The sequence below is a fragment of the Pseudomonas sp. GM102 genome (genome assembly GCF_000282555.1).
In the GTDB taxonomy this organism is placed as follows: domain Bacteria; phylum Pseudomonadota; class Gammaproteobacteria; order Pseudomonadales; family Pseudomonadaceae; genus Aquipseudomonas.
This window is the reverse complement of the sequence record NZ_AKJB01000042.1, coordinates 1-56,388: the sequence shown is the minus strand read 5'-3', so window position 1 is coordinate 56,388 and position 56,388 is coordinate 1. Positions and strand designations below refer to the sequence as shown.

Sequence of the window (56,388 nt, the reverse complement as noted above, 5' to 3'; positions counted from 1 at the left end):
ATATTCATCTGGTTCATATCATTCAGCAGTGAGTCGGGCTTTATTCATGATCCTGTGACGCCGGAGAATGAGCAACACCTCATTACTGACGGAGTCACCGCGATGCCCAAGTCCATCGTTGCTGCCCTGCAAATTGGCGCCTTGCCCGGCGGCAAGGCCGATACCCTCGATCAAATCCTCTCCTGGGAAACCGCCATTATCGAATCCGGCGCCGCACTGGTGGTCATGCCGGAGGCGTTACTCGGCGGTTACCCCAAAGGCGAGGGCTTCGGTACGCAACTCGGTTATCGACTGCCAGAAGGTCGTGAAGCGTTTGCACGGTATTTCGACAACGCCATCGATGTGCCCGGTGTCGAGACTGAAGCCTTGGCCGGATTGTCCTCACGCACCGGGGCCAACCTGGTGATCGGCGTAATCGAACGCGCGGGCAGCACCTTGTACTGCACCGCGCTGTATTTCGATCCGCAGGCCGGGCTGGTCGCCAAGCACCGCAAGCTGATGCCCACCGGCACCGAGCGACTGATCTGGGGCAAGGGCGATGGCTCGACCTTGCCGGTGATCGACAGCCAGGTCGGGCGAATCGGCGCTGTGGTGTGCTGGGAAAACATGATGCCGTTGCTGCGCACCGCGATGTACGCCAAAGGAGTGGAGGTCTGGTGCGCGCCGACGGTGGACGAGCGGGAAATGTGGCAGGTCAGCATGCGCCACATCGCCCATGAAGGACGCTGCTTTGTCGTCAGCGCCTGTCAGGTCCAGGCCTCACCGCAAGCCTTGGGCGTGAAAGTCGCCAACTGGCCGGCGGAGCGCCCGTTGATCTCCGGTGGCAGCGTGATTGTCGGGCCCATGGGCGACATTCTCGCCGGGCCACTGCGTGACGAGGCGGGTTTGCTCAGCGCCGAAATCGACACCGACGACCTGATCCGCGCCCGTTACGACTACGACGTGGTCGGGCACTACGCGCGCCCGGACGTGTTTGAGTTGACGGTGGATGAGCGGGCCAAACCGGGCGTGCGGTTCAACGCATAATCCGTCGGGGGGTGTGATTGTCGTCTAGTCTCCAGGCGTTCACACCCCTGTCAACGGATGGACTGTCCATGAGTTTGTTACTCGGCCCGATTCTGCAGTTTCGTGGCATCAACAGTAATGTCTATAACGTGTCTGCCCTCGTGGTTTTACCCTTGGGCGGGTCATCACCCAGCGTAAAAGTACCCGGCGGTGTCACTGCCGGCAAACCGTTGGCCACCGCCGATATTCCGTTGCTCAATCCTCAGTACCGCGTCTGGCGCATCGATTTAAAGGCGCTGCAAGACCAGGCTGTTGCCCGCACTTACACGATCAAGATCGAGGGCGCGCAGGCCAACTTCGTCGTTCCGGCCGAGGGCCAGTCGCCGCGCATGGCCTATGTGTCGTGCAATGGCTTTTCGGACCCCAAGGACATGGAGAAGGTGGACCGCAACAACGAGCGCTGGGAACACATGTGGGGGGCTCATCAAAGCAAGCCCTATCACCTGTTGTTGATGGGGGGCGATCAGGTTTATAGCGACGATATGCGCAGCAATGTGTCGTCGATGAAAACATGGTTTGCCAAACCCTTCGCCGACCGTCGAAAGGCGGTCTACAGCAAGGTGATCGAAGCCGATCTGGACAAATTTTTCACCAGACTCTACTTGGAGCACTGGAAACAGCCTGAGGTCGCGAAGCTGCTCAGCGCCGTGCCGACGGTGATGATGTGGGATGACCATGACATCATCGATGGCTGGGGTTCCTACGATGAGATATTGCATTCAAGCCCGGTGTTCCAGGGGCTGTTTGCCACGGCCAAACGCTATTTCAGGATTTTCCAGCAGCAACTGATCCAGACTCATCCTCACCTTAAACCGTCCGCTGATACTCATCCCTGTGCGATTCCCGATACCGCTGACGGCTTTCACCTGGGGTTTACCGGCCTGGGCGAATTGGCATTGCTGGTTCCCGACTTGCGCAGTGAACGTGCGCCGGATTTGACGACTGCGCCGACTCGGCAAACCCGGATCATTTCGCCCGTCAGTTGGGATGCGATTTATGCCTGGCTGGGTAAGGTCAAGGGGCATAAGCACTTGCTGCTGATGTCGAGTATTCCCGTGGGTTACCTTGATTTGCAGGCGGCCGAAAAGGCACTGGACCTGATTTCGGGGCAACAGGAACTCGAGGACGATTTGCGCGACCATTGGCGAAGCCTGCCCCATCGAGACGAACGCAAGCGGTTGATCATGCGATTGCTGGATTTCGCTCATGCCGAGTCATGCAAGGTCACGCTGGTGTCCGGTGATGTTCATGTGGCGGGGGCCTGCGTGATCGAATCGACGTTGTCCCGGCATCGCAATGATGGTTCGGGATTGATCTACCAATTGATTTCGACCGGGGTCGTGCATCCTTCACCGCCGGTGTTGGCGGTGCAGTTTCTGGAGTCCATTGGCAAGCACCAGGAACAGATCGACTACGCCATCACTGGAACCATGTTGCCCATCGGTGCACGGGGACGTTACCTGATCGCTGCTCGAAACTGGCTGGCGATAGAGCCGGATGAAGACAGCACCGGCAAAAGTCGGCTGTGGGCCAATTGGCACGTAGAAGGCCTCAAACATTGTGTGACCCAGGTGATCGATCCAGTTAAGCCGCGAGCCAAGTCGTGAGCATTACCACGTGTCGGTAGTCGGCCCCGGCAGGCGGAGTTTTCCGCGATCAAGGAAACGCATCGTGCCGAACACGCCGCCAGCCAGTTTGCCCCGAAGCACGTAAGGCAGATTGTTCAGTGTCTGCGTCTGACCCAGCCCGAGGGTCTGACGCAGCACCGAGAAAGCCGAAACGCTCACCGGCACCACGATAACCGCCTCGGAAAACCGTGGGATCGAGCCCGACTGGTCGCTGACACCGGAGGCGAGGGATTGACCGTTCACCTCCAGATCCAGGGCTACGCCGTTGTAGGCGATCGCCGTTTCATTGGGGTTTTGCACGCGCAGTTTTACCGCAAAACGCACTTCCAGTTCCTGGCTTGGCAGCGGCTCGATACCGACCACGTTGATGTTCAGCGGGTCGTGTTGGGGGAACAGGGCGCAGGCGCTCAGGGAGAGCAGCAGGAGGGACAGAGACAGGGCAAACAATCTGCGCATGGACAGGTTCTCGTAAAGAAAAAGGCCGAGCCGCTCGTGGCTCGGCTCTTGAGCATTACGCACGGTCTAACTGTGCGACAGCCGCAGGTGAAACGGGTTCACCCTTGGCCGCAACATCCGGGTTCTGCATCACCTGAAGCACCGAGGCTTCCGGGTCGAACTCGTCTTCTTCCAGCTCGATGAATTCTTCGGGCAGGAAGATATTCAGCACGATAGCGCACAACGCACCCACGGTGATCGGTGATTCGAAGATGTTGTGCAACGCCTTCGGCAACTCGCGCAACACTTCAGGCACCGCCGCAACGCCCAGGCCCATACCGAGGGAAATAGCCACAATCAGCATGTTGCGCCGATGCAGGCCGGCCTCGGCGAGAATCTTGATCCCGGCCACTGCCACGGTGCCGAACATCACCAGTTCGGCGCCGCCGAGCACCGGTTTCGGCATCAATTGCAGCACCGCGCCGATCATCGGGAACAACCCCAGCACCACCAACAGGCCCGCGATGAAAAACGCCACATAACGGCTGGCCACGCCGGTGAGCTGGATCACCCCGTTGTTCTGCGCAAAGGTCACCATCGGCATGCTGTTGAACACCGCAGCCATCGCCGAATTGAGACCGTCGGCCAGCAACCCGGATTTGATCCGGCGGATATAAATGGGGCCTTTGACCGGTTGCCGGGAAATCATCGAATTGGCGGTCAGGTCACCGGCAGCCTCCAGGGGCGATACCAGGAAAATCACCGCCACCGGCACAAACGCCACCCAGTCGAATGAGAAGCCATATTTGAACGGTACGGGCACACTCATCAGCGGCACGGCGGGCAGGCTGGTGAAATCGACCTGGCCCATGAACCACGCGACGGCATAACCGAGGGCCAGGCCGATGACGATCGCGCCCAGGCGCAGGAACGGCACATCCACCCGGTTCAACACCACGATGGTCCCCAGCACCAGTGCCGCCAGCGCCAGATGGCTGGCCGCACCGAGATCTGTCGCACCGAAACCGCCGGCAATGTCGGTCATGGCGACCTTGATCAGCGACAGGCCCATGAGGGTAATGATGGTGCCGGTCACCACCGGGGTGATCAGCATCCGCAACTTGCCGATGAACTGGCTTAGCACCACTTCGATGAACGCGGCGAAAAAGCACACGCCGAAAATCGTCGAGAGGATTTCATCGGTGCCACCGCCGCGCGCCTTGACCATGAACCCGGCGCTGAGAATCACGCTGATAAAAGAGAAACTGGTGCCTTGCAAGCACAGCAAACCGGAGCCGACCGGGCCGAACCGCCGCGCCTGCACAAACGTGCCCAGCCCCGAAACGAACAGCGCCATGCTGATCAGATAAGGCACTTCACTTTGCAAGCCAAGGGCGCTGCCCATGATCAGCGTCGGCGTGATAATGCCGACGAAACTCGCCAGTACGTGTTGCAGGGCGGCGAAGACCGTGGCGGTCAGGTGGGGGCGATCGTCGAGGCCGTAAATGAGGTCGTTGTTGCGTGGGGAGGCGGTTTTTTCAGAGGCGGTCATGGTGATTTGCGTGCCGAAAGGCGGGCCGGGTCAGAAAATGGAGGCGCAGGATGCCAGAACGGTCTGGCCACGGCAAAAGCAAGGTCAAAAGATCGCAACCTACGGCAGCTCCGCAATGAAAATTCTGTAGGAGCGAGGCTTGCCCGCGAAGAATGCGCCGCGGTTTTTCAGGTACTACGCGTCATCGTTCTTCGCGGGCAAGCCTCGCTCCTACGGGGCAAGCCCCTGTTATTTAGGCAAACGCCGCAAGCAAGTCCTCTTCAAAGGCTTTTTGCGCATCCCCCGGCACCTGTGCGCGATGGCGGGCCAGATGGAACGCCACCTCAAAACTCATGTCGCCCTGGCGCACGGCGCGCAGCAACCCTTTGTCTTCCCAGCTGCGGGCGAAGTGATCGGGCAGGTAGCCAACGTGCTTGCCGGAAAGAATGAAGGCGAGGGTGCCTTCGACCTGTTCGGAACGCGCCGAACACATCTTTCCCTGAAACGGTTCGTCGCTGCGCAGGAAACGGTAAGGGTGATCGACCCGGTCGCAGGCCTGAAGCGCTTGATCGTCAGGCGCCTCATCGGTGAACAGCGGATGCCCGGGGGCGCAATACAGGTGCTGGGTTTCCGTGAACAGTTCGCGGTAGTCAAAAGCGCTTTGCGCCTGCGAGAAATAGCCGATCGCCAGGTCCAGCCGTTGTTGCAGCAACAGCCGCTCCATTTCGCCGGGCATGGCGCTGATCAACTCGATACGCACCGACTCGTCCCGTTCGCGAAAGCGCCGGATCGCCTCGGCAACCCGTTGCAGCACCGATTGATCAAGCGCTTCGGACAAACCCAGGCGCACTTCGCCGATCAAGCGTCCGGCCACGCCATTGGATTGATGTCGGAACGCTTCGATCGACTCGAACAAGGCGCGAATGGCCAGGAGCAGTTGCTCGCCCTTGGGGGTGATTTTGAACCCGCCCTTGCCGCGACTGCACAGCCGATAACCAAGCCGGGTTTCGAGCCTGGCCATCTGCTGGCTGATGCTTGACTGGCTCAACCCCAGCTCACCCTGAGCCGCGCTGAAACCACCGCATTCCACCACGCTGACGAACAGGCGCAGCAGCTGCAGGTCCAGGTCATGAAGTTGACCGAGCATCAAACATTACTCCGCAATAAAGTCAGGATAATTAACTTGGTATTTTTCCAATGTAACCGACGACGCATCCTGCAACCACTTCCTCCGGTCAGGTGTTCGTCATGGCTCCGCTCTTCAAGCTGTGTTTACCCGCGCTGTTCCTCGCCATGGCCGTGCCGGCCCAGGCAGAGGAAAAAGTCCTCAATCTCTACAGTTGGGCCGATTACGTCGCGCCCGAGACCTTGCAACGGTTCGAAAAGGAAACCGGCATCCACGTGCGCTACGACACGTTCGATGCACCGGAAGTGCTGGAAACCAAACTGCTCACCGGCGGCAGCGGTTATGACGTGGTGGTGCCGTCGTCCAGTGTGCTGGCGCGTGGGCTGGCGGCGGGCGCGCTGAGGGAAATTCCTCACGATGGCCTCAAGGGTTACGCCAACCTCGACCCGGACATGCTGGAAAAACTGGCGGCGGTCGACCCTGGTAATCGGTATGGCGTGCCTTACACCTGGGGCACGCTCGGGCTTGGGATGAATGTCGAAGCGGTGAAACAACGTTTGCCCAACGTACCGCTCAACAGCCTCGACCTGTTGTTCAAACCCGAATACGCCAGCAAGCTCAAAGACTGCGGCATCGCCATTCTCGATTCGCCCCAAGAGGTGATTGGCCTGGCGCTGCACTATTTGGGTAAAGATCCCTACAGCACCGACAAGGCTGATCTGACAGCCGCCGATGCACTGTTGCGTCAGTTACAGCCGTCGGTGCTGTACGTCGCCACCGGGCGGCAGATCAACGATCTGGCCAATGGCAGCGTCTGCCTGGCATTGACCTACAACGGTGACGCGAGCATGGCCGCCGATCAGGCGCGCAAGGCCAACAAGCCGTTCGAGGTGGCCTACCGCATTCCGCGAGAGGGCACGCTGGTGTGGCAGGACAACCTGGCGATTCCCAAGGACGCGCCGCACCCCGAAGCCGCCCGGGCCTTCATCGAGTTCATGTTGCGCCCCGAATCCGTCGCCGCGCTGACCAATACGCTGTTCTTCGCCACGGCCAATCGGGCGGCGACGCCATTGGTGGATGAGGCGGTGCGCAGTGATCCCGACATCTACCCGCAGAGCGAGGTGCGTGAGCGGCTGTACGCCGACCGCAGCATGAGCCTCAAGGACATGCGTCAGCGCACCCGCTTGTGGACCACTTTTCGTAGCCGCCAATAAGCCAACAATAAGGAACACACCATGGACGTCCCTGCACAGAACGATCAGGCCATGACCCGCGACAGTCTTTACGGGACCGCCGCCGAAAGCACCTACGCCGGTATCACCAGTTTCATGCGCCGCCGCTACAGCCGCGACTTGTGTGGCGTCGACGTGGTGGTCAGCGGCGTGCCGTTCGACACCGCCACCAGCAACCGCCCCGGCGCGCGTTTCGGCCCGCGCGGCATTCGGGCGGCGTCCACCGGGATCGCCTGGGAACGCCATTGGCCGTGGACGTTCGATCCGTTCGATCACTTGGCGGTGATCGACTATGGCGATTGCGCCTTCGATTACGGCACACCGCAGTCGGTGCCGGAAAGCATCGAAACCCACGCCGAGCACATCCTGAGCGGCGGTTGCGCGATGCTGACATTTGGCGGCGATCACTTCATCAGTTATCCGCTGCTCAAGGCCCATGCCCGTCAGCATGGCCCATTGTCATTGATTCACTTCGACGCCCACAGCGACACCTGGCCGGATGAGGAGGGCAAGCGCGTCGATCACGGTACGATGTTCTGGCATGCGGCCAAAGAAGGGTTGGTGGATCCGTCGCGCTCGGTGCAGATCGGGTTGCGCACCACCAATGACGATCATCAGGGCTTTCAGGTACTGGATGCGCGGCAGGTGCATCGGCAAGGGTGCGAGGCGATCGTCGAGGCGATTCGTGCCCGGGTCGGTGAGCACCCGGTGTACCTGACCTTCGACATCGACTGCCTCGACCCGGCCTTCGCGCCGGGCACCGGAACGCCGGTGTGCGGCGGTTTGAGCACGGTGCAGGCGCTGGAGATTCTCGGCGGCTTGCGCGGGATCAACCTGGTGGGAATGGACGTGGTGGAAGTGGCGCCGGCCTACGACAGCGCGGACATTACCTCACTGGCAGCGGCGACATTGGCCATGGAGATGCTGTGTTTGTACGCGGCCAGGCATAAGGTCGATCGGTAGTTCTGATTTGTGGTGTCTGGTATGGCGCCTTCGCGGGCAAGCCTCGCTCCTACAGGTACAGCGATTGCCGCGTGATTTGGGCTCGACACAAAACCTGTAGGAGCGAGGCTTGCCCGCGAAGCTTTTCAGGCCGGCTTATCACTACTGCCAGTTTCTGACAGCAGCCCCTGCTAAGCTCCGACGACTTTTCAGGAAAGAGCCTGCCGACCGTGTCGCGAACCAGCCGTTTACTGACGTTGTTACAAGTGCTGCGGGGCAAAAGTCGTCCGGTGACTGCTGCGACATTGGCCAGCGAACTGGAGATTTCCGAACGCACGCTGTACCGCGACATCGCAGAACTCACCGCGCTCGGCGCGCCGATCTTTGGCGAGGCGGGGATCGGCTACGTATTGCGCAGCGGCCTGTTTCTGCCGCCCTTGATGCTCAATGCCGATGAGACCGAAGCCATCGTGCTCGGCTTGCGCTACGTGGATCAGCGTGGCGATGAGGTGTTGGGCAAAGCCGCAGCCGATGCCCTGGCAAAAATCGCTGCGGTACTCGACCCCGCCGCCCAGGAGGCCTTGCGCAACCCGACGGTGCTACCGGGTCCGCCGGGTTATGGCTATCCGCAAAATGCCGTGCCGTTGAACGTGTTTCGCCAAGCCATCCGCGATCAGGCCAAGCTGCACATCGACTACGCGGACGCCAATCAGGTGCCCAGTCAGCGGCTGATCTGGCCACTGGCCCTGGGTTTTCTCAACGAGGTGCGGATCATCGTCGCCTGGTGTGAATTGCGCAGTGCCTATCGCACCTTTCGCACCGACCGGATTTCAGCCGCCAGCGAGCAGGGTGAACGCTATCCGGGGCGGCGCAGCGACCTGTTGCGCACCTGGCGCAAGCAGATGCAACTGGACGAAGCAGGGCGTTTCACTCCTGACAAGAATTGACACAGGCTTGTTTTAGCATGGCTCCAGAATCAACTCACAAGGAGCCATAAACATGTCCAATCCAGCCTCTTCACTGGCCCCCGCCATCGCCGCCTACATTGCCGCTGCCAATGCTCGCGACACGTCGAGGGTTGCCAGTTTTTTCGCTGAGGATGCCAACGTGTTCGATGAGGGGCAGCATCAAGTCGGCACACAAGCCATCGCCCAATGGATGCAAGACACCGCACAACGTTATCAGCCTCGGGTCGAGGTGCTCGACGTTCAACTGCGCACCGGCAAAGTGCTGGTGCACAACCTGATCTCCGGCACGTTCCCTGGCAGCCCGCTGGAACTGCGCTACATGTTCCGCCTCAATGAACAAGGCAAGATTGCCCGGCTGGACATCTCGCTGTAACCCGGGCTATGTCGCGCTGCTTAACCTGTGGGGGCGAGCTTATGTGGTGAGATGGCTTGTTGTGGCGAGGGGGCTTGCCCCCGTTCGGCTGCGAAGCAGCCGTAAATCCTTTACATGCGGTTTAACTTTGAAATGCCGGGGGCGCTTCGCACCCCAACGGGGGCAAGCCCCCTCGCCACAAAAAGCCCGCTCCCACATGAATTGCGTTTTACCTATACTGCCGCGCATGAATGTCGACTCTCCGTTACGCGCCTGGCAACACGCCATCGACCAGAAGGGCTTCGTCCAGGACGAAGCTCAGGAACATGCCGTGTGGGCGCTGCAAAAATGCCACGAAGCCTTGCATGAAAACCGCACGCCCGTCACCGGCGTGTACCTCTGGGGCCCGGTCGGGCGGGGCAAGACCTGGTTGATGGATCAGTTCTACCAACACCTGCGCGTCCCGGCCCGGCGTCAGCACTTTCATCACTTCATGGGCTGGGTGCACCAGCGCTCTTTTCAATTGACCGGCACCGTCGACCCGTTGAAAGCGCTGGCCCGCGAGCTGAGCCAGGAAGTGCGGGTGCTGTGTTTCGATGAATTGTTCGTCAACGACATCGGTGACGCGATCATTCTCGGGCGTTTGTTTCAGGTGATGTTCGAGCAGGGCGTGGTGGTGGTCTGCACCTCCAATCAGCCGCCGGATCAGCTGTACGCGGATGGCTTCAACCGTGATCGGTTTGTGCCGGCTATTGCTGCGATCAAGCAACACATGCAAGTGATTGCGGTGGATGGCGGGGAAGATCATCGCCTGCATCCTGGCGCCGGTCTGCAGCGTTACTGGGTGAATGTACCGGGTCAGCCCGGCGCATTGAGCGAGGTGTTCAACGCCTTGACCGTCGGCCAGTCGCTGTCCAGCGATCCGGTCAAGATCGGCTACCGTTCGGTCAATGTCATGCAGGCCAGTCAAACCGTGCTCTGGTGCCGTTACACCGAGCTCTGCGAGCAGCCGTTTGCGGCCATGGACTTCATGGCCCTGTGCGATACCTTCAGCGCTATTGTGTTGAGTGACGTGCCCAATCTCAGCGCGCAAAAACGCGAAGGGCGTATCGCCCGCGGCACTGAAGACGGTGTTGAGCGGGTGGCGGCGGGGGATCGTGAGTTGCCGCAGTTGTCGGTGCATGACGATGGCGTGCGCCGGTTTATCGCCCTGGTGGACGAATGCTACGACCGCAAGGTGCCGCTGTACCTCGAAGCGCAGGTGCCGATGGAAGCGTTGTACACCGAGGGCTATCTGGAATTTCCGTTTCGCCGCACCCTCAGTCGCTTGCAGGAGATGCAGCTAAAACGTTTCGCCGAGGCTTGATATCCGGGAGGAGCGAACATGAATCAGCCCTTGTCTCACCATTTGCTGACCATGGCCTATCAGAACGCCTGGGCCAATCACCGACTGGCCAAGGCCTGGCTTCAGCTAAGCCCGGCCGAGCTGGCGGCGCCGCGAGTCAGTTTCTTTCCCAGCCTCAGCGCAACCCTGAATCACATCCTGACCTGTGACTGGTTCTATGTGGATGCACTGGAGCGGGAGTTGCGCGGTGACGAACCGCATCCCGATTGCTACGTGTTTTTCAACGAAGACGAGCCGTTCGCCCACGGCGCCGATCTCAAGCGCGAGCAAGCCCTGGTGGACCGTCGACTGATCGCCTACTGCGAGCAACAGCGCGACGCAGACCTCGGGCGGCTCGTGACCATCGCGCGTGAGACCCCGCAACATGACAGCCGTTTGCGCATGCTGTCCCATTTGTTCGAGCATCAGATTCATCATCGCGGGCAGGTTCACGCGATGCTCAGTGGCACCTCGGTCACGCCGCCGCAACTGGACGAGTTTTTCTGTGCCGGAGAGTCGGTGTTGAGGGCCGAGGATTTTGCCGAGCTGGGATGGACCGAGGCAATGATCTGGGGCGTTTGAGAGAGAATGTTCACAACAGGATCCGGTTGTCGGCACCCCGGTACTCGCGATAAGGTCACTGGACCTTTCAGTGCGCAAGAGGCGAACTGGGGCAACTTGTGTGATTGAGGGTGGAAATGGAATCCGCAGAAATTCTTGTGCTTCAGGCCAGCTACACCAACCCGGTGCATGCCGAGGCGATTGGTCTGGTATTGAACCACTACGCCGAAGACCCGATGGGCGGCGGTCAGCCGTTACCGGCCGATAGGTTGCAACAACTGCCGGGGGAACTGGCCAAACGTCCCCATGCCTTCAGCGTATTGGCGTTCGTTGGCGGTGAGCCGGCAGGGCTGGTTAATTGCTTTGAAGGTTTTTCGACCTTCGCCTGCCGGCCGCTGGTCAACGTGCACGATGTTGCCGTGGTGTCGAAGTTTCGCGGGTTGGGGCTGAGTCAGAAGATGCTGCACAAAGTCGAAGACATCGCACGCCAGCGCGGCTGCTGCAAAATCACCCTGGAAGTATTGGAAGGCAATGCTGTGGCTCAGGGGGCTTATGGCAAGTTCGGTTTCTCACCAGGCATGTTCGACCCGGCGCACGGCCGGATGCTGTTCTGGACCAAGGCGCTTTAATTCGCAGTCCTAATGAACCGCTTTTTGTAGGAGCCAGGCTTGCCGGCGAAGGCGCACTTAAGATCGCCTTCGCCGGCAAGCCTGGCTCCTACAAAAGAATTACTGCTGAACGACTGTCGGAGTGGCCGGCGCGTTCTTGGGCTTCATCAAGCTGAAGTCGATCAACGGCCGCTGCTGACGCTCATAAGGGTTGCCGATCATCAATGGCCGAGGCTTGAAGCTGTCGCTGACCAGGCTTTTGCTGCGGTCGAGTTCATCGAAACTCAGGCCGGCCAGATCAGCCCACGTGTGAATCAGTTGCGAGCTGCTGTACGGCCGACTCAAGTCGCCAGCAAAACTCCAGTCATGGGTTTCGCGCCATTTCGGCGAGGCCCAGGCCATGAACGGAATGGTGTACATCGGCGCCGTCGGCTTGCTCTCGTTGCGGCCCAGGGTTTTATGGCCAACGGAGTCGAAGACGTCTTCGCCATGGTCGGAGAGATACAGCAGAAAGCCGTTCGGATCAGACTTGGCGTAGTCCTTGATCAGGCTCGACACCACGAAGTCGTTGTACAGCACCGCGTTGTCATAGCTGTTGTATGTCGGCACCTGATCGTCACGCACGCCATCCGGAACACCTTTGCGGTCGGTGAACTTGTTGAACGTCGGCGGGTAACGGTACTGGTAGCTCATGTGCGTGCCGAGCAAATGCACGACGATCAGCTTGCGTGGTGCCGCATCGGCCAGCGCCTTGTTGAACGGCTCGATCACGTCGCCATCGTACTGGGCGGCGTTCTGGTTGCGGTTGTTGTTCAGGTACACCTGCTCGTCGGCCTGCTCGGAGAAGGTCGTGAGCATAGTGTTGCGCTTGGTCATGGTCTGCTGGTTGGTGATCCAGAAAGTCTTGTAACCCGCCTGTTTCATCATGCTGACCAGCGATGGTGTCGACAGGTACAGGTCCGGGTTTTCTTCGTCGGCGAACGTCAGCACCTGCTGCAACGCCTCGATGGTATAGGGGCGTGGCGTTATGACGTTATCGAAAACCGCCAGTTGGTCCTTGAGCTTGTCCAGTTCCGGGGTGGTTTGCCGAGGGTAGCCGTACAGGCTCATGCGCTGACGATTGGTGGACTCGCCGATCACCAGCACCAGGGTCGCCGGCTGATTGGCCATCGAATCGGAGAGGTTCTTGAGCGGTGGAATTTTGCTGGCGCTGTGAAGCATGTCTTGCATGCCGGCCAGGGTATCGAGGTAACGGTGATAGGCCACGGCCATCTGCCAAGGCACGGCGGGCTCGATGCGGGTTTCGAATTTCTCGAAGCCACCCGCCAGGCTGCCGGTGCGCGCGGTTTGCTTGATCAGCGGGTAACCGACCACGGCCAGCAGAATCGCCGTCGCCGCGACCAACGCCTGGCCGCGTGGCAGGAACACCGGACGCAAGCGAGTCCACAGGAAATACGCGAACGCGGTATGGGCGATGAACGCCGCCACCATCCACCAGGCAAAATACTGGGTCATGTACTCGCCGGCTTCAGACACGTTCGATTCGAACATGATGAAGATGACGCTCTGGGAAAATTCCTGCTGATAGATGAAGAAATAACCAAGGCTGGCCATCGAACAGGCCCACAGCACCACGCCAATCAGTGCGGCCATCCCCCGTGTTTGCTTGGGAAACAGCAGCATCGGCGCGAGCCAGATGGCGCTCATCACAAAGGCCTGACGGAACCCGGTAAAACCGGAAGTGCCTGTCAGTTGAATCAGCAGTTGGGTGATGCCGGAAAAATACCAGAAGAACAGAAATAACCAGAGAAATCCTGCCCAATCAAAACCTTTCGCAGACGTTTTGCTGCGTTTAAACAAAGCCATTCAGCACTCCAGCCTGATAATTACTTCGGCCGTCGGCACTCTCCCTGTCGCAGACGAACGAACGCCGCGCGGATACCGAGCGGCCACAATGAGCCGGAGTATCGACAAGAAGGTGTGAAAACTTTGTGAGTTACCAGAGCTGGCAGAATTGCATCGAGTCGGAAACAGCGATGGCTGCTTCCGAGTCAAACGAGGGGATCAGGCGTGGGGCGCGCGTTGGGTGACGGGCAAGGGCTGAGTCTGATTGCCTTGGGTCAGCAGGCGTAATTGCGCGACTTCCCGCTTCAACTGGTCGCGTTCGTCTTTGAGTTGGCGCAGTTCATCGCGACGGATCGTTACGTAAAGGGTTTGTGCTGGCAGTGCTGTGTGTACGGTGCCCATTGCTCACCTCGCAAATGGCTGTCTCAACTGTAAGTTCGCTCCCGATTTCGGGTGCTGACTTACTATCGGCGCCAATTTTGATTTCTTTTGCCCCCGAAGGGAACTTTTTTATTTTTAATGGTCGTTGTGTCTTCGGGACGATTCCCGGCGTTATCAGTCTGGATCGGGCACAATGCCCGGAAACTATGTGCCAGCGCTCTGGACTAACCCTCATTAGTCGCGTTGGGCTATAACCTTTGACACACTTTATTTGTAGTAGGGAGCATCAGTACATGCAACTCGGGATTATTGGACTGGGCCGCATGGGCGGTAATATTGCGCGGCGCCTGATGCTCAACGGGCATACCACCGTTGTTTACGACCGCAATAACGCCTTTGTCGACACCCTGGCTGAAGAAGGCGCCACCGGTGTTGCCGACTTGCCAGCCCTGGTCGCTGGCCTGGCCAAACCGCGCGCAGTGTGGGTCATGCTGCCCGCCGGCGCACCCACCGAAGACACCATCGACACCCTGAGCACCTTGCTTGACGCTGGCGATACCATCATCGATGGCGGCAACACCTTCTATAAGGATGACATCCGCCGGGCCAAAACCTTGTCGGAAAAAGGCCTGCACTACATCGACGTCGGCACCTCCGGTGGCGTCTGGGGCCTGGAACGCGGCTACTGCATGATGATCGGTGGCGATGCCGAGACCGTTAAGCGCCTCGACCCGCTGTTCGAATCCCTGGCCCCGGGCATGGGCGACATTCCTCGCACCAAGGACCGCAAATCGGAAGATGATCGCGCCGAGCGCGGTTACATCCACGCCGGCCCCGCTGGCGCCGGGCACTTCGTGAAGATGATCCACAACGGTATCGAGTACGGAATGATGCAGGCCTTCGCCGAAGGCTTCGACATTCTCAAGACCAAGGCCAGCACTAACCTGCCGGAAGATCAGCGCTTCGACCTGAACGTTGCCGACATCGCCGAAGTCTGGCGTCGTGGCAGCGTGGTGTCGTCCTGGCTGCTCGACCTGACCGCCGACGCTCTGGCCAGCGACCCGAAACTCGACGGTTACTCAGGCTCGGTGGCTGACAGCGGTGAAGGTCGCTGGACCATCGAAGCCGCGATGGAGCAATCAGTGCCCGTACCGGTGCTGTCGAACTCGCTGTTCTCGCGCTACCGTTCGCGTGGGCAAGGCACCTTTGGCGACAAGATTCTCTCTGCCCAGCGCTTCGGCTTCGGCGGCCATGTGGAGACCTCGAAAAAATGACCCATGTGATCCGCAGGAAATCCAAGGCAGAACCGGCACCGCCGACCACGCTGTTTCTGTTCGGTGCCCATGGTGATCTGGTCAAGCGCCTGTTGATGCCGGCGCTGTACAACCTGAGTCGCGACGGTTTGCTGGGAAATGGACTGCGGATCATCGGCGTTGATCACAACGCCATCAGTGACGAAGCCTTCGCCAAAAAACTCGAAGATTTCATTCGGGCGGAAGTGGCGGCCAAGGTCGGCAAGGGCGATCAAGCCCTTGATCCGGCGTTGTGGGCCAAACTGGCCAAGCACATCAGCTACGTCCAGGGCGACTTCCTCGACGAACGCACTTATGAAGCGCTGGCGGCGAAAATCGCCGCCAGCGGTACTGGCAATGCGATTTTCTACCTGGCCACCGCGCCGCGCTTTTTCAGCGAAGTGGTGCAGCGGCTCGGCGCTGCCGGATTGCTGCAAGAAACCCCGGAAGCGTTCAGAAGGGTGGTGATCGAAAAACCTTTCGGCTCCGACCTGTACACCGCCGAAGCCTTGAACGCTTGCTTGCTCAAAGTGATGACGGAAAAGCAGATCTACCGGATCGATCACTATCTGGGCAAGGAAACCGTGCAGAACATTCTGGTCAGCCGGTTCTCCAACAGCCTGTTCGAAGCCTTCTGGAACAACCATTACATCGACCACGTGCAAATCACCGCCGCCGAAACCGTCGGCGTGGAAACCCGTGGCAGTTTTTATGAGGTCACCGGCGCCCTGCGGGACATGGTGCCCAATCACTTGTTCCAATTATTGGCGATGGTGGCCATGGAACCACCGGCCGCTTTTGGCGCCGATGCGGTACGCGGCGAAAAAGCCAAAGTCGTCGGCGCGATTCGCCCCTGGACAACCGAGGAAGCGCGAGCCAACTCGGTGCGCGGCCAATACACCGCCGGCCAGATCGATGGCAATCCGTTGCCCGGTTATCGCCAGGAAACCAACGTGGCGCCCGACAGCACGACCGAAACCTATGTCGCGCTCAAAGTGATGATCGACAACTGGCGCTGGGTCGGCGTGCCGTTCTACCTGCGCACCGGCAAGCGCATGAGCGCGCGCGACACCGAGATTGTCATTTGCTTCAAGCCGGCGCCGTATGCGCAGTTCCGCGACACCGAGGTCGATGAGTTGCAGCCGACCTATCTGCGGATCCAGATCCAGCCCAACGAAGGCATGTGGTTCGACCTGCTGGCCAAGCGGCCGGGGCCGGCGTTGAACATGGCCAACATCGAGTTGGGTTTTGCCTACAAGGATTTCTTTGAAATGCAGCCGTCCACTGGCTACGAAACCTTGATCTACGATTGCCTGACCGGCGATCAGACGCTGTTCCAGCGCGCCGACAACATCGAGAACGGCTGGCGCGCCGTGCAGCCATTCCTCGACGCCTGGCAGCAGGACGCAACAGTGCAGAGCTATGCGGCGGGCGAAGATGGGCCACAGACCGCTGACGAGCTGCTGACCCGCGACGGCCGCGTCTGGCACAGCGTCGGATGAGTGACGTAACGCAACAGCCCATCCGTTTTCTGCTCAGTGACATGGACGGCACTTTACTGCTTCCCGACCACAGCCTCAGTCAGCGCACGATCGACGCAGTCCGCGCCTTGCGCGAGGCCGGCGTGCTGTTCAGCCTGGCCACCGGGCGTCCGCCCAAAGCCATGTTGCAACAGATCGAAGCCCTGGGGGTCGATCTGCCGACGGCAGCCTTCAATGGCGGCACAATCGTAAACCCGGATGGCAGTTTGCTGGTTGCGCATTATTTGCCGGCCACGGCAGCGCTGACGGCGCTGACGCTGTTTGCCGATCAGCCGGACATTGAGGTTTGGGTATTCAGTGGCGGCGATTGGCTGTTGAAGGATCAGTACGGCCCGATGGTCCCGAGAGAGCAGCACGGCCTGGGTTATCCGCCGGTGGTGGTCGAGAGTTTTGAGCCTTGCATGGCACGTATCGACAAAATCGTCGCCGCTAGCAGCAACACCGAACTATTGATCGAACTCGAAGCGCAGTTGCTGCCCAAGGTCGAAGGGCAGGCGCAGGTCTCGCGTTCACAACCGATCTATCTGGACGTGACGGCGATGAAAGCCAACAAGGGCGAGGCATTGGCGACCCTGGCCGAGTTTCTCGGGGTGCCGCTGGAACAGACCGCCGCCATGGGGGACGGTGGCAATGACCCGGCGATGTTTCACCGGGCCGGGTTGTCGATCGCCATGGGGCAGGCGGAAGAGGCGGTGAAGCGTCAGGCCGACGTGGTGACCGGAGCCAATACCGAAGACGGCGCGGCCCAAGCGATCGAGCGGTTTATCCTGAGTTCGGTCTGAACCGCGTTATCGTTCTTCGCGGGCAAGCCTCGCTCCTACAAGGGAGGGCACGATCGACGCCAACCCTGTAGGAGCGAGGCTTGCCCGCGAAGGCGCCAGACCTGCTATCTCAAAGCCAAAAGCTCACCGCATACCAGCCCAACACCCCCATCACCACGGTGTAAGGCAACGCCATCCACACCATCCGCCCGTACGACAGGCGAATCAGCGGGGCAATCGCCGAGGTCAGCAGGAACAGGAACGCCGCCTGACCATTGGGCGTCGCCACGCTCGGCAGGTTGGTGCCGGTATTGATCGCAATCGCCAGGGTTTCAAACTGTTCGCGGCTCATGTGGCCGGCGAGGAACGCCTGTTTCACTTCGGTGATGTAAATGGTCGCCACGAACACATTGTCGCTAATGGCCGATAGCAAGCCATTGGCAATAAACAACATGCCCGGCTGTTGACTTGTCGGTAGCGCCAGCACCCACTGGATCAGCGGTGTGAACAGTTGCTGATCTTGAATCACTGCCACCACTGCGAAAAACACCACCAGCAGCGCCGTGAACGGCATGGCGTCCTTGAAGGCGTTGCCAATCCGATGCTCATCGGTAATGCCCGTGAATGCGGTGATCAGCACGATCACCATCAAACCGATCAAGCCGACTTCGGCGACGTGAAACGCGAGGCCGGCAATCAGAATCAGCGCTGCCGCGCCCTGAACCATCAACGCAGCGCGCTGACGTGCAGTGCGTGCGGCGTTGTCTTCGGCGGCGTAGTTGGCCAGCACTGTACGCACGTTGTCCGGCAGCAGTGTGCCATAGCCGAACCAGCGCAGTTTTTCCAGCAGTACGCAAGTCACCAGACCCGCTGCCAATACCGGCAACGACACCGGTGCGACCTTCAAAAAGAATTCGGCGAAGTGCCAACCCATTTCATGGCCGATCAGTAGGTTCTGCGGCTCGCCAACCAGTGTGCACACGCCACCCAATGCCGTGCCGACCGCGCCGTGCATCAGCAAGCTACGCAGGAAAGCGCGGAACTGTTCGAGGTCGGCGTGATGGAGCGTGGGCAAGTGCCGGTCATCGCTGAACTCACTGTCCTGACGCGGATCGTTGCCCGAGGCGACGCGGTGATACACCGAATAAAACCCCACGGCCGCGCTGATGATCACCGCGGTCACGGTCAACGCATCGAGAAACGCCGACAGAAACGCCGACAGGAAACAGAACATCAACGCTAGCAGCGCCTTGGAGCGAACCCCCAGCAGCAGGCGCGAGAACAGAAACAGCAGCAGGTCTTTCATGAAATAGATGCCCGCCACCATGAACATCAGCAGCAGGATCACCGGGAAGTTATGCACCAACTCGTCGTAGAGTGCCTGGGGCGTGGTCATTTTCAGCAGCAGCGCTTCGACCAGCAGCAACCCACCGGGCATCAGCGGGTAACATTTCAGCGCCATGGCCAGGGTGAAAATGAACTCAAGCACCAACAGCCAGCCGGCCGCCACCGGACCGACCGTCCATAGCACCAGGGCGTTGAGGATCAGGAAACCGACAATGCTTGCCTTGTACCAGCGGGGTGAGTGCCCGAGAAAATTGTGCGCGAAGGCCTGGGCCATTGAGCCGGACATCGGCTACTCCTTGTATTAAGAAGCGCGCAACTTGCCGTAAGAGGAAGGGAAGATCAAGTGCAGGAAAATGACGTTGGCCTAACACCGAAAACGCGCGACGACCGCGCGGCAGTTTCCGTCCAGTGAATAGCCGCCGATGACAATGCAGCCATTGGCCTGAATGGCCAGTGAAGTCGCGGTATGCGAACCGCGACTCAGGTGTGTGCGACACCAGCCGATGCCCTTGGCAAAACTGCGATCCAGCTGCCCACTGGGTAAATATCGGGCAAAAATGAAATCGGCTTCGACCCCGCCGACCGTCGCTCCGACTGTCAGTACACATCCGTCCGGCTGAACCCCGGCGGCGGTCCAGTGGCAGCCGCTGCGGTCGACGCCCAATAGCTTTGGCTGGCCACCGTTGCAATGAATATCGGGCCGGCCATTGCTGTGGACTTTCAGAGACAGGCAGAGCATCGGGTCGCGACTGCTGCCAAAACAATGCAAGTCACCACTTTCATGCTGGACGATCTGGCAGACCTGAGCGCTGTGCTCCCGTGCCTTGAAGCTCATGAAACCATCCACGGCGAAGCTGTCGTCCAGTCGGCCATCCGGGTGATAACGCGCCAGCAGACCTTCCTCGGGAAAATTGATTGATCCGCTCACCAGGATCCGGCCATCGCGCTGCACCATCAGGCTGCTGAGCCGGGTGTTCATCAACAAGTGCCGAACCATGACGAAACCGCGGCCGTTGAAGCTGCTGTCCAGAGAGCCGTCGGTGTTGAGCCGTATCAGCATGCCGACGTGATCGGCCGGTTCGAAGTAATGATTGGCCAGCAGCAGGATTCGACCGTCGTCCTGCACACAGACATCACAGGCTTCGGCGCTTGGCACGCCGGGCGGTAACCAGGCGTCGCGAGCGCCCCGGGAAAGATCTCCCGGCAGGCGCACCACGCAACGTCCATTGTCACCGAAACCCTGAACCAGGCAGCCCTGCTGATCAAACATCGCCAGGGCGGGCAGTGTACGGTGTGCATTTTCGTAGTGCAGGCCGGCCACCAGAATGTGCCCGTCGGCCAATACCCGCACCTTGCCAGCCATGGCCTCGAAGCCGTGTGCGAACTGCCCGCTGATACTGCCTTGTTTGCCGAATGCCAGGTCCGCCGAACCATCTGCAAGCAGGCGGGCCAGGCCAAAGCGCTGGCCGCCCGGCGTACCGACCTTTGCCGCCACCAACAACCGGCCGACGTGATCAATCGCAACGTCATTGGCCATGCTGGAGAGACTGCTGGCGAAATACACTTGAGTCTTGCCGGTGCCAGCGAAACTCGTATCGAGCCGTTCGGCGCCATTCACGGTTGCAGGTAAGGCAAAAGCAGGCTGAGGTGACATGCATGCATCTCCTTGCCAGTCGTCCTTATCCGGGTGCCCGGACGGTGACTGCATGAGCAAATCATTCAATCCCTGAATGACTCGGCGCACAACTGTCTTCATGAGCCGGTGGAGGGGCGTTTTGTGCCAGAACAATGTCTTTTCGAACCATTGCCAAGCCTGCCAAGTAATCGGGCAGGTTAGAAGTTGAAACAGGTGAGTGGTGTCACGCAGTTGACCGTAAAAAATCGTCAACTAAGAGGAAGTGGGGGGCGCGGATTACCGAGCGGTAATCCGCGAAAACAATTAGTTAGTGCGGCATGGACCACGATTGCAGCTTGTAACCTTCCTGGCTCAACTCAGCACGGGCTTCTTCCAGCACATGTTCAAGTTGCGCCGGATCGGAGTAGGCGCTGCTTGGAATCTGTTTGCGGCTGATGCGCGTGTTGGTGCGATCAATGATGGCCAGGCTTAGTTCGCTACCGTCTTGTAGAGCCCAGGCCACGCATTGAAAGGGCTGGAAGGCGCGGTCGGCAATCAAAAGTGCTTCGTTGATACGGAGCGGGGCGTTCATGGGATCTTCTCGCTGTATGCCCAATCAAGTGATGTGCCGTCGGTTGGGCTTACCGTTCGGCTGGTTACTTGTACTGATGTCCGCAACCGGGGGTTAGGTCACACAGAATCAAAAGAATTTTCAACTTTCTTTGTTGGATTCGGTATTCAGGTCGTTTCTGAAAGCTGAATGAAAGGTTCAACTCGTTAGGCAACTAATCAAGTGTCTTCTTATAACTAATAAGCAAACTGCCCTATAAGCAATCGATACAAGCCTGCGTCAAAATCTTGCTAGTGTTACAACGAAGCCCGCCAAATGACTGTTTTTAATAATATTTCATAAAATTTGGCGTCAAGGAACAGTCATGATCGAAGCGCCTGCCTTACGACGTCTTTTAGTAGTGGATCCTTGCGACGACTGTCACCGTTTGTTGCCGGGTTTACGCGCCGTGGGTTGGGATGTTGACAGCTGTACCCTGGAAAACGCCAACGAACGAACCTGCGATGTCGGCTTGTTGCGTTTGCAGCCCTTTCATCTGGAGCGCCCGGAAGCCGTCAAGGAATTGATCACCCGTAGCGGTACCGAGTGGATTGCGGTGCTTAATCAAGAAGTCCTGCGATTGCAAAATGTCGGGGACTTCGTCTGCGAATGGTTTTTTGACTTCCATACCCTGCCGTTCGATGTCTCACGGGTTCAAGTCACCCTGGGTCGCGCGTTCGGCATGGCGCGCCTGCGCGGCCAGGGCACGGTTCATATCGATCAGCCTGAACATGAACTGCTCGGCGACAGCAAACCGATTCGCGAACTGCGCAAACTGCTGAGCAAACTGGCACCCACCGAATCTCCGGTGCTGATTCGCGGCGAAAGCGGCACCGGCAAGGAGTTGGTCGCCCGCACCCTGCATCGACAATCCCAGCGTCACAGCAAACCGTTCGTGGCGATCAACTGCGGCGCGATTCCCGAACACTTGATCCAGTCCGAACTGTTTGGCCATGAGAAGGGCGCCTTTACCGGCGCTCATCAGCGCAAGGTCGGGCGGATCGAGGCGGCCAACGGCGGAACGTTGTTTCTCGATGAAATCGGTGATCTCCCCCTGGAACTGCAAGCCAATCTGCTGCGTTTCCTGCAGGAAAAACACATTGAGCGTGTAGGGGGGCACCAGCCTATTGCGGTGGATGTGCGGGTATTGGCGGCGACGCACGTCGACCTTGAAGCGGCCATTGAGAAAAAACTCTTTCGCGAAGATCTGTATTACCGCTTGAACGTCCTGCAAGTCATTACCGTGCCGCTGCGTGAGCGCCATGGCGATCTCTCGATGCTGGCCAACCACTTTTCCCATTTCTACAGCCAGGAAACCGGCCGTCGCCCTCGCAGCTTCAGCGAGGACGCGCTGATCGCCATGGGCAAACACGATTGGCCGGGCAATGTCCGCGAGTTAGCCAACCGGGTACGGCGCGGGCTGGTTCTGGCCGAAGGGCGGCAGATCGAGGCTCGAGACCTGGGGTTGATCAGTCAACACGCCACCGCTTCGCCGATGGGCACCCTTGAAGACTACAAGACCCGCGCCGAGCGTCAGGCGTTGTGTGATGTGTTGAACCGGCACAGCGATAACCTGAGTGTCGCCGCCAGAGTTCTGGGGGTGTCGCGGCCGACTTTTTACCGATTGCTGCATAAGCACCAAATCCGCTAGGGCGGGTGAAACGAAAAGGCCCGCTGCGACTTCCATCGCAGCGGGCCTTTTCCATTGGGGTGAAACGGTTAGAAGTAGTACGGGAATTTCAGGCTGAAGGAAAAGTCTGGCGAGTCGTCGGTCAGGCCGATGGCCAGGTTGGGAACGACCGTCAGGTTATCGGTTGCTGCCAGGGTCATGCCGATGTTGAAGTTGGCCGAGTTGTAATCGCTGTTGGAAATCGATTGCCAATCGCCACCGTCCGGCTTGATCTTGCTCTTGCGGGCGAACTGATCGGTGAACGAAAACGACATACTCATTTTCTCGTTCAAGGCGAAGGCAATACCGGCGCCGATCTGCCAGGAATCGCCCAGTTTCACATCCCCTGGCACCTTGGAGTTGACCTGAGGGCTGATGTCGCTGAAAGAGTCTTCCATGTTGTAGGTATAGGCCAGGCTGCCGAACAGCACGGCCGGGTCGAAGCTCTTGACCAGCGAGATACCCGGCGTGATCGACCAGACACCATTGCCGGTCGGCAAGTCCTCGGGTACCGAGAGGTTATCGTTGTTCGGGTCATTGACCAGCTTGATGCCGTAAGGGTCCTTACCGGTCGGCGCCTTGACGCGCAGTGTAACGACCGCGTCGGGCAGATTGGCCGACTCATCCAGAAACTTGTAGGCAACGCCAACGTTCACATCGCCGATGGTCGGGTCGCGGGTCACGGTAGCGTCCGACGTCACCGGGCCTGCGCCGCCGGCACCACCGGAGGAATACGTTGATTCGCGATACACCACGGGGACGTTGATGTCGAACTGCCAACGTTGGGCCACGTTGTAGCGGGCGGTCAGGTCCAGTGTCCAGTTATCCGCCTTGATACGGTCGAGGTTGATGTTACCGAGAAAAATCGCGTCCAGTGCCAGGAAACCGTTGAGTACCAATGCACGGGTATCGTAGTGCGTGTAGGTCAGGCCGGTTTCGACGCTGAACTTGCCGCCACCGAAGAAGCCGCTGGCTTCGTCATACAGGTTGGAAACGCTTTGTGCAGGCTCCGAATCATCCTTGAGCGACTGGCCGTATGAACTGCCTGTGGTTCCCGGCGCACCGGCGGCCACCGTCTGGCCACTCCTGGGCGTTTCCGCGGGGGATTTGGTCAGGCGTTTGGGAGCGGGTGTCGCTGGTGTTTCTTCGACTTGGCGAACGCGTTGTTCGAGTACCATCAGCGCGTTCTGTTGTGCTTCGTACCGCTGTTTCAACTCCATGAGTTCTTGTTTTAGTGCTTCAACCTGGGGGTCCGTTGCTGCGTATAGCAGTGTGACCGGGGCCAGGCTACTCAAACAAACGATTGCTCTAAACGTCAACGATCGGTGCATGGGTTAGCCGTCCCTTCTGACTACATCGGGTGACACTGAGCGTAGATCAGAATCCGAGAGTGCGAAGACCTCTTAGCTGGTCCAGATTGCCGTTCAGCGACCCGGCTGTTGCGTTGTCACGCAGCACGACATTGAAGGATGTGAGGTTGTTGACCTGGTTGCCACCGCCGAGCAACGTCGTGTTTTGCATCAGCCCACCCTGGGCCAGGCGGTGTACGGTACTGCCCTGGTTGTTGTTGGCGACGATGTTGAATTGCACACCCGTACCGGTCGAGGAAACGCTCAGCGAGCCCGCGCCATTGGCGCCGACCAACGTCGAGCCCGCGGCCAATGCCTGGCCCTGCTGTTGCGTTGCTGGCGCTTGGCTAGCCTTGGTGACGTTGATATCAACGTTGTTGTAGGCAGTGTTATGGTCGCCGGCAGCACGCACGACTTGAGTGACGCCTTCGGTGCTGTTGAGGCCGCTACCGCCAGTGACGGTACCGGTGCCTTGCGAATGCGCTGAGCCATTACCTTTTTCATTGATAATCGACACATAGAACTGTGGCTTGATGGTCGATTGTTGAATTTGCATCGAGGACGTTGCCCCGATCACTTCACCGTTGGCATTTTGCCAAGTGCTGGTCATGACGATGCCGAAACTGATAATCCGTCCCGGCATGACATAGCGCCCTCGCAGGGTCGCCAATTCCTGATCCTTCAGTTCAATGGGTTTGAACGTCTGTGCCTGGATCGGCAGGCTGGCGGCCAGGCAAACCATGGCTAGCCAGAGTGGAGTCTTCATTGGATGCTCCCGGAGCGTCGTGCTCCTTGTCATTAGAAGAAGTCGCTTTGGATGAATCCGAAATCCATCAACTCTGCGTCTCGCACCGGGGTGAAGGCATTGATGCGGTTCTTGGCGGTCAGTGGCAAGGGTGGGTCGAGCAACGCATTGGTTTTGTCGTAGCCCTGACCGATCACGGCAAAGATGATGCCGTTCCAGCCTTTTACAAAGTCGTCGACTTTGTAGCGTTTATGACCGAGTACCGGATCTCCGATATAGACCCAGCCCTCATGGACTCTTTGCATGACCACAAAATGTTTGTAGCCACGGATATCCAGGAGTACCACAACCGGAATTCTGATGTCGCTCAACGTTTGCGGCGCTACCCGGTAACCACGGGCCCGCATGCCGATACTTTCCACGTAACGCTTCATGTCGAGCATGGAGAAGCCCTGGACGCGGACAAGATCTTGATCGGAGTGGGCCAGCATGCCTTCGATGATCTGTTCTTCATTCACGTCCAGCCAATAGGCCTGGCGCAATATGGTTGCCAGCGCAGCTGCGCCGCAACTGAAGTCGGTTTTCTGTTGCACCAGGTCGGCAAATTTACGCTCGCGCATGCTCTGGATCGGCTTATACACCACCGCACCGCCCGGCAGGACGGAAAGCGGCATTTGTGCAGCCTCGCTCACACTGGCCACGTAAAGCAAAAATGCCAAGGCGATAATGCGCATGGTGGGACGCCTTCTGGTTGTGTTGAAACAGGCCCCCGTAAGGGGGCCTCCAGAGACAGCAATTAGAACGAGTTGTTGGAAATGGCCAACGAGTTGCTTTGTTGGTTGCCCACACCCGCAGCCACGTTGACGCCCAGGTTGCCACTGCCACCATTCACCGAACCGTTCAGGGTTGCGGTGTTGGTTACAGGGTTGGCCCAGCCAGTTGGAGTCAGCACTTGATAGGAATAGGTGTTGCTCAAATCAAAAGAACTGCTTTCACTGAAAGTTTTTGATTTGTCGTACGAAGATTCGGACTCTTTACTGCCCGATTTTTCGAACGAGGAGGCGGACGATCTATCCCACGATTTATCGAACGATCTTTCGAACGAGGAATCGCTCGATCTTTCGCGCGATGCGTCGAAATTTGCATCGATCGATGCGTCAAGCGATGCGTCGACAGTCCTGGTGCGGGTGCGATCGCCATTGCCATTGTTCCAGGTAACCGTTCTGGTAGCGTTCGCAGCAGCGTCCACATCAACGTTCAAAGAAGCACTGCGAGTAGAGCTGCTATCCGAGCTCCTGGAACCGCTCACATCAACACTCCTGGAACCACTCGCCTCAGAGCTCCTGGAACCACTCACGTCAAAGCTCGAAGAAGCGCTTTTATCAACGCTCACATCAGATGACTTGTCGCGAGAGGAGCTACCGCTGGCCGTTCTGGTAAATGTCATCGTATCCAGACGGTAAGTCCGATCGGCGTTGTTATTCACGACCAGGCCAGGACCTTGTTGATCGGCAGAGGCGGTGGCAGTTGCGTTACCGAGCGGGGCATTGGTGTTGGCAATGGCCATGGTGTTTTTCTGTTGGTTGAGGTCGCCGCCAGCAATGTTGATACCCATATTGCCGCTGCCGCCATTCCCCGATCCGTTCATCACGGCAGAGGCTGTACTACCGAAGTTGTTGACCCTGTTGTTGTTGCTGTATTGCGTGACGTCGGCGGTGGCTGTCGCAGTGCCGAACACGAAGCTGTTGTCCTGACTGGAGTTTGAGGCAGCATTGGCGATGGCGGACGCGTTGTCTTGCTGGTTGCCACTACCGGCCGCCACGTTGACGCCGACGTTGCCGCTGGCGCCTGTGGCAGAGCTGTTCATTTCAGCTTCGTTGATCGTCCCCTCGTTACGGATGCGGTTGCCGGTACTGCTCTGGTTATCCCACGCTTCGGCCGTCGCATAGACAGGGATCTTTGTTGGAGGAGGGGGTTTATGACCGTGGTGGTGGTCATTGTCACGCTGCCCAGCTTGTACAGCAACAGCCATGACCGCAGCAATTGCGAAAACCAGAGGCTTGAGTGCCATCGAAGGTTTCATGGTGATTCTCCGTACTTATTTTAGGTTAAGTGTTGTGTCTACCTGTTTGGGTCAATCCGAGACCCGTACGCTCAGGGTGTTGGCCGTTCGGTTTCCCACCCCGGCGCTCTGATTCAACTGGATCACCCCACGGCTACCGGTGAAGGCCTGATCGCTGGTAGCGACCTGGCGATTGCCTGGTGCAGAGTCAGTTGGATCGGAGTTGTTGATCAGCGCCACGTTCTGCTGCATGAGGACGCTGTCGTCGATACTTTGCGGCTGTGTACTGACGCTTATCCGCAGGGCATTGGCTTGCTGGTTGCTCGCGCCCGCGCTCTGGTTGACGCCCAGTACACCGTTGCCGTGGCTGAAGGAGTCGCCTTGAATGCTGGATCGGGCATCGATCCTGGGGTCGACCTGCGTACGCAGCCGTTGGCGAATCTGTGTGGTAGCGCTGGCGTTGTTGCCAATGGCGATGGCGCGGGCGTTGGCCTGTTGCTGCTGATCGCCTGCCGCCTGGTTGACCGAGAGGATGCCCTGGTGCTGCATGCCCGAACCGTCGATGTCGGCGTTATTGATGACGGGCGATTGGGCAAAGGTCGATGCACTGCAAAACATGGCGATCAGCAGCAGCGTACGATTCATCTCAACGGTCTCCCGTTACAACTCTCAGAGCACCCAGGCCTTGCTGGACATTTGAATTGACCATGTTGGCAATACCGTTGCCCGAGTTTCCCGAACGTCCAGCGGGGAGGTTGGAAAGCTGGGTCTGGTTGGTGAGATTGCCGCCCAGGTTGTTGGTGTTTTGAGTGACCAGGCGGGAGATGCCTGCACCACTGGCGACGCTGGCAAAGTCGCCGTCGCTCAACTCGTCCGTTTGTCTGAGGACTTGTTTGGACGGGTTGGCATTGGCGGTCGTGGGGCTAGGGTCGGGCATCACCGGCGCACGCGTTGCCATGCGCGGCTGGACATCTCGTTTGATAATGATGAGGCCGTTATCAGCCTGTACGGGCAGGCAGACACTTGAACCCAGTGCGCATCCGATCAGCAGGAGGCTATAGATGCTTCTATCAAATTTCCCCACGGCGGCAATTCCTTCTTTGTTGTGGCTGGTCCTGGTCAGCGTTGTGAAGGAGTGAGCGAAAGCTGTGCCGGTTTTCGATAATTGTTTTGATTCAGAGGGTTATCGATCAACGCTAGTGGATCGATTAAAGGGTGTTTCAGGTCTGAGACATCCGCCGGGACGGCAATGTTGATAAGAGATCGCAATAGCACTGGATCCAAGCTTTATGCGGGATGTATCAGCGCTCTAACACATCGCATGACAAGAAGATGACCAGCGTTGAAACAGGCTGTTCGAGAGGGAGGGGGTGTTTCAGAAACGGACGTATTTGCAAAAATACTGCAACAAATGCTGGAGGAGAGTGCCAGTAAGTCAAGCGCAATCCCTGTGGGAGCGAGCCTGCTCGCGATAGCGGTCTGACCGTCAACATGGATGTTGAATGTGATGGCCCAATCGCGAGCAGGCTCGCTCCCACAGGTCCCGCCTTGGATGGGGTGTTGGCCCAAATAGGGAAGGTCAGCGCTCGAGCAGCTGCGTAACGGCTTGCAATGCCTGAAGCCGGCGTTCGGCCCAATTGCCCTGAAGCACTTGAACAAGCTGTCGATGCTGCTCCAGCCATGCCTGAGTCGCGTTGAAAAAAGCCCGGCGTTCATCCAGCCCGGGCTGACAGCGCTGACCGTCATCGGTCCAATCGACTTGTTCGGGCGACAGCAGCAAGTGCAAGTCATAGTGCCGAGCCAGCAGCGCCTGCTCGATCCAGGCAGGGCAATCGCCAAACAGGGTCTGGCTCCAGAGCATGTTGCTCAGCAAGTGTGTGTCGAGAATCAGCAATGGCGGCTCAAGGGCGCGGGCGTCATCTTCCCATTGCAGCTGACCGCGAGCGATTTCGGGGATATCGGCCAGGCACGTGTCCCGCGCCTCCCGCTCAATGAACCAGCGCACGTATTCGCCCACCAGAGCACCGCCGAATTGCTGTTGCAGTTCGGCGGCGAGCCAGCTCTTGCCGCTGGATTCAGGCCCCGTGAGCACCAGTACTTTCATGTGCGCAACGCCGGGTCGGCGCGCCATGTCCGCCAGCCGTGCACCGCCAGCAGTGCGAATACCCCATAGAGGCCGGCGGTCAGGTACAGCGCTTTATAGATGAACAGGCCAACAAAGATGATGTCCAGTGCGATCCACAGCGGCCAGCATTGCAAACGTTTTTGCGCCATCCATAACTGCGCCACCAGGCTGAAACCGGTCAAAGCCGCATCGAGCCAGGGTTGGGCGGCATCGGTCCAATTAGCCATTGCGGCCCCCAGCAGCAAACTGCCGAGCGTGCCGACGGCCAAGCCGAGCGCGGTGGATTTGCCATCGAGCAGGCTGACCTGCCGCCCACCATGAGTCACTCCCGAGCGAGTCCACTGCCACCAGCCGTAGAGCTGCAACGCAGCGTAGATCACTTGCAGCAGCATGTCCGAATACAGCTTCACCTCGAAAAAGATCCAGCTATACAACAGCACCATGACCAGACCGATCGGCCAGCACCAAGGGTTCTGTTTGACCGTCAACCAGACGGCAATCACGCCGAGGGCGGCAGCAAACAGTTCAAGCCCGGACATGGAGGTTCCTTGATGTCGTAAAAATGAGGAGGCGAATTGTACCCGGATTGTGGGGAATGGGGGCTTGCCCCCTGTAGGAGCGAGGCTTGCCCGCGAAGAACGCACCGCGGTTTCAGATACTGCGCGTCATCGTTTTTCGCGGGCAAGCCTCGCTCCTACAGGGGGGCAATGCCGGGTTCAGGGAGGGATTACACCCGAAACTGCTTCAGCAACCCGTTCAACTGCTCGCTCAATTCCTTGAGATGAACGCTGGCCACGCTCGACTGTTCGGCCGCCAGTGCCGTGCTATGGGACAACCCGGCTGCCTGGGTGACGTTCTGATTGATGTCTTCCACCACGTGGGCCTGCTGCAAGGTCGCACTGGCAATCGAGGCGTTCAACCCGTTGAGGTTGCGCAAGGCCTGGCCGATGGCATTCAGGCTGGCACCGGCCAGGCCGGCCTGCTCGATGGTCAGTTGTGAGGCACGGCTGCTGTCGCCAATCACCTTGACCGCCGCTTCGGAATGGCTTTGCAGGCGTTCGATCATCGACTGGATTTCCGCCGTCGACTTTTGAGTGCGCTGGGCCAACAGGCGCACTTCATCGGCGACCACCGCAAACCCACGACCTTGCTCGCCGGCCCGAGCGGCTTCGATCGCAGCGTTGAGGGCCAGCAGGTTGGTTTGCTCGGCGATGGAGCGGATCACTTCCAGAACGCTGCCGATTTGCGTGCTTTCGGCGGCCAGCGTACGAATCACTTCAACGGCTTGATCGATGGTCGCAGACAGTTTGTCGATCTGCTGCAAGCTGCCATCGATATTGACCTGCCCCTGCTGTGCCTGAGACTCGGCATTGCGCATTTCACTGGCCGCGTGTTCGGCGTTTTTGGCCACATCCTGCACACCATAGGTCACTTCGTTGATCGCGGTCGCCACCAGCTCCATTTGCTGCGATTGTTGCTGGCTGCGTTGCTGGGCTTGCGCGGCATCGTTGCCCAGTTCATTGGAAGACTGGCCCAGCGCACCGGCGGACACCTGCAACTGACTGATCACCAGGCGCAGTTTCGCGGTGAAGGCGTTGAAGTGCCGGGCCAGTTGCGTGACTTCGTCCTGGCCGTGGGTATCGAGGCTGCGGGTCAGGTCGCTTTCACCGCTGGCAATGTTGGCCATGGCGTTCACGGTTTCCTGGAGCGGGCGCACGATGCTGCGGGCAATCATGATCACCAGCAACGCCATGATCAGGGCAATCACCAGGCCCACGAACGACGCTTTCCAGACCTGTGCATAAAACTCGGCCTGCATGTCATCGATGTACACGCCCGAACCTATCACCCAACCCCAAGGCTCGAACAGTTTCACGTAGGAGGTTTTTTCCACCGGTGCGCTGGCGCCCGGTTTCGGCCAGCGGTAATCGACCATGCCGGCACCCTTGGCCTTGGCAATGGCGACCATCTCGTTGAACAGCGCGAAACCGTCGGGGTCGCGAATCGTTGAAAGGTTCTGGCTTTCAAGTTTCGGATTGGTCGGGTGCATGACCATGACGGGCGTCAGATCATTGATCCAGAAATAGTCATTCTGGTCGTAGCGCAAACCGCGCACGGCGGTCAGTGCCTGCTTTTGCGCGGCGTCGCGGGTGAGGGTGCCGGCAGTTTCCAGGCCGTGATAGTAGGTGAGGATGCCACTGGCGGTCTGCACCACGTGCTGGGTCTTTTGGGCCTTGGCCTGATAAAGGTCGTCGTGAATCTGCTTGAGCATCAACACGCCCAACGTCAATAGCATCACCACGGCCACGATCAAGATGAGCCACAAGCGTCGGCTGATCGACACACTGCGCAAGCTGTTCATAACGCGGTTACTCCGGTTTCTTGTTCTTGTAATAAACGATCGCCAGCATCCAATCACACGTTGCCGATCGGGCCTATCCGACTCAGGTCCTATTACGCGGCAGCGTAAACGAGGCTTGTCTGATAGGATTTCGGCCCCGCACGGAAAAACCTGAGCCCAAGTCTTTTTTTACGCAGTTTCTACGGTTTTGCGTGGAGCTTGTGCGCGTGTGGATTCAGCTAAGGTTGAACGCAGTTAACGCTTATACATTATTAACGGAGCATGCCTGGGGGCATTGTTTCTTGGGGGATTGATGGATCTTTGGACGGCCTTTCAGGCATTGATTTTAGGCGTTGTAGAAGGGTTGACGGAGTTCTTGCCCATTTCCAGTACCGGGCACCAGATCATTGTGGCGGACTTGCTCAACTTTGGGGGCGAGCGGGCCATGGCTTTTAATATCATCATTCAGCTCGGCGCGATCCTCGCGGTGGTCTGGCAGTTTCGCCGCAAGATCTTCGACGTGGTCATCGGTTTGCCGACGCAGCCCAGCGCTCGACGCTTTACCGCGAACCTGTTGATTGCCTTCCTGCCGGCCGTGGTATTGGGGGTGATTTTTGCCGACTTGATTCACGAGTACCTGTTCAACCCGATTACCGTGGCTACCGCATTGGTCGTGGGCGGGGTCGTGATGTTGTGGGCCGAACGTCGTCAGCATGAAGTGCATGCTGAAAGCGTCGATGACATTACCTGGAAAGACGCTCTCAAAGTCGGCTTCGCCCAGTGCCTGGCGATGATCCCCGGGACTTCGCGTTCCGGCTCGACGATCATTGGCGGCTTGCTGTTCGGGTTGTCGCGCAAAACGGCCACCGAATTCTCGTTCTTCCTCGCCATGCCGACCATGGTCGGGGCTGCGGTGTACTCGGGTTACAAATACCGCGACCTGTTTGTGCCGGCTGATTTTCCGGTATTCGCCATTGGCTTCATCACTGCCTTTGTCTGCGCGATGATTGCTGTCCGGGGTCTGCTGATCTTCATTGCCAGTCACAGCTACGCGACATTCGCCTGGTATCGCATTGCGTTCGGTCTGCTAATCCTGGCCACCTGGCAATTCGGCTGGGTCGACTGGACAGCGGTCAAGCCATGAACGATTCCAGTGCGCGCAACAATAACCCCGGGCGCAAGTCCGGGGGCGCCATGCAGAACCTGCGGCTGAAACTGCTGGTGTTCGTTGTGCTGTGCGCAGTGCCATTGTTTGGCTCGCTGTCGCTGTGGCTGCACGGGGTGTCGGTGATTCCCCTGGCGGCCTACGGCATGGTCAGCGTGCTGGCGTTTTTCCTGTACTGGGGTGACAAACACAAGGCCCGCGCCGATAGCTGGCGCACGCCGGAGAATGTCTTGCACGCGGTGGAGCTGGCGGGCGGTTGGCCGGGCGCCTTGCTGGCCCAGCAAGCGTTTCGGCACAAGACCCGCAAAGTCTCGTTTCAGTTGGTGTTCTGGCTCATCGTGCTGATGCATCAGGTGTTCTGGATCGATCAGCTGTTTCTGGGCGCTAACCTGTTTGCGTTGTTTTAGAGCGCTTTAAAGCAATAAGCCGACCTGCGTGCGCTTGGGCAACTTGCTCACCACCAATTGATGGGAACGTTGCAGCAAGCCTTGCAGCTCTTCGGTGCCCAGCGGGTAGGGCGTTTCCATGATGACCCACTGGGCCCGGGCCAGATACGGCGCCGGGTGAATGCCCGGCCGGTCGCAATGGCCCAGGAACAGGTCCTTGTCGACTTTGAAAGCCAGGGACTGTCCTCGTAGGTTTTGCAAGGCGAACATCTTGTTCCCGGCAATCGAAAACACCCGCACGCCACCCCATTTGTAGTCCTCCCGCGCACCAGGCAGCGCCAGGCAAAATTGCGCGACGTCCTCTTCGCTCATTAATCGCGCTTTCATAACAGTCTGTCCCCACAAGCATTGAATGATTCGATCAAATGGTCGATCCAAGCGCGCACTGCTGGCATCACCCCGCGTCGATGAGGGTAGACGGCTTGCAGCCAGCCGCCCGGCAATGACCAGTCGGGCAACAGTTGCACCAGCGTGCCGTTTTCCAGCTCCTGCTCGCAATACATCATGGGCAGCACGGTAAAGCCCAGCCCGGACAGGGTACAAGCCTTGCGCACGAGAAAATCATCGACTCCCAATCGGGCTTCGAATGTCATTTCACAGGCCTTGCCATGCTGGTCGAGCATCCGCAGATGCACCAGCCGATCGGCTTCCAGGGCGCCCAGTATCGGTACGTTTTTCAAATCGTCCGGGGTTTTGATCTGCCGCTCGCGAAGAAATACCGGGCTGGCGACCATGACGGTCTGTGCCTGACGCAAGCGGCGGGTGACCAGCAATGGATCTTCATCACCCAGATCCCGCACTCTCAAGGCGACGTCGACGCCTTCGGTCACCAGATCAACCCTGCGGTTGAGCAGCATCACCTCCAGTTGCACCTGCGGGAATTTCTCCAGGAAGTTACTGATTATTCCGGGCAGCACTTCGTGGGCCAAGCCGACAGGGCAGGACACCCGCAGTCGTCCCCGGGGTTCACTGGACATGCTGGCCACTGCTTCGTCAGCCATCTCGGCCTCCAACAGCATCGCCTGACAATGCCGCAAGTAACGCTCACCGACAGCGGTCAGATTGAGTTGGCGGGTAGTGCGTTGCAGCAGGCGCGCGCCCAGGCGCTCCTCCAGCTCGGCGATGCGGCGCGACAACCGGGACTTGGGAATCCCCAGCAAACGCCCGGCCGCCGCGAAACCGCCGGCGTCGACCACCTTGGCGAAGTAATAGAGGTCGTTAAGGTCTTGCATGATTTAAATCCGATTGTTCTATCAGTGAGACGAACTATCGCATTGTTGCTGACTAATCAGCTATTGGTTTCGTCGATAGGATTGTCGCCATCAGATCGCCGGGTGGCGATCCTCACCTTGGAGATCCCACATGAAATTACTGCATATCGATTCGAGCATTCTGGGTGACAACTCGGCTTCCCGTCAGCTGAGCGGCGAAGTCGTCAAAGCCTGGCAAACCGCCGAGCCTGGCGTAGCGGTGACTTACCGCGACCTGGCCGCTGATGCCATCAGCCATTTCTCCGCCACCACCCTGGTTGCCGCCGGTACCGCCGCTGAGCTGCGCAACGCCGCGCAACAACACGAAGCGGACTTGAGCGCGCAGACCTTGGCCGAATTCCTCGCTGCCGATGCCGTCGTGATTGCAGCGCCAATGTACAACTTCACCATTCCGACCCAGCTCAAGGCCTGGATCGACCGCATTGCCGTGGCCGGTCAGACTTTCCGCTACACCGAAGCCGGCCCTGAAGGCCTGTGCGGCGGCAAGAAAATAGTCATCGTTTCGACGTCTGGCGGTTTGCACGTTGGCCAACCAACCGGCACTGCTCACGAAGACTACTTGAAGGTGCTGTTCGGCTTCCTCGGTATCACCGACATCGAGTTCGTCCGCGCCCATGGCCTGGCCTACGGTGATGAAGTGCGCACCAAAGCCATGAGCGACGCTCAGGCGCACATCAGCGAGCAATTGTTCGCTGCCGCGTAAGGCTTGCGTAAAGTCGTAAACAGCTCGGGCAATACCCTTGAAACTCTGTATTCTGGTCATCGTGATGGCCAGGTACGGAGTTTTTTGTTTCTGGCGGTGATCAGTTTCTGGCCCAGGTTATGCACCCGAGGCTTAACATCTGCGGTCAGGTAACAAGGTGGGGCATCCCATGGCGCGTCTTTGTGCAACGCTACTGATTTGCCTGCTCGGCAGCCTGAATTCAGTGCACGCCGCGCCTGCGCCGCACCCTCACTGGAGCGTCGGCTTCCATGAGATGACGTTCCTCGATCCACTGGACTTGCAGCCGATGCGCGCCATTGCCTTTTACCCGTCCAGTGAAAGGGAACACTCCAGCACGCTCGAGGGCTACACGGTCGAAGCCGGTGAAGACACCAAAGTCGCCATCGGACGTTTCCCGATGCTGATGCTGTCCCACGGCAACACCGGAACCCCGCTGGCCCTGCACGACCTCGCTACCTCATTGGCGCGCAAGGGCTTCGTGGTGGTGGCGGTGATCCATCCCGGCGACAACTCCAAAGACCATAGCCGCCTCGGCACCTTGAGCAACCTTTATGGTCGGCCGATCCAGATTTCCGAAGCCATTACCGCGACACTCAGCGACCGGATGCTCGCGCCCTTCGTCAATGCCGAGCAGGTCGGGGTGATTGGCTATTCGGCGGGCGGTGAGACTGCACTGATTCTGTCTGGTGCCACCCCCGATCTGGATCGTCTGCGCCGTTATTGCCAGGAGCGCCCGGATGATCACGATGCCTGCAATACGCAAGGCGAACTGATCGTCGACCGCGATGATTTGCAGCCAGTGGCGGACCCGCGCGTGCATGCCTTGTTATTGATGGCACCGCTGAGTCTGAAGTTCGGCCGCCATACCTTGGCCGACGTGCATGTACCGGTGCTGCTTTACAGCGGTGATGGCGACAAATTGGTGGCGTTCGACAAAAACGCCGCAGCGCTTGCGCGCAAACTGCCAACCGCACCGGACTTCAAATTGCTGGCCGGGGCAGGGCACTTCGTATTCCTGGCGCCGTGCAACGAAGAACAGATCGCCGCCATGCCGGCGCTGTGTACCGATGCCGACGGCGTCGACCGCAAGGATATTCACCGCAACATGATCTCCGAAGCCGGACGGTTCTTTTCCCATGCCTTGGGCAAACACACCCGCGCCGGCATGCAGACCGCCGATCAATAATTTCGGTAATGCAATTGTCCTGACAACCAAAAAACCATTGTGTGCGGGCTTAGGTCATTGCGCGGTGTTTCAGAAGCAAGGTCAACGCCAGTCCGGTGACCGACAACATCGCCGCGCTAAAAAAAATCCACGAATACCCCAGGTTCAACGCCACCGCCCCCATCAGCGGTCCGGCAATCGCCAGTGCCAGATCGAAAAACACCGCATAGGCACTCAAACCCGCTCCGCGACTGGAATTGGGTACTTGCTTGATGGCTTCCACCCCCAGCGCCGGATACACCAGCGACAGGCCGAACCCGGTCAGCCCAGCGCCGATCAAGGCATAACCGGTCGAGGGCGCCAGCCACAGCAGGACCAGCCCCACGGTTTCTATGGTCATGCAGGCGATGGCGGAGGTGAAGCCGCCGAAACGGCTGATGCTGGAGATGAACAACAACCGCGCCAGAATGAAACAAACCCCGAATACCGTCAGGCAATAAGCCGCGCCGGTCCAGCCAAGGCTGACGTAATACAGGGTAATAAAGGTAGTGAGCGTGCCGTAACCGATGGACGCCAGGCTCAGGCTCGCGCCGAAAGGAGCAATGCGCCCGAACACTGCCCAGAACGGCAGCCGCTCGCCGCGAATCACCGGCACCGAAGGTTTGTTGCGGATCAACAGCAGCGCCAGCAGGGCCAGTAACGACAGCGCGATCCCGAGGCTGGCGAACCCCAGCTCAGCGACCATCACCACCCCCAGTGGCGCGCCGATAGCGATGGCGCCGTACGAGGCGATCCCGTTCCAGGAAATCGAACGCGCCGTGTGCTCGGCACCGACCTGACCCATGCACCAACTGATCGTGCCGACCCCGATCAACCCTTGAGCGATGCCCAGCAACAAGCGGCCAGCGATCAGGATGATCAGGCTCAACAACGGCAAACCTTGCAGCAGGGTCGACAGCAGTGTCAGCACGCCGCTCAACGCAATCCCCGACAAGCCGTAAACAATCGCCCGCTTGGTGCCGATACTGTCCGACAGACGCCCGGCCATGGGCCGGCTGAGCAGGGTGGCCAGGTACTGAGAACCAATGGTCAGCCCCGCCACGATGGCGCTGAACCCCAACTGTTCATGGACATACCCGGGCAACACCGCAATCGGCAGGCCGATGCAGAGGAAGGCAATAAAGGTATAGAAAACGATGGAGACGATCTGCAGGGTGATCGCCATGGAGCTTTGCGGGGGCAGTTGCTGCACTGACATGAGAGCTCTTTCGCGGGCGGCGGTAGGAGAACTGCATCATGGCGTGGGCGGGGAATAAAAGGAAGCAGGCTAACTATATTGGCCTTTGAATTTTGCAGCGCTATCGAGGGCCTCTTCGCGGGCAAGCCTCGCTCCTACAGGTTATGCGCAGGAGGCCTCTTCGCAGACCCCTGTAGGAGCGAGGCTTGCCCGCGAAGGTGTCAGCACCAAAGCAAACCTTGGCCATGAAAATGCAAAAAGCCCCGTCACCAGGACAGGGCTTTTCACTTGAAGCTTGCAGCCGTCTTACATCAACACACCCTGACTACGCAGGTAGTCGTCATAGGTACCGCTGAAGTCGATCACGCCATCGGCGCTTAACTCGATGATGCGGGTGGCCAGGGACGATACGAACTCACGGTCGTGGCTGACGAAGATCAGCGTGCCCGGGTAGTTCTCCAGCGCCAGGTTCAGCGCCTCGATGGATTCCATGTCCAAGTGGTTGGTCGGTTCGTCCATCACCAGCACGTTCGGCTTTTGCAGGATCAGCTTGCCGAACAGCATGCGACCTTGCTCACCACCGGAGATGACCTTGACCGACTTGAGGATCTCGTCGTTGGAGAACAGCATGCGACCGAGAGTGCCGCGAACGATTTGTTCGCCGCCCTGGGTCCACTGGCCCATCCAGTCGAACAGGTTGCAGTCGTCTTCGAAGTCGTGAGCGTGGTCCTGGGCGTAATAGCCCAATTCCGCGGCGTCGGTCCACTTCACGGTACCGGCATCCGGGGTCAGTTCGTTGACCAGGGTGCGCAGCAGGGTGGTTTTGCCGATGCCGTTCGGGCCGATGATCGCCACGCGCTCGCCGGCTTCAACCTGGAAGCTGAAGTCCTTGAACAGTGTCTTGCCGTCGAAGCCTTTGGCCATGCGCTCAACGATGACCGCCTGACGGTGCAGCTTCTTGGTTTGCTCGAAACGGATGAACGGGCTCACACGGCTCGACGGCTTGACTTCGGCCAGTTGGATCTTGTCGATCGCCTTAGCGCGGGAGGTCGCTTGCTTGGCTTTCGAGGCGTTGGCCGAGAAGCGGCTGACGAACGATTGCAGTTCCGAAATCTGTGCCTTCTTCTTGGCGTTGTCCGACAGCAGTTGCTCGCGGGACTGGGTCGCCACGGTCATGTACTCGTCGTAGTTGCCTGGGAACAGGCGCAGCTCGCCGTAGTCCAGGTCAGCCATGTGGGTGCACACGCTGTTCAGGAAGTGACGGTCGTGGGAGATGATGATCATCAGGCTGGAGCGCTGGGTCAGAATGTTTTCCAGCCAGCGGATGGTGTTGATGTCCAGGTGGTTGGTCGGTTCGTCGAGCAACAGCACTTCAGGATCGGAGAACAGCGCCTGCGCCAGCAACACGCGCAGTTTCCAGCCCGGCGACACTTCGCTCATCGGGCCGAAGTGCTGCTCGATGCCGATACCCAGGCCCAGCAACAGCTCGCCGGCACGGGATTCGGCGGTGTAGCCGTCCATTTCGGCGAATTCGGTTTCCAGCTCGGCCACGGCCATGCCGTCTTCTTCGGTCATTTCCGGCAGCGAGTAGATGCGGTCGCGCTCGGCCTTGACCTTCCACAGCTCTTCGTGACCCATGATCACGGTGTCGATCACGGTAAATTCTTCGTAGGCGAACTGGTCCTGACGCAGTTTACCCAGACGCACGTTCGGCTCGAGCATGACCTGGCCTCCGGACGGCTCGAGGTCGTTACCGAGAATTTTCATGAAGGTCGACTTGCCGCAACCGTTGGCGCCGATCAGGCCGTAGCGGTTACCGGCGCCGAATTTGACCGAAACGTTTTCGAATAGCGGCTTGGCGCCGAACTGCATCGTGATGTTAGCTGTGGAGATCAATTACTTTACCTATCAATGGGTTGCGAGCTGCGCAATTGGCGCTTAGGCCATTCCTGGGGCGTTCTGGAGTTTCTTTCCATCTCTCCCCAGTCACCGCTAGAGTTCAACCAGCGCGCATAAGTCGAGAGCAGCATCTGGACGCGGTGTCCAAGCTGTTGGGCAATAAAGGCGGGATTCATGCCAGACATTGCGCATATTGTCGCATAAGTGTGACGGCAGTTGTACGGTGGGCGATAACGTGTCGCACGCTTCTTCAAGGTCCGGCCCCGGTTTGTGCAGAACCGGGGTCTGGCTGGGAGGTCGTTCATCCTGGATAGGCAGGGGAGCGTAGAGCTACCTCAATGTTATTTTTGTTCAGCGTTGTGTTCGGGACACTTGGCGTGGCTCTGGGTAAAGTCAGCACTGCTTGCCCGGCCTGGTGTGTTTTCAGAAGGATTGCTGAATGGCCAGCACTTGGTCAGGGTGGGCACCTCTTCAGATTCGTCTCTCCATACCACGCGTGACAGCAGAAAGTGGGGAGGGGTCTATTCTTCTTCGTCAGGGCTCGGGTTTCCGGGCGCGCTGGCGCTTCGTCTTGCAGATACTCTTCCTGGTTCTCGCCCAAGACGCGCTCCTCGCCCGCCGTTACGCTGGGAAGCAGGCAACGTGAGCACGCAAATGGTCTCTCATCATGGGTGGGATCAAAATGAAACTGATTTTGGTGATGCTTGTTGTGGGTCTGTTGGCTTGGAAGCTTTCCCCTGAATTACAGTCCTGGACTGCGGCTCAACTATCGACCCCCAAAGAAATCGTTAGAGTCGTGACTGTGCCGAAGCCTGTTTCAGCGCCATTCAAATGTGATGGACGCAAATACTGTTCGCAGATGACCTCGTGCGCAGAGGCCAAGAACTTTCTGCAAAATTGCCCGGGAATGAAAATGGACGGTGACAACGACGCAATCCCCTGTGAGTCGCAGTGGTGCCGATGACTATTTTCCGCTCAGCGTCAGGCTTGATGGTTTAATGATAGAAATTCTTAAAGGAGAGAGTGCTATGGATAAGGCGTTTCGAAACCCGATGTTTCTGACTGGGCTGCCAATGGCTATCTGCGGTCTCGCTATCACTGCGCCTGGTCTATGGATTCCCGGCCTGGGTTTAATGGTGGTCGGTTGGGCAAAGGGAAATAAACGAGCTTGATCGAGCATCACGACATGGTTTTTGCGCAAGGCTGGACCGTGCAGATCACCTCTTCAGGCAGTGACTATAAAGTTGTCGCTGTCTGCCCACTGTAAACAACTCGCTGGCAGCGGTTGAAAGTCTGGCTTTGCCGCACGTTGAACGGCGTGCGACAAGCCGGCGACTGACCAGGTCGAGACTCAGAGCAAGTACCCAGCGGTTTGTCCGAGATGGTTATCCTGCCCTCCAGTAATGAGGTGCAGTGGAATGTGTTGTTGTTCATCGATAGACGGGATTTCGAAACTTCCCACTATTTGAAGGTGTCGCTCATTCAGCCCGCTCGACTCTTCTTCTTTTGCCTTAGCCATTCTCGCGTGGTTCGCTGCGATTTCATTGAGAGTTGACACGTTACATCTCCCGGTGACTGACCAAGCGTATCGCTGGAGTCCTAGCGTTAATTTAAATGCCGCCGCGTCAGAATTATGTCGCTCTGGGGCTGCTAGGTCCGGCCTTTGCAAAGCCTAAGCCAGACGGGGCCGCGTATTGAGTGTCGTGTTTACATATTCGACGGATGGTGGTATGGCATGGGGCTACTATCGGGAGAGCGGTTCGCATTACCGGCCGAGCCGCGCTACTAAGTGGACACATTTTCACAGTTGAAGGTTAACTATTAGTTACAAGGTATGGCTAAAATGCCATCTTTCGACCTCATGCCGTCCATCGGCATGGCTCAAGAACTCGCCATCGGGACGCAGTTTGTTCACTTCTGACGTGTGACGATTTTCGTGAAACTTATCATTGCCGCTATTTATGTCATCTCCGTCGCGTATGTTCACTTGCGCGGTAAGGTGCGCCACAAATTAGGCCGTCAGTTAAGCGACCACTCGACGTTTCTGGCGCCGATCAATTGCTTCCTTTATCTGTTCTCCAAAACGCCGAACAAGCCTTATCTCAATCCGGCGGACTTTCCCGACTTGAGCCCTTTGCAGGCTCATTGGGAAGAGATTCGCGCCGAAGGCCAGAATCTGCTCAAGGCTGGGGAGATCAAGCGTTCGAATCAGTATGACGACGTTGGTTTCAATTCTTTTTTCAAAAGTGGCTGGAAACGTTTCTATCTCAAATGGTACGGCGACAGTCACCCGTCGGCCGCAAAGCTCTGCCCGCGTACGACTGAACTGGTGCAAAGCATCGGCTCGATCAAGGCCGCGATGTTCGCCGAACTGCCGCCGGGTTCGAAACTGGTCCGTCACCGCGATCCATATGCCGGTTCTTACCGTTATCACTTGGGGCTGGAAACGCCGAACGATGCCGGTTGCTACATCAACGTCGACGGTGAGAACTACCATTGGCGCGACGGCGAGGCCGTGATGTTCGATGAGACTTTCATTCATTACGCCGAAAACACCACTGCGCAGAACCGCATCATTCTGTTCTGTGACATCGAGCGGCCGATGAAGTATCGCTGGGCGGCGGCGTTCAACCGTTGGTTCAGCCGTACGGTGATGGCGGCGGCGGGCGCGCCGAACGATGCGGGCGACAAGGTCGGTGGCATCAACCGCTTGTTCGCCAAAATCTACAAGATTCGTCTGCGCGGCAAAGCGCTCAAGAAGCGTAACCGCACTCGCTACTACCTGGAGAAATGGGCGGTTTTTGCTGGGTTGTTGGCGATTTTTGTTTTGATCTGAGTTTTGCGTTGTGGCGCATGACGCCATCGCGAGCAGGCTCGCTCCCACCTTTGATCTTTGTCGTTCACAAGACCCAATGTGGGAGCGAGCCTGCTCGCGATGGGGCCGAGATTCACACCACCTGACTCATGGATGTCCCCGTCATCAGTCAGCCGCGAGAATGCTTCGTGGCTTTTTTGTCTGCGCTCGTTTTGGCTTTTGCCGCGGGTTTACCGCCGCCCTTGCCACCAAGACTGCGTTTGAGCAGTTCGGTCAGATCGATAACATCGGCGGTTTTACGCACCTCTTCACCCGTCACGGTTTCGACATCTTCGATCTTGCCTTCATTCGCCTTCTTCTCGACCAGCGCCATGATCTTGTCTTCGAAACTGTCGCGGTACTCTTCGGGCGTCCAGTCGGCACTCATGTCCTCCACCAGCCGTTTGGCCATCTCCAGCTCGCCTTTGGCCAGATCCGGCTTGGTCACTTCACTGCCCAGTTCCAGTTGAGCAATGCTGCGCACTTCGGCGGGCCAGCGCAGCATCACCAGCACCATGGCTGATTCCAGCGGCATGAGGGCCGCCAGGTGCTGGCGCGAATGCAACACCACGCGGGCCAGGGCGACCTTATCGGTTTTGCTGAGGGTTTCGCGCAACAGCGCATAGACCTTGCCGCCGCGTTTGTCCGGCGCCAGGTAGTAGGGCGTGTCGATGTTTTGCAGAGGGATCTGCTCGCTGGCGACAAAGGCAAAAATGTCGATGGTCTGAGTCGAGAGTGGATGAGCCGAGCGAATCTCCTCTTCACTGAGCACCACGTAACGTCCTTTTTCGTACTCTATCCCTTTGACGATGTGCTCTTGGGTGACTTCCTTGCCGGTGGCCTTGTTGATGCGCTTGTAGCCGACCGGGTCCATGCTGCGACTGTCGAGCCATTTGAAATCGATCCCGCGCGAAGACGTCGCCGAAACCAGCGCCACGGGAATGTGCACCAGACCGAAACTGATTGCGCCTTTCCAGATTGCCCGTGCCATCATCGTGACCTCGTCGTTGATGTTCAGGTGACCTGTGGCCAAGGGCAAAAGTTTCAGTCGGCGGCGGCCCGGTCCTGCGGGCGGATCGGCGGTGCGGTTAACTCGTGTTACATCTTGTGGGGGAGGTTTTAGTTAACAAATCCGAACCCTGGGCGTAGCGTGGCTCTATTCATCCATGAAGCGTGGCAGGCTTTTAGAGAGGTCCTCATGAACCGATGTGTGCTCGGCGTCATCGCGATGGCATTGAGTGGTGTGCTAAGCCCTTTGGCTCTGGCAGACGTCGCATCGCCGTCCTCGCCCTTGCTGCTGGCGCAGAACCTGCCGGGCAGCAACAACAATCCCTATAACAGCCCGATTCGCAGGGCCAATCCCAACAGCATGCAAGGCACGCAACCCAACATCCCGGTAATCCGCGGGCCAAACACAGTGCCTGTGCCACGACCGCCAACGCTCGATAACGGTGGTATCGGCAACCGCTATCCGCAAGATCGAACGGCTCCCACCGGCCAACCGAAATTCATTCCCAATCCACCGCCCCGGGACTCGAACCGCAACTACCGTTGAACGGCAGGACAGAGGTCTTGCCAGCCATTTTGACGACAAAAGGAATCGTGCATGTTGCGTAAAACCCTCTTGGCCACTTTCTGTGCCAGCGCATTATTTACAGTCACGGCGCCCGTTTTCGCGGCGCCGACACAGGATTTTAAAAGCGAGCAGGGCACCCTTGAACTCACGCCCATCGTTAAAGGCCTGGAACACCCCTGGGCGCTGGCGTTTCTGCCCGACCGCCAAGGGATGCTGGTGACCGAGCGGCCCGGCAACCTGCGGCTGGTCAGCGCCGACGGCAAACTTTCGGGGCCGATCAATGGCGTGCCTCAGGTCTGGGCCAAGGGACAAGGCGGATTGCTCGACGTGGTGTTGTCGCCCGATTTCAAGCAAGACCGCATGGTCTATCTGTCTTACGCCGAAGGCGGTGGTGAGGGCGGCAAGGCCGGCACGGCGGTCGGTCGCGGACGGTTGTCGGAAGACCTGACGGCCATCAAGGATTTCAGGGTGATCTTCCGTCAGGAGCCCAAGCTCTCGGTCGGCAATCACTTCGGCTCGCGACTGGTGTTCGACCGCGACGGTTATCTGTTCATCACCCTGGGCGAGAATAACGACCGGCCCACGGCGCAGGACCTCGACAAGCTGCAAGGCAAGATCGTGCGGCTCTATCCGGACGGCAAGGTGCCGGAAGACAATCCCTTTGTCGGGCAAAAAGGCGTTCGCCCGGAAATCTGGTCCTACGGCCATCGCAACCCACAAGGCGCGGCGCTCAACCCCTGGAGCGGCACGCTCTGGGAAAACGAGCACGGCCCCCAGGGCGGTGACGAGATCAACGTCATCGAACGAGGCAAGAACTACGGCTGGCCGCTGGCAACCCACGGCATCAACTATTCCGGCCTGGCGATCCCGGAAGCCAAGGGCGAAACCGCCGAAGGCACCGCGGGCCCGCACCACGTCTGGGAAAAATCCCCCGGCCTCAGCGGCATGGCTTTCTACGATGGCGATCGCTTCAAGGCCTGGCAGCACAACGTATTTATCGGGGCGCTGGTGAGTCAGGAGCTGATTCGCCTGCAGTTCGAAGGCGACAAGGTTGTTCACGAAGAGCGGTTGTTGGGTGAACTCAACAAACGGATTCGCGATGTGCGGCAGGGGCCGGATGGTTATTTGTATGTACTGACCGATGAAGATGACGGGGGGCTGTACAAGCTTGGCCTGAAGTAATACGCATAACCTGTGGCGAGGGGGCTTGCTCCCGCCGGGGGGCGAAGCGCCCCCATGCAATCGACTGCTTCGCACTCGAACGGGAGCAAGCTCCCTCGCCACAGGTTTACTCACGCCGATAGAGAATCACCGCAGCCCGCAGCTTGCCTCGTCCGAAACTGCACATTTTGTCGAATTTTCCATGGCTGACCGGCAAGTGCTGGCAGTCCATCGGCTGACGATGCTGGCTGTGATCCACATCCGGATCGTGCAGGTAGACGAACTCTTCATCGCAATCGGTGACGATCACCCAGTGCGGCGCCTTGGAACGGGTCAGGCGATAGCTGCTGATCAATACCAGCGGCTGTCCGCCATCGTGCAGTAACCGTGGCAGATCCAGTGGTCCGCCGATCATTCGTTCCACGTCGGTGGCTTGCAATTGCGTCGTGAACACCTCGTGTACCAGGCGCATTACGTCTTTCTTATGCGTATCGCGCACGCCGTCGAGAAACAGCGGCCCGGCCATGCTCAGTTGCAGCCGCACCCGAAAGCCACGCCGCCACGCTGCCAGCGCCAGACCTTGAGGGCTGCAGCCACCGTGTCCAGACGTCATGAACACCGTGGTCGCCTCGCGCCAGATTTGCAGTTCTTCGCCGCGCTCCAACGCTCGATCGTCTTGCAGCGCGCCCATGGCCATCAGCAGGCAGGCCGGGCCACAGGTGAACTCGGTGGTCTGCGGGTAGTAAGGCACCTTGATGTTGCGTGAATCGCGGTGCTGGAGGATACGTTTTTCCAGGCGCAGCGCGTCGGCATGGTCCTGGTAATAGTCGTGAATCAGCGCAAAACGCCGGTAGCCGTTACGCTCATACAGAGCAATCGCCGTTGGATTGTCGATGCGCACTTCCAGCCGCAGGTAGGCGCAGTCATGTTCAATGGCGCAGGCCTCGACACGTTCGAGCAACTGCTTGCCCAGTCCACTGCCGCGAGCATCAAGGGCTATCGCAATCGAGTACAGGCGCGCCAATGAAGTGCCCCGGTGAAACAGCACCACCGCATAGCCCACTAATTGCTCGCCACGTTGGGCCACCAGCAATTGCCCGTGAGCCCGAATGATCATCCATTGAAAACTGCGACTGTTGAGCCGGTCCGTGGTGAAACATTGCTGTTCGAGTGCCAGCAGTGACGGTATATCTTCAACTACCGCCAAGCGAAAAACAGGATTCATATAACCGCCGTAAAAGTTGCGTAACGAAACGGGACTTTAAAAAAAGTTCGTGCTTAATAGGAAAGGTCTTGTTCTTAAAATGGATCAATCACTATGTCAGCGGTACAAGGTCATTGGCGCGAAGTATCTGAGCAAAAGTTGCTAACAGCAATAATTTCTGAAAACTATTTGAATGGCTCGATCAGAACTTCCAGCCAGCTGATGATCATCGTCGAACGCAAGGAAGACTGGGCCTCCTATTTCCCCAGTGAAGACATCGTCACCGCCCAGGAATACCTCGAACAGACCCGCGACAACGAGCAGGGCAAGCGGGTTCAGGTGATCAACCTGTGCCGCAGCTACAAGTACCTCGGGCACGGTTATTACTGCTCGCTGCTGGCCGAAGCGCGGGGGCACAAGGTTATTCCGTCGGTGCGGACCATCAGCGAACTGACCCGAAAATCCCTGTATGGCCTGGCCCTGGATGATCTGGATAAAACCCTGGAAAAGGCCCTCAGCAATCATCTTTACAGCGATACCGAAGGATTTACCCTGACACTGTATTTCGGCAAAACCTCTATCGAGCCATTACAGGATCTGGCTCGACAGTTGTTCGAGGTTTTTCCATGTCCGATATTGCTAGTTGAGTTTCGTCGAACTAACGGCTGGCACATCGAAGGTGTAAAGTTTGGCGCCTTGCATAAGTTGCGTGAAGATCAGGAAGATCAGTTCGCTAATGCGCTCGACAGTTTCAGTCGCAAGATCTGGCGCATGCCGCGCTCCAGGCGATTGGCCCGTTATGACCTGGCCATTCTGCACGATCCGCAAGAAGCATTGCCGCCCTCCAATCCCAAGGCTTTGGACAACTTCGTCAGGGTTGGCAAGACGCTAGGCATCGACGTCGAGCTGATTGAACGCAAGGACTACGCCCGAATCGCCGAATACGACGGGCTCCTGATCCGCGAGACAACGAGCGTTGACAGCCACACCTACCGCTTCGCCAAAAAAGCCGAGAGCGAAGGTTTGGTGGTGATGGATGACCCGGCATCGATCCTGCGCTGCACCAACAAGGTTTACCTGACTGATTTGCTCAAGAGCCATCAGCTGGGCATGCCCGCCACTGAAATCCTCTACAAGGAACGACCGGAAGATTTCGAGCGGGTAGGCGAGCGTCTGGGGTTTCCACTGGTATTGAAGATACCCGACGGTTGTTTCTCAAAGGGCGTCATCAAGGTCGAAAGCCAGCAAGCCTTGCTTGAAGCCACCGCCGAACTGTTCGAACACTCGGTGTTGCTGCTGGCCCAGGAGTTTTTCTACACCGAATACGACTGGCGCATTGGCGTGCTCAACCGCAAGCCGATCTTTGCCTGTCAGTACTTCATGTCCAAGGGCCATTGGCAGATCTATAACCACAAAGCCAAAGGCCAGGACATCAACGGCGAATGCCGCACCCTGGCGGTTCACGAAGCGCCGCGAGCGGTGGTTGAACTGGCGGTGAAAACCGCGAATCTCATCGGCGACGGCCTCTATGGCGTCGACCTCAAACAGTCCGGCGACAAAGTGGTGGTGATCGAAGTCAACGACAACCCGAACATGGACGCCGGCATCGAAGACGCCTACTTGCAGGACGATTTGTATTCCTTGGTGCTGGAAGAGTTTGTCCGTCGGCTGGAGCTCAAGCGCCGCGGCCAGGCCTGGTGAGCGGCCGATGATCAAAAGCTTTGAACTGAGCCACGGCGCCCTGCGAGCGGTCGAACGGCTGGACGCCGACGTGATGCTGTTCAGTAACCCCGATGCGGCCGAGCGGGATCTGTTGCACAGCCATTTCAAGCTCGATGAACACGCTCTGGCCTCGGCCCTGGACCCCGACGAGGTGTCGCGCATCGAGTTCCACCCCGACAACCTGTTCCTGATCTGGAAACGCCCGGAAAACTACTCCGGCGGCGGCAGCCTGGCCTTCGAAGTGTCATCCTGCGGCTTGCTGTTTTCCCCGGGGCGTCTGCTGGTGATCGCCACCGATGACTCTCCGCTCAGCGGCCTCGGCACGCGGCAGTCACTGAAGACGCCACTGGATGTGTTGCTCGACCTGTTGTTCAACAACATTCACCACTATCTGGGGCACCTCAAGGTGATCAAGATGGTTGCCCGGGAGCTGCAACAAAAATTCAATGCCTCGATGCAGAACCAGCATCTGATCCAGATGTTCAACCTCAGCGAAAGCCTCATCTATTACATCAACGCCATTCACAGCAACGGCGCGGTCCTGACCCGGCTGCGTAATCATGCGGCGAAGGAACACTTCAGCCCTGAAGCCATTGGTTTGATCGACGATCTGATTATCGAGAACAACCAGTGCTACAAGCAGGCGGAGATCTACTCCACGGTGTTCTCCGGGCTGATCGACGCGCGCGGCAACCTGATGAACAACAGCATGAACAACCTGCTGCGCAAACTGACGTTGATCAACGTGGTGTTTCTGCCGTTGAACCTGGTTGCGAGTATTGGCGGCATGTCCGAGTTCAGCATGATGACCGCCGGTACGCCGTGGTGGATTTCCTATCCGTTGTTTCTGACGGCGATGATGCTGGGGGCGGGGGGGATGGTGATTGGTCTCAAGCGCCTGGCGAAGTGACTTCGGCGGCTGTCAGCTCGCGAAAGCAATCTCAACAGCACAACAACGCCTGGATCAGGCCTCGCCAGAGTTTTTCCGCTCCTGAAGCCCCCGCACCACCAGATACAACAACGGCCCGACCGACACAAAAACCGCCGTCACCACCAGATAGGGAACCACCGACAATCCCGACTGCCCACGCTTGCGCGCATCCTTGTACATCCAGATACCGACAAGGGTCGCCAACAGGTAAAGATCAATCACCACCTGCGCAGTATCGGGCCGCGACATCAGGCTGATGCCGAAATCGAGCAGCGACTGTTCTGCCTGCAGCATCACCGAAACGGTGTAGCCGGCGAAGGCGATCAGGGCGATGAGGGGCAGGGCGACAGACTTCATGGTTTCCTTCCTTGGGACAATGAGCAGAATCGCCAGCCTACAGCGGCCGTTGAAAATTGGCCATTGACTTGCCATCAGCCTCCGGCTAATTTCCAGCCATGACTTCCACCGTATTGCGCTGCCAGCCAAGCATTATTACCGCCATTCCTTATTTGGCGGGCTAGCTCACGACTGCAGCACCCAACCCGCCCTAGAGGCGGGTTTTTACTTTCTGTCTCTGGTGCTCCGATCAACGTCAGGAGACGACCATGAGCAGCACCCCCGCCCAGCAACGCTTGCTTGAGCACTACGTGAAAAAGATCCTCGCCGCGCCGGTTTACGAACTTGCCGTGCGCACGCCGTTGCAAGCGGCGCCGGCCTTGTCCGAGGCGTTGGGCAATCAGATCCTGCTCAAGCGCGAAGACTTGCAACCGACCTTTTCCTTCAAGGTCCGTGGCGCCTACAACAAACTGGTGAACCTGAGCGATGGACAGAAGGCTCGTGGCGTGATCACAGCCTCGGCGGGCAATCATGCCCAAGGCGTCGCGTTGGCGGCCCGCGAGCTGGGGATCGGCGCAACCATCGTCATGCCCTGCACGACGCCGGAATTGAAGGTGCTCGGGGTTCGCAGCCGGGGAGCCGATGCGCTGCTGCACGGTGAGAGTTTTCCGTTTGCCCTGGAATACGCGCTGAGCCTGGCACAGCAAACCGGCTGCACCTTTGTCTCGCCCTTCGACGACCCGGACGTGATCGCGGGGCAGGGCACCGTCGCCATGGAAATCCTGCGCCAGCACCAGGGGCCGCTGGACGCGATCTTCGTTCCGGTGGGCGGCGGTGGCTTGATCGCCGGCATCGCCGCGTACGTCAAATACCTGCGCCCTGAAATCCGCATCATCGGCGTCGAGTCGGAACATTCCGCTTGCTTGCAGGCCGCATTGCGGGCCGGCGAACGGGTCGTGCTGCCAACCGTCGGCACCTTCGCCGATGGCGTGGCCGTCGCTCAGATCGGCGTCCATGGTTTCGAGATCTGCCGGTTTTGCGTCGATGAGGTACTGACCGTCAGCAACGACGAACTCTGCGCCGCGATCAAGAACATCTACGACGATACCCGCTCGATCACCGAACCTTCCGGCGCCCTGGCCGTGGCCGGGATCAAGCAGTACGTGGCACAAACCGGCGCGCGAGGGCAAACCCTGGTGGCCATCGATTCCGGAGCGAACATCAATTTCGACAGTTTGCGGCATGTGGCCGAGCGCGCCGCGTTGAGCGGCGCCCCGGTGTGAGGGACGGACCAGTTATTCCTGAACGGCTTTCTCGACATGACTCGACGCCGACCAGATCCGGTAGCGCACTTCGACATCCTTGGGCACGTAGAGCACGATTGGCAGCTTGCTGTTGTAACGCAGCCTGAAACCGTCACCGACCACCGGTACGAAGTCCTTTTTGCGCTTGCCATCGGGGCAGGCCATTAGCGTACTCATCGGGCCGGTGACTTTCTCCAGCCGGTAAAACGGGTAACCCCAGCCCTCTAGGTTCTTTTCTTCAAGCATGCCGCCCAGACGCTGACGGTTGCAGTCCACGGTCAGGGTCTTGCCGGCAAGAATTTCGACCTGATAACCGTCTTCCTGTTGTTGCGGGGCGAGGTGAATGACCTGGCGGGTAAAACCGCTCTCGGGCTTGGGATACGGCGCGACGTCTTCGAGGGTAGCGGCGTGGACTACGCACGACAGAGCGGCAACTATCAGCCCGACGGTCGTGTTAAAGGGCAAAGTACCCATGATGCCTCCTTGCGTGTGTGTGGGGTCAGCGGATACTGAATGGATGGGCCGCATTCTCACTGCCGTCCTCAGCCAATGCAAACCCGTCACCGGGGTGTTTGCAAAATGCAGGTCTTGAAACAGTCCTTTCTTGCATTTTGCCCGAGTCTTTTTATTGCCATCCCCGCCAAACCCTTGATTTGCCGACGAGGCGCAGAGCGAAATCCTGGGCATGTTTTATGCTGTAGCTGTCTTGAGCTGACCGTGATTCCTACCCAGTCAGTGCTAAAACAAGAAAACGGTCGGACGTTGGAACAATGAAGCCCGCACGGAAGAAAAAGAACGGGCGATTTGAGCTCCGACCGACATTGATTTTCGATTGGCAATCTCACCATAACGAGAGGGTGGCCATGTTTCTTTCTGCCTTGGAACTACGCAATATCATTGAGAGCAGTTTTCTCCCAAAACGCTGTCAATGCACGCTGTCGCCGGACCTGTCGATGACCATCAAGGTGTATTCGGACGTCGAGACTGACCACCTCGATCTGATCGTCACTGGCATAGACGCCCAGCGTCTCAATGGATGTAGGGAAATCAACGACCTGATAGCCGAGTTGCGCACCGGCCTCGCGCACAACACGCACGGTCAACTGTTCATCGCGAAGTCAAAACTCCATTAACCGGCCGCTTCACCCAGTTCGACCGACAATGCACCGGGTCTGGATAAACCCCAGACCCAGTGCAAACTCAACAAAGCGCGGTGCTGAACGTCGACAGCGTGCGAAACGAGAACCGCATGGCGAATCCTTTCGACCGCGCTTAGCGCCAGAGCCCTCACAGGCCTACTGTCAGTTCTGATAGCTGCACGCGTCAGACAGTTTTTGGTACGTAATCTCCGCAGGCTTACCCGACTTGTCGATGTACTTCATGTTGGCCGTCACCACTTTGCATTCCTGCGTTTGCGGTTCAGTCAGGGAAATGACCTTGGCCACCTGCAACTGCATGCCGTAGTGATAAGGCACGGCCTGGGAGGACGACGCTTCGTCTGCCTGAGCAATCCCGGTGAACGCGGTGCAGGCGAGGGCGGTGGTTATCAGCAGTCTTCGTGTGTTCATGGCAAGTCTCCAGCGCAGAGAGGGAAGTCAGTTCGACTGAAAAACGTCGAACCTGCCGCACTGGGCGTCAGAGGGAGCTGAGGGCGTGCGGTCCAGTAAAGCTTTGGACCGTGGGGTTAAGCGATGGTTAACCGGCTTGCATGCCGCTTGTCGTGAGGAGTTTCTGACAGAGGTTTCATATCGGTAAAAAAACTGCGGGAGCTTCGGCTCGTTCCTACAAGCTTGGACGCTTTGTCGTCTTTCGGCGCTTGGCTTATAGCGATTACTGTTTGGCATCGCTGCAAAATCAGCGAACAGGTTTGGTCACCTGACTAACACTGCACATAAATGTGCCATCATTCGCCCTGCGGACTTCTATGTCTCGTAGTGCGTTGCAATGGTGGCTGTGTGCAGGACGCTTTCGGGCGAGCCGTTTGGGTGTTAGCGGTTGACCAAGCCTGTACACAGCCGCCTCCATCGTTTGGTCACGGTGCTGGCGATTACTAATTAATACTCGAGTAATTACTATGCCAACGATAAATCCGTTTCCCGATCGTTATCGTTCAATCAAAAGCGATATTACCGACTCAAACCCCTTGGTTATCGACACAGAAGCCAACCCCCAAGACATCCTCGAATCCGCTCTCCAACGCATCCGCGCCTCCAGCCAGTTACTTGAAACGCTCCACTGCCTATGCTTCAAGCATGGTGACGTTCAAGACATCCCGCACATTATCCATGCGCTTTATCTGCTGACTCAGGATGGTTGCGACCTGCTGCAGGTTGCGCAGCAGCGGATGATGGGCTGGAAGGCGCCGGCCTGACGCCACAGCATTACAAACAAGCCAGTTTCCTGTGGACGCTGGCTTGTTTGCGGGACGCACGGAAAACTAAGCCGTCCTCAGCTCACTACCACTCGCCTGAGGAATCATTGCTAGCTGGACCTCGACAGTGTTTTCTTTTTTCGCCATCCAGCGGTCGACGTTGATCTTATGTTCCGGCGCCTGGGTGGCAGAGCCGTAAATATCTTCGGGCGTCAGTTTAAGGAAACTCAAGGCATGCAGCCGTTGCCGGGCTGTATCCAACCGACCTATTTCCGCTCTCAGTAAACTTGCTTCTCGCTGGTTTGCCTGACGGTCATATTGAAAGGCGTTGTTCAGCTCGACTTCCTTCGTCTTCAAACGGTCCTGCATTTCTTGCAGTTGGTAGTAGACCTGATCGTACTCAGTCTTGGTCACCACCGTGGTTCCGCTTTCCTGGGTTTGCTGCCAGCGGCGCAATGTTGCCCAGGCGTACGGAATGTAGGAGGGCACCATGTAGTGATCACTCATGTGGAACAGTTGCTGCACAAAAGCGGCACGGTCGGGCAAGTCTCCGAACTTTTTCAATGCCTTGGTGCAGGCAGCCTCTTCGATGGAGTCGCAACCTGGATCCCAGAGAACGGCGGATTGCTCGCGTCCTTTAAACTGGACGGGCATGAAGTGGTGCAAATTACCGTGGTGCTCGTATGGCGAACCGCCCGTTCGCGACAGGCCGATAGCGAAAATAAGTGCGCCTAAAGGGGCGGGATCAGGACGCGATAGAGTTTTGCCTGTTCGCCGAGCCAGTTGTTGAGTGCGTCGCTCATGCGGCAGTCCCCAAATCACACTTGCCTTCACGGCAAGCTTCGCAAATCGGGCAGCGGATATCACCGGCTGCTCGGGCCGCTTTGGCCATGGCCATTTGCACGGCGGCCGGGACGAGCAGGGCGCCGGCCTTGTCTTTGGCGGCGGCCCATGGGATTACCGGGTCGAGAATCTGGATTCCCGTACCGGCGCCGGGAGCGCCGCCGGAGTTCACCTTCATCTCAGCCCCGCTAATCGTCACCCCGCCCGCATCAATCTTCACAAAGCTCCCGCCAGCCGTGGCCGTCAGCTCCATGCCACCCTCAATCACCACCTTCTCCCCGGCGTGGTAATGAATCTCCGTCCCGGCCTCGACTAACTGCGCCGTCCCCACTTTCACATGCTGGGTCACGCCGACAGTCAGGTGATCATCCGCCCGCGCTTCGGTCTTGCGGTCCAGATGGGTGAGGCGATGCTCTTCCACCTTGAACTCGCTGAACACGTTGGCTTCGACCGTGTCATGCCGTTCATTGCCGACGCGAATCTTCTGGTCGTGCTCGATGTTTTCATCCCAGTCGCGCTCACGAGCACTTCCATGCCGACTCGCGGGATGGCAATGCCGCCGTAGGCGTTGCCGGCCCAGCCGGTGGCAACGCGTAGCCAGCAGCTGCTGGTGTCGTTGCCCTGGCCGTCGCGGTCCCAGTGGAATTGCACTTTGACCCGACCGTATTCATCGCAGTGGGTTTCTTCACCCGCCGGGCCGGTGACGATGGCGGTCTGGCTGCCCAGCACTTTGGGTTTCGGGTGTTCCAGGGCGGGGCGGTAATGCGCGTCCCACGGCGTGGCGAGGAAGCGGTTGCGGTAGCCCTGATGGAGCTCGTCCTTGCTATGGGTGACGTCGCTGGTGATGTTCTCGCCGAGCACTTGCGGCTGTTTGCCTTCGTGGACGATTTCCAGCAGCAGCCAGAGGTCGTTCCACTCGCTGCGCGGGTGTTCGCTGAGGGCCATGAAGTGGCCGCTGAGCGTAATTTGTAGATAAGTTCACACTTCACCGGACCAATACCAAAGCGTGTCGCCCCATTTCGACTCCTTGAAGCTTGGCATGATTTCGCCTTGTTGGAAGTGGCGTCTTGAGTTGGCTTGAGCCGGGCTGAACCAATAGCCCGTTTTGCTGCAGGCTTCGCCAGCAACAATACGATTAATCTGGGAACCAATATCACCCTTATAGTTTCGAGCGTACTCAACCAAGTCTTTTGGATAAACCATATGATCTATTTTGCTGTCGTCTATACCGTACAAAAAAGCGACAGCTCCTGCTTCTATAGCCCAATAGCCGACGTAATTACCATTTTCTCCCTGCAAGTGAGTGTCATGCCATGGTGCTTGTTTAAATGCTGAGTACCATTGGTTGCAGTATTTTTTCAGATGCTTTGACGCGTCCTCTTTGCTATCTGCATAAATGGCTCGAATCAAAGATGAATACACGTCATGAAACCATTGATCTACATCGTGTCTATTCGGAAGTAGTTTGATGAGTAGATCTTCGTATAGCGTATCGTCCCCGGCGTAGCCCGCTCCATCTATTAGAGTTACAAAACGCTGAAGTAAATCAGTACGATGTAAGAGAACGCAAAATCCTATGACCTGCACACATTCTTCATATTCGTCAGGCCAGTCATTTATCGCAAGCGGAGATATATCAGGTATTTTCTGGTATTCGGCGAGTTTAGCTTGTCGAGTTTCGTACTTGACTATTAGGTCTTCAAGTAATGGTGTTAGGGCGCTTATTTCTTCTCCTGCCGTATATGTGGCGAAAAGCTTGTCAAGTGCGAGTTGCTTGAAGTGTGTCGCGCGCAGTGTCGCTTCTTCCTCGGGTGAGTCAGATTGAAAGGTATTTGTTTTGAAGAAATTAATGACCTCGTCATGCTCTTTCAAGAAATTGTTGTATTGGTACTCGCTGAAAAATTTCTGTCGTTTATTCATTTTAGTCAAGCCTCGATCTTGAGCGAGTCTAACGCGCCATGCTTTTTAGTCAGGGATTTTTTTCGCTTGTTTACGAAGCCTTTTACTTCATGTTCGGAATAATGAAAGGCCTTGTGATTTTGGTGAGCGCTTTCCTCTAGGCTTCCTAGTTGCGCACTGGCGTGTTCCTTCGGGCTCAAGCTTGTATGAAATAGAGGGGCGTAAAATAGGTGGCGGCTGTAAGAACTCATTACCTGGGCTATTAAGCTCCTTCCAAGAACGGCTTTAGAGATGTTCTTCGCGATCCACTCGCTACTCATTTGAACCAAAAGATCTCTTTTCCTTTTCGTGAAGTCTTCCTCACGTTTGGTATTAGCTGGCTTATTTTTGCCGCTGCTTACCGGGCTTTTGTTTTTGCTTTGACTAGAAGATGCATCTGATTCAATCGGTTCGATCAGTTCGCTAGGGTCAGCTATTCCAGACACGCCCAACTTCGAGCTTATGCCGGGTTTTCGAGTATTGTTAAGCTTGCGCATGAATTTAGGAGCATCTTCATCACGGCTTGCCTTTGCTTCGACAATGGCAAATTTCTTGCCTTCATTATTTGCCGGGTTAGCGCGCCAGACCGCATCGATCCCAGTCCCATTCGCACCATCCGTCAGCTTGTAAAGCACGTGACTTGCCTTGGGACTCCCCCCCGCCGAAAGCTTCCCAGTCTTACTCGCACTCGGCACACCCTCAAGCCACTTCCCATCCGCCCCCTTA

Annotated in this window: 55 protein-coding genes and 4 pseudogenes (1 of these 59 only partly in view); 26 read left to right on the top strand and 33 right to left on the bottom strand. The window is 58.1% G+C overall.

The genetic code is table 11. The annotated features are described in order from the left end of the window. Positions 1-17 carry the beginning of a LysR family transcriptional regulator gene (locus PMI18_RS22230; RefSeq protein ID WP_007897386.1) on the bottom strand. It extends 898 nt beyond the left edge of the window, so 17 of the gene's 915 nt are visible here — the first part of the coding sequence; the start codon lies at positions 15-17; the stop codon falls past the left edge of the window. An 85-nt stretch (positions 18-102) separates the two neighbouring features. Here PMI18_RS22230 and PMI18_RS22235 point away from each other — a divergent pair, with 85 nt between their 5' ends. Together PMI18_RS22235 and PMI18_RS22240 are read left to right on the top strand one after the other, a co-directional pair. Continuing rightward, positions 103-1,026, top strand: a complete 924-nt coding sequence (locus PMI18_RS22235; RefSeq protein ID WP_007897384.1) for a carbon-nitrogen hydrolase family protein — start codon at positions 103-105, stop codon at positions 1,024-1,026. Between the two features lie 68 nt (positions 1,027-1,094). Further along, complete coding sequence (locus PMI18_RS22240) at positions 1,095-2,672, top strand: alkaline phosphatase D family protein (protein ID WP_007897382.1); 1,578 nt, start codon at positions 1,095-1,097, stop codon at positions 2,670-2,672. Positions 2,673-2,675: 3 nt separating this feature from the next. On the opposite strand, the gene PMI18_RS22245 is transcribed toward PMI18_RS22240, so the two are convergent. The 3 genes from PMI18_RS22245 to PMI18_RS22255 form a co-directional block, all read right to left on the bottom strand. Next, positions 2,676-3,149 (bottom strand): LEA type 2 family protein, encoded by a 474-nt coding sequence (locus tag PMI18_RS22245; protein WP_007897380.1) that lies wholly within the window; start codon positions 3,147-3,149, stop codon positions 2,676-2,678. A 55-nt stretch (positions 3,150-3,204) separates the two neighbouring features. Continuing rightward, positions 3,205-4,680 carry a nucleobase:cation symporter-2 family protein gene (locus tag PMI18_RS22250; protein ID WP_007897378.1) on the bottom strand — a complete coding sequence of 492 codons (1,476 nt, stop codon included), beginning with the start codon at positions 4,678-4,680 and terminating at the stop codon, positions 3,205-3,207. Between the two features lie 232 nt (positions 4,681-4,912). Further along, positions 4,913-5,806, bottom strand: a complete 894-nt coding sequence (locus PMI18_RS22255) for a LysR family transcriptional regulator (protein WP_007897376.1) — start codon at positions 5,804-5,806, stop codon at positions 4,913-4,915. A gap of 101 nt (positions 5,807-5,907) precedes the next feature. On the opposite strand from PMI18_RS22255, the gene PMI18_RS22260 reads away from it, so the two are divergent. From PMI18_RS22260 to PMI18_RS22290, 7 genes are all read left to right on the top strand, one after another. Continuing rightward, the gene (locus PMI18_RS22260) at positions 5,908-6,999 is read left to right on the top strand and encodes a polyamine ABC transporter substrate-binding protein (protein ID WP_007897374.1); all 1,092 of its coding nucleotides are present in this window, start codon (positions 5,908-5,910) and stop codon (positions 6,997-6,999) included. Between the two features lie 21 nt (positions 7,000-7,020). Next, positions 7,021-7,980, top strand: coding sequence for an agmatinase (speB, locus tag PMI18_RS22265; protein WP_007897372.1), 960 nt, complete (start codon positions 7,021-7,023; stop codon positions 7,978-7,980). A 209-nt stretch (positions 7,981-8,189) separates the two neighbouring features. After that, positions 8,190-8,906 (top strand): helix-turn-helix transcriptional regulator, encoded by a 717-nt coding sequence (locus tag PMI18_RS22270; protein WP_007897371.1) that lies wholly within the window; start codon positions 8,190-8,192, stop codon positions 8,904-8,906. Between the two features lie 52 nt (positions 8,907-8,958). Further along, positions 8,959-9,300, top strand: a complete 342-nt coding sequence (locus tag PMI18_RS22275; RefSeq protein WP_007897370.1) for a nuclear transport factor 2 family protein — start codon at positions 8,959-8,961, stop codon at positions 9,298-9,300. 226 nt (positions 9,301-9,526) lie between these two features. Beyond that, a complete protein-coding gene (gene zapE / locus PMI18_RS22280) occupies positions 9,527-10,645 on the top strand; it encodes a cell division protein ZapE (protein ID WP_007897369.1) in 1,119 nt (372 codons plus the stop codon). 18 nt (positions 10,646-10,663) lie between these two features. Continuing rightward, the gene (locus PMI18_RS22285) at positions 10,664-11,245 is read left to right on the top strand and encodes a DinB family protein (protein ID WP_007897368.1); all 582 of its coding nucleotides are present in this window, start codon (positions 10,664-10,666) and stop codon (positions 11,243-11,245) included. Positions 11,246-11,361: 116 nt separating this feature from the next. Further along, entirely contained in the window at positions 11,362-11,853 is a 492-nt protein-coding gene (locus PMI18_RS22290; RefSeq protein ID WP_007897367.1) for a GNAT family N-acetyltransferase, read from the top strand. 99 nt (positions 11,854-11,952) lie between these two features. Here PMI18_RS22290 and PMI18_RS22295 read toward each other — a convergent pair whose 3' ends face one another. Continuing rightward, positions 11,953-13,698 carry a phosphoethanolamine transferase CptA gene (locus PMI18_RS22295; RefSeq protein ID WP_007897366.1) on the bottom strand — a complete coding sequence of 582 codons (1,746 nt, stop codon included), beginning with the start codon at positions 13,696-13,698 and terminating at the stop codon, positions 11,953-11,955. A 198-nt stretch (positions 13,699-13,896) separates the two neighbouring features. After that, positions 13,897-14,079 (bottom strand): DUF6026 family protein, encoded by a 183-nt coding sequence (locus PMI18_RS22300; RefSeq protein WP_007897365.1) that lies wholly within the window; start codon positions 14,077-14,079, stop codon positions 13,897-13,899. A 272-nt stretch (positions 14,080-14,351) separates the two neighbouring features. On the opposite strand from PMI18_RS22300, the gene gnd reads away from it, so the two are divergent. Genes gnd through PMI18_RS22315 form a run of 3 tightly spaced genes read left to right on the top strand, consistent with a single transcriptional unit; the run spans position 14,352 to position 17,673 of the window. Next, positions 14,352-15,332 carry a phosphogluconate dehydrogenase (NAD(+)-dependent, decarboxylating) gene (gnd, locus tag PMI18_RS22305; RefSeq protein WP_007897364.1) on the top strand — a complete coding sequence of 327 codons (981 nt, stop codon included), beginning with the start codon at positions 14,352-14,354 and terminating at the stop codon, positions 15,330-15,332. Then, positions 15,329-16,852, top strand: a complete 1,524-nt coding sequence (zwf, locus tag PMI18_RS22310; RefSeq protein WP_007897363.1) for a glucose-6-phosphate dehydrogenase — start codon at positions 15,329-15,331, stop codon at positions 16,850-16,852. Before gnd ends, zwf begins: the two co-directional genes overlap by 4 nt. Beyond that, complete coding sequence (locus tag PMI18_RS22315) at positions 16,849-17,673, top strand: Cof-type HAD-IIB family hydrolase (protein ID WP_007897362.1); 825 nt, start codon at positions 16,849-16,851, stop codon at positions 17,671-17,673. The genes zwf and PMI18_RS22315 overlap by 4 nt, the downstream gene beginning before the upstream one ends. Positions 17,674-17,782: 109 nt before the next feature. Here PMI18_RS22315 and nhaB read toward each other — a convergent pair whose 3' ends face one another. From nhaB to PMI18_RS22330, 3 genes are all read right to left on the bottom strand, one after another. After that, positions 17,783-19,285: a sodium/proton antiporter NhaB gene (gene nhaB, locus PMI18_RS22320; RefSeq protein ID WP_007897361.1), complete on the bottom strand. Its 1,503-nt coding sequence runs from the start codon at positions 19,283-19,285 to the stop codon at positions 17,783-17,785. A 78-nt stretch (positions 19,286-19,363) separates the two neighbouring features. Then, a complete protein-coding gene (locus PMI18_RS22325; RefSeq protein ID WP_007897360.1) occupies positions 19,364-20,653 on the bottom strand; it encodes a hypothetical protein in 1,290 nt (429 codons plus the stop codon). Positions 20,654-20,942: 289 nt separating this feature from the next. Continuing rightward, complete coding sequence (locus PMI18_RS22330) at positions 20,943-21,206, bottom strand: hypothetical protein (RefSeq protein WP_007897359.1); 264 nt, start codon at positions 21,204-21,206, stop codon at positions 20,943-20,945. Positions 21,207-21,549: 343 nt separating this feature from the next. On the opposite strand from PMI18_RS22330, the gene PMI18_RS22335 reads away from it, so the two are divergent. Further along, positions 21,550-22,875, top strand: coding sequence for a sigma-54 dependent transcriptional regulator (locus PMI18_RS22335; RefSeq protein WP_007897358.1), 1,326 nt, complete (start codon positions 21,550-21,552; stop codon positions 22,873-22,875). Between the two features lie 68 nt (positions 22,876-22,943). Here the strand turns inward: PMI18_RS22335 and PMI18_RS22340 are convergent, their stop codons facing one another. The 9 genes from PMI18_RS22340 to PMI18_RS22380 all read right to left on the bottom strand — a co-directional run bounded on the left by PMI18_RS22340 (position 22,944) and on the right by PMI18_RS22380 (position 31,536). Further along, positions 22,944-24,224 (bottom strand): hypothetical protein, encoded by a 1,281-nt coding sequence (locus PMI18_RS22340; protein ID WP_007897356.1) that lies wholly within the window; start codon positions 24,222-24,224, stop codon positions 22,944-22,946. A gap of 46 nt (positions 24,225-24,270) precedes the next feature. Continuing rightward, positions 24,271-25,008, bottom strand: coding sequence for a hypothetical protein (locus PMI18_RS22345; protein ID WP_007897354.1), 738 nt, complete (start codon positions 25,006-25,008; stop codon positions 24,271-24,273). Positions 25,009-25,040: 32 nt separating this feature from the next. Then, positions 25,041-25,721 (bottom strand): C39 family peptidase, encoded by a 681-nt coding sequence (locus PMI18_RS22350; protein WP_007897353.1) that lies wholly within the window; start codon positions 25,719-25,721, stop codon positions 25,041-25,043. 62 nt (positions 25,722-25,783) lie between these two features. Continuing rightward, entirely contained in the window at positions 25,784-27,070 is a 1,287-nt protein-coding gene (locus PMI18_RS22355) for a hypothetical protein (RefSeq protein ID WP_007897352.1), read from the bottom strand. 51 nt (positions 27,071-27,121) lie between these two features. After that, positions 27,122-27,694, bottom strand: a complete 573-nt coding sequence (locus PMI18_RS22360) for a hypothetical protein (RefSeq protein ID WP_007897350.1) — start codon at positions 27,692-27,694, stop codon at positions 27,122-27,124. A 1-nt stretch (position 27,695) separates the two neighbouring features. Beyond that, on the bottom strand, positions 27,696-28,133 hold the full coding sequence (locus tag PMI18_RS22365) for a hypothetical protein (protein WP_007897349.1): 438 nt from the start codon (positions 28,131-28,133) through the stop codon (positions 27,696-27,698). Between the two features lie 495 nt (positions 28,134-28,628). Next, the gene (locus tag PMI18_RS22370; RefSeq protein WP_007897347.1) at positions 28,629-29,153 is read right to left on the bottom strand and encodes an AAA family ATPase; all 525 of its coding nucleotides are present in this window, start codon (positions 29,151-29,153) and stop codon (positions 28,629-28,631) included. After that, on the bottom strand, positions 29,150-29,713 hold the full coding sequence (gene pnuC, locus PMI18_RS22375) for a nicotinamide riboside transporter PnuC (RefSeq protein ID WP_007897345.1): 564 nt from the start codon (positions 29,711-29,713) through the stop codon (positions 29,150-29,152). Before pnuC ends, PMI18_RS22370 begins: the two co-directional genes overlap by 4 nt. Positions 29,714-29,901: 188 nt before the next feature. Further along, positions 29,902-31,536 carry a methyl-accepting chemotaxis protein gene (locus tag PMI18_RS22380; protein ID WP_007897344.1) on the bottom strand — a complete coding sequence of 545 codons (1,635 nt, stop codon included), beginning with the start codon at positions 31,534-31,536 and terminating at the stop codon, positions 29,902-29,904. Between the two features lie 292 nt (positions 31,537-31,828). On the opposite strand from PMI18_RS22380, the gene PMI18_RS22385 reads away from it, so the two are divergent. Beyond that, complete coding sequence (locus tag PMI18_RS22385; protein WP_007897343.1) at positions 31,829-32,659, top strand: undecaprenyl-diphosphate phosphatase; 831 nt, start codon at positions 31,829-31,831, stop codon at positions 32,657-32,659. Next, positions 32,656-33,087, top strand: coding sequence for a DUF1294 domain-containing protein (locus PMI18_RS22390; RefSeq protein ID WP_007897340.1), 432 nt, complete (start codon positions 32,656-32,658; stop codon positions 33,085-33,087). Before PMI18_RS22385 ends, PMI18_RS22390 begins: the two co-directional genes overlap by 4 nt. 6 nt (positions 33,088-33,093) lie before the next feature. Here PMI18_RS22390 and PMI18_RS22395 read toward each other — a convergent pair whose 3' ends face one another. Beyond that, a complete protein-coding gene (locus PMI18_RS22395; protein ID WP_007897338.1) occupies positions 33,094-33,453 on the bottom strand; it encodes an MmcQ/YjbR family DNA-binding protein in 360 nt (119 codons plus the stop codon). After that, on the bottom strand, positions 33,450-34,358 hold the full coding sequence (locus PMI18_RS22400; RefSeq protein ID WP_007897336.1) for a LysR substrate-binding domain-containing protein: 909 nt from the start codon (positions 34,356-34,358) through the stop codon (positions 33,450-33,452). The genes PMI18_RS22395 and PMI18_RS22400 overlap by 4 nt, the downstream gene beginning before the upstream one ends. A 130-nt stretch (positions 34,359-34,488) precedes the next feature. On the opposite strand from PMI18_RS22400, the gene PMI18_RS22405 reads away from it, so the two are divergent. Then, positions 34,489-35,100, top strand: a complete 612-nt coding sequence (locus PMI18_RS22405) for an FMN-dependent NADH-azoreductase (RefSeq protein ID WP_007897334.1) — start codon at positions 34,489-34,491, stop codon at positions 35,098-35,100. Positions 35,101-35,269: 169 nt separating this feature from the next. Further along, positions 35,270-36,307 carry an alpha/beta hydrolase family protein gene (locus PMI18_RS22410; RefSeq protein ID WP_007897333.1) on the top strand — a complete coding sequence of 346 codons (1,038 nt, stop codon included), beginning with the start codon at positions 35,270-35,272 and terminating at the stop codon, positions 36,305-36,307. A gap of 49 nt (positions 36,308-36,356) precedes the next feature. Here the strand turns inward: PMI18_RS22410 and PMI18_RS22415 are convergent, their stop codons facing one another. From PMI18_RS22415 to PMI18_RS31470, 3 genes and pseudogenes are all read right to left on the bottom strand, one after another. After that, entirely contained in the window at positions 36,357-37,544 is a 1,188-nt protein-coding gene (locus PMI18_RS22415) for an MFS transporter (protein ID WP_007897331.1), read from the bottom strand. A 285-nt stretch (positions 37,545-37,829) separates the two neighbouring features. Then, positions 37,830-39,419, bottom strand: coding sequence for an ABC-F family ATPase (locus tag PMI18_RS22420; protein ID WP_081499826.1), 1,590 nt, complete (start codon positions 39,417-39,419; stop codon positions 37,830-37,832). A 5-nt stretch (positions 39,420-39,424) separates the two neighbouring features. Continuing rightward, positions 39,425-39,679, bottom strand: a pseudogene (locus PMI18_RS31470) (integrase); the annotation flags it as partial. A 425-nt stretch (positions 39,680-40,104) separates the two neighbouring features. Between PMI18_RS31470 and PMI18_RS31725 the strand changes: the two are divergent. After that, on the top strand, positions 40,105-40,386 hold the full coding sequence (locus tag PMI18_RS31725) for an excalibur calcium-binding domain-containing protein (protein WP_007897327.1): 282 nt from the start codon (positions 40,105-40,107) through the stop codon (positions 40,384-40,386). Positions 40,387-40,773: 387 nt separating this feature from the next. On the opposite strand, the gene PMI18_RS0129365 is transcribed toward PMI18_RS31725, so the two are convergent. Then, on the bottom strand, positions 40,774-40,980 hold the full coding sequence (locus PMI18_RS0129365) for a hypothetical protein (protein ID WP_033036044.1): 207 nt from the start codon (positions 40,978-40,980) through the stop codon (positions 40,774-40,776). Between the two features lie 378 nt (positions 40,981-41,358). On the opposite strand from PMI18_RS0129365, the gene lpxO reads away from it, so the two are divergent. Continuing rightward, complete coding sequence (gene lpxO / locus PMI18_RS22430) at positions 41,359-42,258, top strand: lipid A hydroxylase LpxO (protein ID WP_033036051.1); 900 nt, start codon at positions 41,359-41,361, stop codon at positions 42,256-42,258. Positions 42,259-42,406: 148 nt separating this feature from the next. Here the strand turns inward: lpxO and ku are convergent, their stop codons facing one another. Further along, complete coding sequence (gene ku / locus PMI18_RS22435) at positions 42,407-43,267, bottom strand: non-homologous end joining protein Ku (protein ID WP_033036049.1); 861 nt, start codon at positions 43,265-43,267, stop codon at positions 42,407-42,409. A 207-nt stretch (positions 43,268-43,474) separates the two neighbouring features. Between ku and PMI18_RS22440 the strand changes: the two genes are divergently transcribed. Together PMI18_RS22440 and PMI18_RS22445 are read left to right on the top strand one after the other, a co-directional pair. After that, on the top strand, positions 43,475-43,831 hold the full coding sequence (locus tag PMI18_RS22440) for a hypothetical protein (RefSeq protein WP_007897323.1): 357 nt from the start codon (positions 43,475-43,477) through the stop codon (positions 43,829-43,831). A gap of 51 nt (positions 43,832-43,882) precedes the next feature. Beyond that, on the top strand, positions 43,883-45,034 hold the full coding sequence (locus PMI18_RS22445; RefSeq protein WP_007897322.1) for a PQQ-dependent sugar dehydrogenase: 1,152 nt from the start codon (positions 43,883-43,885) through the stop codon (positions 45,032-45,034). Between the two features lie 106 nt (positions 45,035-45,140). Here the strand turns inward: PMI18_RS22445 and rimI are convergent, their stop codons facing one another. Next, a complete protein-coding gene (gene rimI, locus PMI18_RS22450; RefSeq protein ID WP_007897321.1) occupies positions 45,141-46,238 on the bottom strand; it encodes a ribosomal protein S18-alanine N-acetyltransferase in 1,098 nt (365 codons plus the stop codon). A gap of 201 nt (positions 46,239-46,439) precedes the next feature. Between rimI and PMI18_RS22455 the strand changes: the two genes are divergently transcribed. After that, positions 46,440-47,918 carry a RimK family protein gene (locus PMI18_RS22455; RefSeq protein WP_177319014.1) on the top strand — a complete coding sequence of 493 codons (1,479 nt, stop codon included), beginning with the start codon at positions 46,440-46,442 and terminating at the stop codon, positions 47,916-47,918. Positions 47,919-47,925: 7 nt separating this feature from the next. After that, a complete protein-coding gene (locus tag PMI18_RS22460; RefSeq protein WP_007897318.1) occupies positions 47,926-48,849 on the top strand; it encodes a magnesium transporter CorA family protein in 924 nt (307 codons plus the stop codon). A gap of 54 nt (positions 48,850-48,903) precedes the next feature. Here PMI18_RS22460 and PMI18_RS22465 read toward each other — a convergent pair whose 3' ends face one another. After that, the gene (locus PMI18_RS22465) at positions 48,904-49,227 is read right to left on the bottom strand and encodes a DUF2834 domain-containing protein (protein WP_007897317.1); all 324 of its coding nucleotides are present in this window, start codon (positions 49,225-49,227) and stop codon (positions 48,904-48,906) included. A 248-nt stretch (positions 49,228-49,475) separates the two neighbouring features. Between PMI18_RS22465 and ilvA the strand changes: the two are divergent. Next, positions 49,476-50,471 (top strand): annotated as a pseudogene (gene ilvA / locus PMI18_RS22470) (threonine ammonia-lyase, biosynthetic); the annotation flags it as partial. A 30-nt stretch (positions 50,472-50,501) separates the two neighbouring features. Here ilvA and eco read toward each other — a convergent pair. Next, positions 50,502-50,984, bottom strand: a complete 483-nt coding sequence (gene eco, locus PMI18_RS22475) for a serine protease inhibitor ecotin (RefSeq protein WP_007897315.1) — start codon at positions 50,982-50,984, stop codon at positions 50,502-50,504. A gap of 389 nt (positions 50,985-51,373) precedes the next feature. Here eco and PMI18_RS22480 point away from each other — a divergent pair, with 389 nt between their 5' ends. Further along, positions 51,374-51,643 carry a DUF1652 domain-containing protein gene (locus PMI18_RS22480; protein ID WP_007897309.1) on the top strand — a complete coding sequence of 90 codons (270 nt, stop codon included), beginning with the start codon at positions 51,374-51,376 and terminating at the stop codon, positions 51,641-51,643. Between the two features lie 168 nt (positions 51,644-51,811). Here the strand turns inward: PMI18_RS22480 and PMI18_RS22485 are convergent, their stop codons facing one another. Then, positions 51,812-52,078 (bottom strand): DUF2790 domain-containing protein, encoded by a 267-nt coding sequence (locus PMI18_RS22485; RefSeq protein ID WP_007897307.1) that lies wholly within the window; start codon positions 52,076-52,078, stop codon positions 51,812-51,814. A 506-nt stretch (positions 52,079-52,584) separates the two neighbouring features. Here PMI18_RS22485 and PMI18_RS22490 point away from each other — a divergent pair. Next, positions 52,585-52,881 carry a hypothetical protein gene (locus PMI18_RS22490; protein WP_007897306.1) on the top strand — a complete coding sequence of 99 codons (297 nt, stop codon included), beginning with the start codon at positions 52,585-52,587 and terminating at the stop codon, positions 52,879-52,881. A gap of 66 nt (positions 52,882-52,947) precedes the next feature. Here PMI18_RS22490 and PMI18_RS22495 read toward each other — a convergent pair whose 3' ends face one another. The 4 genes and pseudogenes from PMI18_RS22495 to PMI18_RS22505 form a co-directional block, all read right to left on the bottom strand. Beyond that, positions 52,948-53,715 (bottom strand): hypothetical protein, encoded by a 768-nt coding sequence (locus PMI18_RS22495; protein ID WP_238542592.1) that lies wholly within the window; start codon positions 53,713-53,715, stop codon positions 52,948-52,950. Then, positions 53,681-54,684 (bottom strand): annotated as a pseudogene (tssI, locus tag PMI18_RS0129360) (type VI secretion system tip protein TssI/VgrG); the annotation flags it as partial. The gene PMI18_RS22495 and the pseudogene tssI, both read right to left, overlap by 35 nt. 18 nt (positions 54,685-54,702) lie before the next feature. Next, positions 54,703-55,644, bottom strand: a complete 942-nt coding sequence (locus PMI18_RS22500) for a PoNe immunity protein domain-containing protein (protein ID WP_007897298.1) — start codon at positions 55,642-55,644, stop codon at positions 54,703-54,705. Between the two features lie 5 nt (positions 55,645-55,649). Then, positions 55,650-56,388 (bottom strand): annotated as a pseudogene (locus PMI18_RS22505) (hypothetical protein); the annotation flags it as partial.

Coding starts and splice junctions, on each gene's coding strand:
- PMI18_RS22385 (WP_007897343.1), top strand. CDS start 31,829: ATGGATCTTTGGACGGCCTTTCAGGCATTGATTTTAGGCGTTGTAGAA.
- PMI18_RS22480 (WP_007897309.1), top strand. CDS start 51,374: ATGTTTCTTTCTGCCTTGGAACTACGCAATATCATTGAGAGCAGTTTT.
- ku (WP_033036049.1), bottom strand. CDS start 43,267: ATGGCACGGGCAATCTGGAAAGGCGCAATCAGTTTCGGTCTGGTGCAC.
- PMI18_RS22490 (WP_007897306.1), top strand. CDS start 52,585: ATGCCAACGATAAATCCGTTTCCCGATCGTTATCGTTCAATCAAAAGC.
- PMI18_RS22330 (WP_007897359.1), bottom strand. CDS start 21,206: ATGAACGCCCCGCTCCGTATCAACGAAGCACTTTTGATTGCCGACCGC.
- PMI18_RS22405 (WP_007897334.1), top strand. CDS start 34,489: ATGAAATTACTGCATATCGATTCGAGCATTCTGGGTGACAACTCGGCT.
- PMI18_RS22455 (WP_177319014.1), top strand. CDS start 46,440: ATGATCATCGTCGAACGCAAGGAAGACTGGGCCTCCTATTTCCCCAGT.
- PMI18_RS22240 (WP_007897382.1), top strand. CDS start 1,095: ATGAGTTTGTTACTCGGCCCGATTCTGCAGTTTCGTGGCATCAACAGT.
- PMI18_RS22340 (WP_007897356.1), bottom strand. CDS start 24,224: ATGCACCGATCGTTGACGTTTAGAGCAATCGTTTGTTTGAGTAGCCTG.
- zwf (WP_007897363.1), top strand. CDS start 15,329: ATGACCCATGTGATCCGCAGGAAATCCAAGGCAGAACCGGCACCGCCG.
- PMI18_RS22360 (WP_007897350.1), bottom strand. CDS start 27,694: ATGAATCGTACGCTGCTGCTGATCGCCATGTTTTGCAGTGCATCGACC.
- zapE (WP_007897369.1), top strand. CDS start 9,527: ATGAATGTCGACTCTCCGTTACGCGCCTGGCAACACGCCATCGACCAG.
- PMI18_RS22485 (WP_007897307.1), bottom strand. CDS start 52,078: ATGAACACACGAAGACTGCTGATAACCACCGCCCTCGCCTGCACCGCG.
- PMI18_RS22335 (WP_007897358.1), top strand. CDS start 21,550: ATGATCGAAGCGCCTGCCTTACGACGTCTTTTAGTAGTGGATCCTTGC.
- PMI18_RS22260 (WP_007897374.1), top strand. CDS start 5,908: ATGGCTCCGCTCTTCAAGCTGTGTTTACCCGCGCTGTTCCTCGCCATG.
- PMI18_RS22325 (WP_007897360.1), bottom strand. CDS start 20,653: ATGTCACCTCAGCCTGCTTTTGCCTTACCTGCAACCGTGAATGGCGCC.
- PMI18_RS22350 (WP_007897353.1), bottom strand. CDS start 25,721: ATGCGCATTATCGCCTTGGCATTTTTGCTTTACGTGGCCAGTGTGAGC.
- rimI (WP_007897321.1), bottom strand. CDS start 46,238: ATGAATCCTGTTTTTCGCTTGGCGGTAGTTGAAGATATACCGTCACTG.
- nhaB (WP_007897361.1), bottom strand. CDS start 19,285: ATGTCCGGCTCAATGGCCCAGGCCTTCGCGCACAATTTTCTCGGGCAC.
- PMI18_RS22380 (WP_007897344.1), bottom strand. CDS start 31,536: ATGAACAGCTTGCGCAGTGTGTCGATCAGCCGACGCTTGTGGCTCATC.
- gnd (WP_007897364.1), top strand. CDS start 14,352: ATGCAACTCGGGATTATTGGACTGGGCCGCATGGGCGGTAATATTGCG.
- PMI18_RS22460 (WP_007897318.1), top strand. CDS start 47,926: ATGATCAAAAGCTTTGAACTGAGCCACGGCGCCCTGCGAGCGGTCGAA.
- PMI18_RS22285 (WP_007897368.1), top strand. CDS start 10,664: ATGAATCAGCCCTTGTCTCACCATTTGCTGACCATGGCCTATCAGAAC.
- PMI18_RS22345 (WP_007897354.1), bottom strand. CDS start 25,008: ATGAAGACTCCACTCTGGCTAGCCATGGTTTGCCTGGCCGCCAGCCTG.
- PMI18_RS22465 (WP_007897317.1), bottom strand. CDS start 49,227: ATGAAGTCTGTCGCCCTGCCCCTCATCGCCCTGATCGCCTTCGCCGGC.
- PMI18_RS22300 (WP_007897365.1), bottom strand. CDS start 14,079: ATGGGCACCGTACACACAGCACTGCCAGCACAAACCCTTTACGTAACG.
- PMI18_RS22440 (WP_007897323.1), top strand. CDS start 43,475: ATGAACCGATGTGTGCTCGGCGTCATCGCGATGGCATTGAGTGGTGTG.
- PMI18_RS22290 (WP_007897367.1), top strand. CDS start 11,362: ATGGAATCCGCAGAAATTCTTGTGCTTCAGGCCAGCTACACCAACCCG.
- PMI18_RS22355 (WP_007897352.1), bottom strand. CDS start 27,070: ATGAAACCTTCGATGGCACTCAAGCCTCTGGTTTTCGCAATTGCTGCG.
- PMI18_RS22245 (WP_007897380.1), bottom strand. CDS start 3,149: ATGCGCAGATTGTTTGCCCTGTCTCTGTCCCTCCTGCTGCTCTCCCTG.
- PMI18_RS22445 (WP_007897322.1), top strand. CDS start 43,883: ATGTTGCGTAAAACCCTCTTGGCCACTTTCTGTGCCAGCGCATTATTT.
- PMI18_RS22400 (WP_007897336.1), bottom strand. CDS start 34,358: ATGCAAGACCTTAACGACCTCTATTACTTCGCCAAGGTGGTCGACGCC.
- pnuC (WP_007897345.1), bottom strand. CDS start 29,713: ATGTCCGGGCTTGAACTGTTTGCTGCCGCCCTCGGCGTGATTGCCGTC.
- PMI18_RS22410 (WP_007897333.1), top strand. CDS start 35,270: ATGGCGCGTCTTTGTGCAACGCTACTGATTTGCCTGCTCGGCAGCCTG.
- PMI18_RS22250 (WP_007897378.1), bottom strand. CDS start 4,680: ATGACCGCCTCTGAAAAAACCGCCTCCCCACGCAACAACGACCTCATT.
- eco (WP_007897315.1), bottom strand. CDS start 50,984: ATGGGTACTTTGCCCTTTAACACGACCGTCGGGCTGATAGTTGCCGCT.
- PMI18_RS22415 (WP_007897331.1), bottom strand. CDS start 37,544: ATGTCAGTGCAGCAACTGCCCCCGCAAAGCTCCATGGCGATCACCCTG.
- PMI18_RS22395 (WP_007897338.1), bottom strand. CDS start 33,453: ATGAAAGCGCGATTAATGAGCGAAGAGGACGTCGCGCAATTTTGCCTG.
- PMI18_RS22255 (WP_007897376.1), bottom strand. CDS start 5,806: ATGCTCGGTCAACTTCATGACCTGGACCTGCAGCTGCTGCGCCTGTTC.
- PMI18_RS31725 (WP_007897327.1), top strand. CDS start 40,105: ATGAAACTGATTTTGGTGATGCTTGTTGTGGGTCTGTTGGCTTGGAAG.
- PMI18_RS22235 (WP_007897384.1), top strand. CDS start 103: ATGCCCAAGTCCATCGTTGCTGCCCTGCAAATTGGCGCCTTGCCCGGC.
- PMI18_RS22295 (WP_007897366.1), bottom strand. CDS start 13,698: ATGGCTTTGTTTAAACGCAGCAAAACGTCTGCGAAAGGTTTTGATTGG.
- PMI18_RS22370 (WP_007897347.1), bottom strand. CDS start 29,153: ATGAAAGTACTGGTGCTCACGGGGCCTGAATCCAGCGGCAAGAGCTGG.
- PMI18_RS22390 (WP_007897340.1), top strand. CDS start 32,656: ATGAACGATTCCAGTGCGCGCAACAATAACCCCGGGCGCAAGTCCGGG.
- PMI18_RS22275 (WP_007897370.1), top strand. CDS start 8,959: ATGTCCAATCCAGCCTCTTCACTGGCCCCCGCCATCGCCGCCTACATT.
- speB (WP_007897372.1), top strand. CDS start 7,021: ATGGACGTCCCTGCACAGAACGATCAGGCCATGACCCGCGACAGTCTT.
- PMI18_RS22315 (WP_007897362.1), top strand. CDS start 16,849: ATGAGTGACGTAACGCAACAGCCCATCCGTTTTCTGCTCAGTGACATG.
- PMI18_RS22500 (WP_007897298.1), bottom strand. CDS start 55,644: ATGAATAAACGACAGAAATTTTTCAGCGAGTACCAATACAACAATTTC.